The sequence below is a fragment of the Pseudomonas putida genome, assembly GCF_026625125.1.
Classification (GTDB): Bacteria; Pseudomonadota; Gammaproteobacteria; order Pseudomonadales; family Pseudomonadaceae; genus Aquipseudomonas; species Aquipseudomonas putida_X.
In genome coordinates, this window is record NZ_CP113097.1 from 1 (window position 1) to 57,671 (window position 57,671).

The 57,671-nt window shown below is 55.7% G+C and carries 50 protein-coding genes and 5 pseudogenes (1 of these 55 running past the window's edge); 31 read left to right on the forward strand and 24 right to left on the reverse strand.

The window, feature by feature from the left end; all coding sequences use genetic code 11:
- Positions 1–62 precede the first annotated feature (62 nt).
- The 15 genes and pseudogenes from dnaA to OSW16_RS00075 form a co-directional block, all read left to right on the forward strand.
- A pseudogene (dnaA, locus tag OSW16_RS00005) lies at positions 63–1,533 on the forward strand (chromosomal replication initiator protein DnaA); the annotation flags it as partial.
- 43 nt (positions 1,534–1,576) lie between these two features.
- Complete coding sequence (gene dnaN / locus OSW16_RS00010) at positions 1,577–2,680, forward strand: DNA polymerase III subunit beta (protein WP_012312006.1); 1,104 nt, start codon at positions 1,577–1,579, stop codon at positions 2,678–2,680.
- Positions 2,681–2,695: 15 nt separating this feature from the next.
- On the forward strand, positions 2,696–3,799 hold the full coding sequence (gene recF, locus OSW16_RS00015) for a DNA replication/repair protein RecF (RefSeq protein ID WP_267819828.1): 1,104 nt from the start codon (positions 2,696–2,698) through the stop codon (positions 3,797–3,799).
- Between the two features lie 4 nt (positions 3,800–3,803).
- Positions 3,804–6,224: a DNA topoisomerase (ATP-hydrolyzing) subunit B gene (gene gyrB / locus OSW16_RS00020; protein ID WP_267819830.1), complete on the forward strand. Its 2,421-nt coding sequence runs from the start codon at positions 3,804–3,806 to the stop codon at positions 6,222–6,224.
- Between the two features lie 836 nt (positions 6,225–7,060).
- Positions 7,061–7,699 (forward strand): TnsA endonuclease N-terminal domain-containing protein, encoded by a 639-nt coding sequence (locus OSW16_RS00025; protein WP_011953077.1) that lies wholly within the window; start codon positions 7,061–7,063, stop codon positions 7,697–7,699.
- Positions 7,680–9,638 carry a DDE-type integrase/transposase/recombinase gene (locus OSW16_RS00030; protein ID WP_011953078.1) on the forward strand — a complete coding sequence of 653 codons (1,959 nt, stop codon included), beginning with the start codon at positions 7,680–7,682 and terminating at the stop codon, positions 9,636–9,638. The genes OSW16_RS00025 and OSW16_RS00030 overlap by 20 nt, the downstream gene beginning before the upstream one ends.
- Complete coding sequence (locus tag OSW16_RS00035; protein WP_010951429.1) at positions 9,635–10,594, forward strand: TniB family NTP-binding protein; 960 nt, start codon at positions 9,635–9,637, stop codon at positions 10,592–10,594. The genes OSW16_RS00030 and OSW16_RS00035 overlap by 4 nt, the downstream gene beginning before the upstream one ends.
- Positions 10,595–10,669: 75 nt before the next feature.
- Positions 10,670–12,586, forward strand: coding sequence for a TniQ family protein (locus OSW16_RS00040; RefSeq protein WP_010951430.1), 1,917 nt, complete (start codon positions 10,670–10,672; stop codon positions 12,584–12,586).
- Between the two features lie 56 nt (positions 12,587–12,642).
- A complete protein-coding gene (locus tag OSW16_RS00045; RefSeq protein ID WP_010951431.1) occupies positions 12,643–13,002 on the forward strand; it encodes a histone-like nucleoid-structuring protein, MvaT/MvaU family in 360 nt (119 codons plus the stop codon).
- Positions 13,003–13,648: 646 nt separating this feature from the next.
- Positions 13,649–14,491, forward strand: coding sequence for a TIGR04255 family protein (locus OSW16_RS00050; protein ID WP_010951432.1), 843 nt, complete (start codon positions 13,649–13,651; stop codon positions 14,489–14,491).
- Positions 14,488–15,171, forward strand: a complete 684-nt coding sequence (locus OSW16_RS00055; RefSeq protein WP_126404318.1) for a transcriptional regulator — start codon at positions 14,488–14,490, stop codon at positions 15,169–15,171. The genes OSW16_RS00050 and OSW16_RS00055 overlap by 4 nt, the downstream gene beginning before the upstream one ends.
- Before the next feature lie 2 nt (positions 15,172–15,173).
- On the forward strand, positions 15,174–16,043 hold the full coding sequence (locus tag OSW16_RS00060) for a hypothetical protein (RefSeq protein ID WP_153443019.1): 870 nt from the start codon (positions 15,174–15,176) through the stop codon (positions 16,041–16,043).
- 310 nt (positions 16,044–16,353) lie between these two features.
- Entirely contained in the window at positions 16,354–17,277 is a 924-nt protein-coding gene (locus tag OSW16_RS00065; RefSeq protein ID WP_011953102.1) for a hypothetical protein, read from the forward strand.
- A 205-nt stretch (positions 17,278–17,482) separates the two neighbouring features.
- Positions 17,483–17,707, forward strand: coding sequence for a hypothetical protein (locus tag OSW16_RS00070; RefSeq protein WP_011953103.1), 225 nt, complete (start codon positions 17,483–17,485; stop codon positions 17,705–17,707).
- A gap of 14 nt (positions 17,708–17,721) precedes the next feature.
- Positions 17,722–17,928 carry a hypothetical protein gene (locus OSW16_RS00075; protein WP_011953104.1) on the forward strand — a complete coding sequence of 69 codons (207 nt, stop codon included), beginning with the start codon at positions 17,722–17,724 and terminating at the stop codon, positions 17,926–17,928.
- A gap of 143 nt (positions 17,929–18,071) precedes the next feature.
- Here the strand turns inward: OSW16_RS00075 and OSW16_RS00080 are convergent, their stop codons facing one another.
- Together OSW16_RS00080 and OSW16_RS00085 are read right to left on the reverse strand one after the other, a co-directional pair.
- Complete coding sequence (locus OSW16_RS00080; RefSeq protein WP_003253468.1) at positions 18,072–18,200, reverse strand: hypothetical protein; 129 nt, start codon at positions 18,198–18,200, stop codon at positions 18,072–18,074.
- A gap of 122 nt (positions 18,201–18,322) precedes the next feature.
- Positions 18,323–19,595, reverse strand: a pseudogene (locus tag OSW16_RS00085) (phosphoethanolamine transferase).
- 490 nt (positions 19,596–20,085) lie between these two features.
- On the opposite strand from OSW16_RS00085, the gene OSW16_RS00090 reads away from it, so the two are divergent.
- The 3 genes from OSW16_RS00090 (at position 20,086) to OSW16_RS00100 (ending at position 21,892) form a co-directional block, all read left to right on the forward strand.
- Positions 20,086–20,424, forward strand: a complete 339-nt coding sequence (locus tag OSW16_RS00090; protein WP_095041103.1) for a zinc ribbon domain-containing protein — start codon at positions 20,086–20,088, stop codon at positions 20,422–20,424.
- Between the two features lie 54 nt (positions 20,425–20,478).
- Positions 20,479–21,384 carry a cation diffusion facilitator family transporter gene (locus OSW16_RS00095; RefSeq protein WP_095041102.1) on the forward strand — a complete coding sequence of 302 codons (906 nt, stop codon included), beginning with the start codon at positions 20,479–20,481 and terminating at the stop codon, positions 21,382–21,384.
- Positions 21,385–21,541: 157 nt separating this feature from the next.
- Positions 21,542–21,892: a DUF3147 family protein gene (locus OSW16_RS00100; protein WP_095041101.1), complete on the forward strand. Its 351-nt coding sequence runs from the start codon at positions 21,542–21,544 to the stop codon at positions 21,890–21,892.
- A 32-nt stretch (positions 21,893–21,924) separates the two neighbouring features.
- Here OSW16_RS00100 and OSW16_RS00105 read toward each other — a convergent pair whose 3' ends face one another.
- Positions 21,925–22,251, reverse strand: coding sequence for a DUF2790 domain-containing protein (locus tag OSW16_RS00105; protein ID WP_095041100.1), 327 nt, complete (start codon positions 22,249–22,251; stop codon positions 21,925–21,927).
- A 688-nt stretch (positions 22,252–22,939) separates the two neighbouring features.
- Here OSW16_RS00105 and OSW16_RS00110 point away from each other — a divergent pair.
- A complete protein-coding gene (locus OSW16_RS00110) occupies positions 22,940–23,614 on the forward strand; it encodes a heavy metal response regulator transcription factor (RefSeq protein WP_047279654.1) in 675 nt (224 codons plus the stop codon).
- On the forward strand, positions 23,611–25,029 hold the full coding sequence (locus OSW16_RS00115; protein ID WP_267819851.1) for a heavy metal sensor histidine kinase: 1,419 nt from the start codon (positions 23,611–23,613) through the stop codon (positions 25,027–25,029). The genes OSW16_RS00110 and OSW16_RS00115 overlap by 4 nt, the downstream gene beginning before the upstream one ends.
- A 57-nt stretch (positions 25,030–25,086) precedes the next feature.
- On the opposite strand, the gene OSW16_RS00120 is transcribed toward OSW16_RS00115, so the two are convergent.
- Positions 25,087–25,674: a hypothetical protein gene (locus OSW16_RS00120; protein WP_010951442.1), complete on the reverse strand. Its 588-nt coding sequence runs from the start codon at positions 25,672–25,674 to the stop codon at positions 25,087–25,089.
- Positions 25,675–25,940: 266 nt separating this feature from the next.
- On the opposite strand from OSW16_RS00120, the gene OSW16_RS00125 reads away from it, so the two are divergent.
- Positions 25,941–26,162 carry a hypothetical protein gene (locus tag OSW16_RS00125; protein WP_047279652.1) on the forward strand — a complete coding sequence of 74 codons (222 nt, stop codon included), beginning with the start codon at positions 25,941–25,943 and terminating at the stop codon, positions 26,160–26,162.
- 135 nt (positions 26,163–26,297) lie between these two features.
- Here the strand turns inward: OSW16_RS00125 and OSW16_RS00130 are convergent.
- The 10 genes and pseudogenes from OSW16_RS00130 to OSW16_RS00180 form a co-directional block, all read right to left on the reverse strand.
- Positions 26,298–26,897: pseudogene (locus OSW16_RS00130) on the reverse strand (IS66 family transposase zinc-finger binding domain-containing protein); the annotation flags it as partial.
- A 102-nt stretch (positions 26,898–26,999) separates the two neighbouring features.
- Positions 27,000–27,299, reverse strand: a pseudogene (gene tnpB, locus OSW16_RS00135) (IS66 family insertion sequence element accessory protein TnpB); the annotation flags it as partial.
- Positions 27,300–27,309: 10 nt separating this feature from the next.
- On the reverse strand, positions 27,310–27,555 hold the full coding sequence (locus tag OSW16_RS00140; RefSeq protein ID WP_169862263.1) for a hypothetical protein: 246 nt from the start codon (positions 27,553–27,555) through the stop codon (positions 27,310–27,312).
- A 650-nt stretch (positions 27,556–28,205) separates the two neighbouring features.
- Positions 28,206–28,532: a four-helix bundle copper-binding protein gene (locus OSW16_RS00145; RefSeq protein WP_371326763.1), complete on the reverse strand. Its 327-nt coding sequence runs from the start codon at positions 28,530–28,532 to the stop codon at positions 28,206–28,208.
- 160 nt (positions 28,533–28,692) lie between these two features.
- Positions 28,693–29,046: a copper-binding protein gene (locus OSW16_RS00150; RefSeq protein ID WP_047279650.1), complete on the reverse strand. Its 354-nt coding sequence runs from the start codon at positions 29,044–29,046 to the stop codon at positions 28,693–28,695.
- Entirely contained in the window at positions 29,043–32,201 is a 3,159-nt protein-coding gene (locus tag OSW16_RS00155) for an efflux RND transporter permease subunit (protein WP_047279649.1), read from the reverse strand. The genes OSW16_RS00150 and OSW16_RS00155 overlap by 4 nt, the downstream gene beginning before the upstream one ends.
- Positions 32,198–33,658, reverse strand: a complete 1,461-nt coding sequence (locus OSW16_RS00160) for an efflux RND transporter periplasmic adaptor subunit (RefSeq protein ID WP_060477657.1) — start codon at positions 33,656–33,658, stop codon at positions 32,198–32,200. The genes OSW16_RS00155 and OSW16_RS00160 overlap by 4 nt, the downstream gene beginning before the upstream one ends.
- The gene (locus tag OSW16_RS00165) at positions 33,655–34,905 is read right to left on the reverse strand and encodes a TolC family protein (RefSeq protein ID WP_060477667.1); all 1,251 of its coding nucleotides are present in this window, start codon (positions 34,903–34,905) and stop codon (positions 33,655–33,657) included. The genes OSW16_RS00160 and OSW16_RS00165 overlap by 4 nt, the downstream gene beginning before the upstream one ends.
- A gap of 470 nt (positions 34,906–35,375) precedes the next feature.
- Positions 35,376–36,782, reverse strand: coding sequence for a heavy metal sensor histidine kinase (locus tag OSW16_RS00175; protein WP_060477658.1), 1,407 nt, complete (start codon positions 36,780–36,782; stop codon positions 35,376–35,378).
- Positions 36,782–37,459 carry a heavy metal response regulator transcription factor gene (locus OSW16_RS00180; protein ID WP_047279645.1) on the reverse strand — a complete coding sequence of 226 codons (678 nt, stop codon included), beginning with the start codon at positions 37,457–37,459 and terminating at the stop codon, positions 36,782–36,784. The genes OSW16_RS00175 and OSW16_RS00180 overlap by 1 nt, the downstream gene beginning before the upstream one ends.
- Before the next feature lie 164 nt (positions 37,460–37,623).
- On the opposite strand from OSW16_RS00180, the gene OSW16_RS00185 reads away from it, so the two are divergent.
- The 6 genes from OSW16_RS00185 (at position 37,624) to OSW16_RS00210 (ending at position 42,591) form a co-directional block, all read left to right on the forward strand.
- Entirely contained in the window at positions 37,624–37,830 is a 207-nt protein-coding gene (locus OSW16_RS00185) for a co-regulatory protein PtrA N-terminal domain-containing protein (RefSeq protein WP_047279644.1), read from the forward strand.
- 181 nt (positions 37,831–38,011) lie between these two features.
- Positions 38,012–39,925, forward strand: a complete 1,914-nt coding sequence (locus OSW16_RS00190; protein WP_047281597.1) for a copper resistance system multicopper oxidase — start codon at positions 38,012–38,014, stop codon at positions 39,923–39,925.
- Positions 39,926–39,939: 14 nt separating this feature from the next.
- Entirely contained in the window at positions 39,940–40,263 is a 324-nt protein-coding gene (locus OSW16_RS00195; RefSeq protein WP_081016620.1) for a hypothetical protein, read from the forward strand.
- Entirely contained in the window at positions 40,253–41,353 is a 1,101-nt protein-coding gene (locus tag OSW16_RS00200) for a copper resistance protein B (RefSeq protein WP_060477661.1), read from the forward strand. Before OSW16_RS00195 ends, OSW16_RS00200 begins: the two co-directional genes overlap by 11 nt.
- A 10-nt stretch (positions 41,354–41,363) precedes the next feature.
- Positions 41,364–42,146 (forward strand): c-type cytochrome, encoded by a 783-nt coding sequence (locus OSW16_RS00205; RefSeq protein WP_047279640.1) that lies wholly within the window; start codon positions 41,364–41,366, stop codon positions 42,144–42,146.
- On the forward strand, positions 42,136–42,591 hold the full coding sequence (locus tag OSW16_RS00210; RefSeq protein ID WP_047279639.1) for a DUF411 domain-containing protein: 456 nt from the start codon (positions 42,136–42,138) through the stop codon (positions 42,589–42,591). Before OSW16_RS00205 ends, OSW16_RS00210 begins: the two co-directional genes overlap by 11 nt.
- 430 nt (positions 42,592–43,021) lie before the next feature.
- Here OSW16_RS00210 and OSW16_RS00220 read toward each other — a convergent pair whose 3' ends face one another.
- The 7 genes and pseudogenes from OSW16_RS00220 to OSW16_RS00250 all read right to left on the reverse strand — a co-directional run bounded on the left by OSW16_RS00220 (position 43,022) and on the right by OSW16_RS00250 (position 50,454).
- Entirely contained in the window at positions 43,022–43,354 is a 333-nt protein-coding gene (locus OSW16_RS00220) for a DUF2790 domain-containing protein (protein ID WP_047279638.1), read from the reverse strand.
- 144 nt (positions 43,355–43,498) lie between these two features.
- Entirely contained in the window at positions 43,499–43,636 is a 138-nt protein-coding gene (locus OSW16_RS00225) for an antitoxin Xre/MbcA/ParS toxin-binding domain-containing protein (RefSeq protein WP_228394107.1), read from the reverse strand.
- Positions 43,637–43,894: 258 nt separating this feature from the next.
- Complete coding sequence (locus OSW16_RS00230; protein ID WP_003253432.1) at positions 43,895–44,218, reverse strand: DUF2790 domain-containing protein; 324 nt, start codon at positions 44,216–44,218, stop codon at positions 43,895–43,897.
- Between the two features lie 183 nt (positions 44,219–44,401).
- Positions 44,402–44,646, reverse strand: a pseudogene (locus OSW16_RS00235) (group II intron reverse transcriptase/maturase); the annotation flags it as partial.
- Positions 44,647–44,677: 31 nt separating this feature from the next.
- Complete coding sequence (locus tag OSW16_RS00240; RefSeq protein WP_047279636.1) at positions 44,678–47,839, reverse strand: CusA/CzcA family heavy metal efflux RND transporter; 3,162 nt, start codon at positions 47,837–47,839, stop codon at positions 44,678–44,680.
- A gap of 24 nt (positions 47,840–47,863) precedes the next feature.
- Complete coding sequence (locus tag OSW16_RS00245; RefSeq protein ID WP_047279635.1) at positions 47,864–49,114, reverse strand: efflux RND transporter periplasmic adaptor subunit; 1,251 nt, start codon at positions 49,112–49,114, stop codon at positions 47,864–47,866.
- Positions 49,115–49,182: 68 nt separating this feature from the next.
- Positions 49,183–50,454 (reverse strand): TolC family protein, encoded by a 1,272-nt coding sequence (locus OSW16_RS00250; protein ID WP_139047608.1) that lies wholly within the window; start codon positions 50,452–50,454, stop codon positions 49,183–49,185.
- Positions 50,455–50,858: 404 nt separating this feature from the next.
- Here OSW16_RS00250 and OSW16_RS00255 point away from each other — a divergent pair, with 404 nt between their 5' ends.
- From OSW16_RS00255 to OSW16_RS00265, 3 genes are all read left to right on the forward strand, one after another.
- The gene (locus OSW16_RS00255; RefSeq protein WP_047279633.1) at positions 50,859–52,202 is read left to right on the forward strand and encodes an OprD family porin; all 1,344 of its coding nucleotides are present in this window, start codon (positions 50,859–50,861) and stop codon (positions 52,200–52,202) included.
- A 488-nt stretch (positions 52,203–52,690) separates the two neighbouring features.
- Entirely contained in the window at positions 52,691–53,365 is a 675-nt protein-coding gene (locus OSW16_RS00260) for a heavy metal response regulator transcription factor (RefSeq protein WP_003253420.1), read from the forward strand.
- Positions 53,366–53,483: 118 nt separating this feature from the next.
- Positions 53,484–53,807 (forward strand): hypothetical protein, encoded by a 324-nt coding sequence (locus tag OSW16_RS00265; RefSeq protein WP_044270171.1) that lies wholly within the window; start codon positions 53,484–53,486, stop codon positions 53,805–53,807.
- An 86-nt stretch (positions 53,808–53,893) separates the two neighbouring features.
- Here OSW16_RS00265 and OSW16_RS00270 read toward each other — a convergent pair whose 3' ends face one another.
- From OSW16_RS00270 to OSW16_RS00280, 3 genes are all read right to left on the reverse strand, one after another.
- Positions 53,894–54,436 (reverse strand): hypothetical protein, encoded by a 543-nt coding sequence (locus tag OSW16_RS00270; protein WP_044270172.1) that lies wholly within the window; start codon positions 54,434–54,436, stop codon positions 53,894–53,896.
- 188 nt (positions 54,437–54,624) lie between these two features.
- Positions 54,625–56,022 carry a hypothetical protein gene (locus OSW16_RS00275; protein WP_230385194.1) on the reverse strand — a complete coding sequence of 466 codons (1,398 nt, stop codon included), beginning with the start codon at positions 56,020–56,022 and terminating at the stop codon, positions 54,625–54,627.
- Between the two features lie 81 nt (positions 56,023–56,103).
- Entirely contained in the window at positions 56,104–56,505 is a 402-nt protein-coding gene (locus OSW16_RS00280; RefSeq protein ID WP_169882566.1) for a hypothetical protein, read from the reverse strand.
- A gap of 1,149 nt (positions 56,506–57,654) precedes the next feature.
- Between OSW16_RS00280 and OSW16_RS00285 the strand changes: the two genes are divergently transcribed.
- Positions 57,655–57,671: the start of a DUF3375 domain-containing protein gene (locus OSW16_RS00285; protein WP_267819890.1), read on the forward strand. It continues 1,438 nt past the right edge of the window; 17 of the gene's 1,455 nt are visible here — the first part of the coding sequence; it begins with the start codon at positions 57,655–57,657; its stop codon lies beyond the right edge, outside the window.

The window sequence follows — 57,671 nt, forward strand, 5'->3', positions numbered from 1 at the left end:
GTGTCAGTGGAACTTTGGCAGCAGTGCGTGGAGCTTCTGCGCGATGAACTGCCTGCCCAGCAATTCAACACCTGGATCCGTCCGCTACAGGTCGAAGCCGAAGGCGACGAGTTGCGCGTGTATGCGCCTAACCGTTTCGTTCTCGATTGGGTGAATGAAAAGTACCTCGGCCGTCTGCTCGAACTGTTGGGTGAAAACGGTAGCGGCATCGCGCCTGCCCTTTCCTTATTAATAGGCAGCCGTCGCAGCTCCGCACCGCGGGCCGCGCCTAACGCCCCGGTCAGCGCTGCAGTGGCTGCATCCCTTGCGCAGACCCACGCGCAACCAGCAGCCGCGCCAGTCATGGCTGTTGCTGACCCGGTCTCGGTGCCTTCGGCGGAGCCTGCGCAGGCCTCGGATATGGCTGAGGCGCCGTCGCGAGACAGCTATGATTCGATGGCCGACAGCGCTCCGGCACCTGTCGCACCAGGTCGTACCGAACAGCGCAACGTTCAGGTGGAGGGTGCGCTCAAGCACACCAGCTATCTGAACCGTACGTTCACCTTCGAAACCTTTGTAGAGGGTAAGTCCAACCAATTGGCCCGGGCCGCCGCCTGGCAGGTTGCCGACAACCCGAAGCATGGCTACAACCCACTGTTCCTTTACGGTGGTGTGGGCTTGGGTAAAACCCACTTGATGCATGCTGTGGGTAACCACCTGCTGAAAAAGAACCCGAATGCCAAGGTGGTGTACCTGCATTCCGAGCGCTTCGTCGCGGACATGGTCAAGGCCTTGCAGCTCAACGCGATCAACGAATTCAAGCGCTTCTACCGTTCGGTCGATGCGTTGCTGATCGACGATATCCAGTTCTTTGCCCGTAAGGAGCGTTCTCAGGAAGAGTTTTTCCACACCTTCAACGCCTTGCTGGAGGGTGGTCAGCAGGTGATTCTCACCAGCGACCGCTATCCGAAGGAAATCGAAGGTCTGGAGGAGCGGTTGAAGTCGCGTTTCGGCTGGGGCCTCACAGTGGCTGTCGAGCCGCCGGAGCTCGAGACCCGCGTGGCGATCCTGATGAAAAAGGCCGACCAGGCCAAAGTCGAGCTGCCGCACGATGCCGCGTTCTTCATCGCTCAGCGTATTCGCTCCAACGTGCGTGAGCTTGAGGGGGCACTGAAGCGTGTCATCGCTCACTCGCACTTCATGGGCCGCGACATCACCATCGAGCTGATTCGCGAGTCGCTGAAGGACCTGCTGGCGCTGCAAGACAAACTGGTGAGTGTGGATAACATTCAGCGCACCGTGGCCGAGTACTACAAGATCAAGATCTCCGATCTGTTGTCCAAGCGCCGTTCGCGCTCGGTAGCGCGCCCGCGTCAGGTGGCCATGGCGTTGTCCAAAGAGCTGACCAACCACAGTCTGCCAGAGATCGGCGACATGTTTGGCGGTCGTGACCACACCACGGTGCTGCACGCTTGCCGCAAGATCAACGAACTCAAGGAATCCGACGCGGACATCCGCGAGGACTACAAGAACCTCCTGCGCACGCTCACCACCTGATGGCCGCCAGCGCAGCTAATTGAAGGCAAGGGACTAGACCATGCATTTCACCATTCAACGCGAAGCCCTGTTGAAACCCCTGCAACTGGTCGCCGGTGTCGTCGAGCGCCGTCAGACCTTGCCGGTCCTGTCCAACGTACTGCTGGTCGTGCAAGGCCAGCAACTGTCGTTGACGGGTACCGATCTGGAAGTCGAACTGGTAGGCCGCGTACAACTGGAAGAGCCGGCTGAGCCAGGCGAAATCACTGTCCCGGCGCGCAAGCTGATGGACATCTGCAAAAGCCTGCCGAACGACGTGCTGATCGATATCAAGGTCGATGAACAGAAGTTGTTGGTCAAGGCCGGCCGTAGCCGTTTCACCCTGTCGACCCTGCCTGCCAACGACTTCCCCACCGTGGAAGAAGGCCCAGGTTCGCTGACCTGCAACCTTGAACAGAGCAAACTGCGTCGCTTGATCGAGCGCACCAGCTTTGCCATGGCTCAGCAGGATGTACGTTACTACCTCAACGGTATGCTGCTTGAAGTGTCGCGCAATACCCTGCGTGCCGTGTCTACCGATGGCCACCGCCTTGCACTGTGCTCCATGAGCGCAGCCATCGAGCAGGATGAGCGGCATCAGGTCATCGTGCCACGTAAAGGTATCCTCGAACTGGCGCGCCTGCTCACCGACCCCGAAGGCATGGTCAGCATTGTCCTGGGCCAGCACCACATCCGTGCGAACACAGGCGAGTTCACCTTCACTTCCAAGCTGGTCGATGGCAAGTTCCCGGACTATGAGCGTGTACTGCCCAAGGGCGGTGACAAGCTGGTCATTGGCGATCGTCAGGCCTTGCGCGAAGCGTTCAGCCGTACGGCGATTCTTTCCAACGAGAAGTACCGTGGTATTCGTCTGCAGTTGGCAGCCGGCCAGTTGAAAATCCAGGCGAACAACCCGGAACAGGAAGAGGCGGAAGAAGAGATCAGCGTCGACTATGACGGTGCATCGCTGGAGATCGGCTTCAACGTCAGTTACCTGCTGGACGTCTTGGGTGTGATGACAACCGAACAGGTTCGCCTGATTCTCTCCGATTCCAATAGCAGTGCTCTGCTGCAAGAAGCAGGCAATGACGACTCGTCTTATGTTGTCATGCCAATGCGCCTGTAACCTGTAGCAGGCCAGATGTCCCTTCGACGTATCATGGTCACCGCGGTGCGCAACCTGCACCCGGTGACCCTCTCACCCTCCCCCCGCATCAATATCCTCTACGGCGCAAACGGCAGCGGCAAGACCAGTGTGCTTGAAGCGGTGCATTTGCTCGGCTTGGCCAGGTCGTTCCGCAGTACCCGACTGAACCCGGTCATTCAGTACGAGCAGGCAGCGTGTACGGTTTTTGGCGAAGTGCAGTCAGGCCAAGGCGGCATCAGCAACCTGGGTGTGTCGCGCGAGCGCGGGGGCGATTTCACTATCCGTATTGATGGGCAGAATGCCAAGAGCGCTGCGCAGCTCGCAGAATTGCTGCCCCTGCAGCTCATCAACCCAGACAGTTTCAGGTTGCTTGAAGGCGCACCGAAGATCCGCCGCCAGTTTCTCGATTGGGGAGTGTTCCACGTGGAACCTCGCTTCATGCCCGCGTGGCAGCGTCTGCAGAAGGCGTTGCGGCAGCGGAACTCATGGTTGCGGCATGGTACACTTGACCCAGCTTCGCAAGCCGCCTGGGACCGGGAATTGTGCCTGGCCAGTGCGGAAATAGATGAATACCGTCGCAACTATATCAAGGCCTTGAAGCTCGTCTTCGAGCAAACCCTGAGCGAACTGGTCGAGCTGGACGGGTTGACCCTTAGCTACTACCGAGGCTGGGACAAGGACCGGGAACTCAACGAAGTACTCGCCTCTTCTCTCCTTCGCGATCAGCAGATGGGCCATACCCAGGCCGGCCCGCAGCGTGCTGATCTGCGCCTTCGTCTGGCTGCCAATAATGCAGCCGACATCCTGTCGCGTGGTCAGCAAAAGTTGGTGGTTTGTGCTCTGCGCATTGCTCAAGGCCATCTCGTTAGCCAGGCTCGCCGCGGCCACTGTATTTATCTCGTGGATGACTTGCCGTCCGAGTTGGACGACCAGCATCGCCGTGCACTGTGCCGCTTGCTAGAAGAATTACGCTGCCAGGTGTTCATCACCTGTGTAGATCAAGAATTACTGAGGGAAGGCTGGCAGACGGAAACGCCAGTCGCTTTGTTCCACGTGGAACAAGGCCGTATCACCCAGACCCACGACCATCGGGAGTGAAGGCATGAGCGAAAATCAAACGTACGACTCCTCAAGCATCAAGGTGCTGAAAGGTTTGGATGCCGTGCGCAAGCGTCCCGGCATGTACATTGGCGACACCGATGACGGTAGCGGCCTGCACCACATGGTCTTCGAAGTGGTCGACAACTCGATCGACGAAGCCCTCGCCGGGCACTGCGATGACATTACCGTCATTATCCACCCGGACGAATCGATTAGTGTGCGCGACAACGGTCGCGGCATTCCGGTCGACGTGCATAAAGAAGAAGGCGTCTCCGCAGCCGAGGTCATCATGACCGTGCTGCACGCCGGCGGTAAATTTGATGATAACTCCTACAAGGTTTCCGGCGGTCTGCACGGTGTAGGTGTTTCGGTCGTAAACGCCCTGTCTGAAAAACTGGTGCTAACCGTTCGCCGTAGCGGCAAGATCTGGGAACAGACCTACGTTCATGGCGTTCCACAGGCGCCGATGGCCGTTGTGGGCGAAAGCGAAACTACCGGTACCCACATTCACTTCAAGCCTTCGGCTGAGACCTTCAAGAACATTCACTTCAGCTGGGATATCCTGGCCAAGCGTATTCGTGAGTTGTCGTTCCTGAACTCGGGTGTTGGCATCCTGTTGAAAGACGAGCGCTCGGGCAAAGAAGAGTTCTTCAAATATGAAGGCGGCCTGCGTGCATTCGTTGAATACCTGAACACCAACAAGACGCCGGTCAACTCCCAGGTGTTCCATTTCAACGTCCAACGTGACGATGGCGTAGGTGTTGAAGTCGCCCTGCAGTGGAACGACAGTTTCAACGAAAACCTGCTGTGCTTCACCAACAACATTCCACAGCGCGATGGCGGTACCCACCTGGTTGGTTTCCGCTCCTCCCTGACCCGTAGCCTTAACAACTACATCGAGCAGGAAGGCCTGGCCAAGAAGAACAAGGTTTCCACCACCGGTGACGACGCTCGGGAAGGCCTGACTGCGATCATTTCGGTCAAGGTGCCGGATCCGAAGTTCAGCTCCCAGACCAAGGACAAGCTGGTCTCCTCGGAGGTGAAAACCGCCGTGGAACAGGAAATGAACAAGTACTTCGCCGACTTCCTGTTGGAGAACCCCAACGAAGCCAAAGCGGTCGTCGGCAAGATGATCGATGCTGCCCGTGCCCGTGAAGCGGCGCGCAAAGCACGTGAAATGACTCGCCGTAAGGGCGCGCTGGATATCGCCGGCTTGCCGGGCAAACTGGCGGACTGCCAAGAGAAGGACCCTGCCCTTTCCGAACTGTACCTGGTGGAGGGTGACTCCGCAGGTGGCTCGGCCAAACAAGGTCGTAACCGTCGTACCCAGGCGATCCTGCCGCTCAAGGGCAAGATTCTCAACGTCGAGAAAGCACGTTTCGACAAGATGATCTCCTCCCAGGAAGTGGGCACACTGATCACCGCGCTGGGCTGTGGCATCGGCCGCGAAGAGTACAACATCGACAAGCTGCGCTATCACAACATCATCATCATGACCGATGCTGACGTTGACGGTTCGCACATCCGTACCCTGCTGCTGACCTTCTTCTTCCGTCAGCTGCCAGAGCTGGTCGAGCGTGGCTACATCTATATTGCCCAGCCACCGCTGTACAAAGTGAAGAAAGGTAAGCAGGAGCAGTACATCAAGGACGACGAGGCCATGGAAGAATACATGACCCAGTCGGCCCTCGAAGATGCCAGCCTGCACCTGGATGAATCTGCGCCAGCCGTTTCCGGTGTTCAGCTAGAGGTTTTGGTCAACGAGTTCCGCAGTGTAATGAAGACCCTCAAGCGTTTGTCTCGCTTGTACCCGGAAGAGTTGACCGAGCACTTCATCTACCTGCCGGAAGTTACCCTTGAGCAATTGGGCGACCATGCCGTCATGGAGAACTGGTTGGCCAAACTGCAGGAGCGCTTGAGCAATAGCCAGAAGTCTGGCCTGGTGTACAAGGCCACCCTGCGCGAGGACAAGGAGCGCAATGTGTGGCTGCCAGAAGTGGAAATCACCTCGCACGGCCTGGCCAGCTACATCACCTTCAACCGCGATTTCTTCGGCAGCAACGACTACCGCACGGTGGTCAACATCGGTTCCAAGTTGTCGAGCCTGCTGGGTGAAGGTGCTTATGTACAGCGTGGTGAGCGTCGCAAGGCGATCGTCGAGTTCAAGGAAGGCCTGGATTGGCTGATGAACGAGACCACCAAGCGACACACCATCCAGCGATACAAAGGGCTGGGTGAGATGAACCCGGATCAGTTGTGGGAAACCACTATGGACCCAACTGTACGGCGCATGCTCAAGGTCACCATCGAAGACGCGATTGCCGCCGATCAGATCTTCAATACCTTGATGGGCGATGCGGTTGAGCCTCGCCGTGACTTCATCGAAAGCAACGCGCTGTCGGTTTCGAACCTGGACTTCTGATCAGGTGTAGGTTCACAGAAAAGCTGCACGCTTTCACAAATAGATGACCGGCCGGGCTTCAACCATGGCCCCTGTCGGTCACCATCAAGCCCGCCTTCGCGGGCTTTTTTTTGCCTGGAATTCCTGCCGGGGCGCCCTACTCCGCTCATTGGAAAATGATGCAGATGGGGGGATTTGAGGAAGTGATTTGATGGGGCGCTGGAAGTGCTGAGAGGGTCGGCGGGCGGATCTGAGCAGCAGAGAGATTGAGAGGACTTTAAAACTAATATTTGAACACCTTAATAGTTAATTAAGCGTACGTGTTAAGTATTAATTTGAACAATTTAGTATGGAAATGGAATTTGGTGGAAGTTGCCATTTTGGATTTTTTGTAGATTTCGAAGGGATGTTGGAATAAGATCTATGACCAACTTTTCCGCTTTGCACTGAAGATTTTCAGCCAAATCAGCTGTTTGAAGCGAGAGCTTCAGACCTGATCCAAATTGCTCCAGCGATCACGAAGTGGCCGTTTAGAAATAAAGAGAGCAAGCCGATTGCTTTAGATTCTGATCAGTCATGAGAGTCATGACCAATGAGAGAAAAGGAGACCTGAAAATGTAGAAAAACGCGATCAATCCCGAGAGGACTGACCGCGCTTAGCGAAGCAGACTTGCGTCCTCAGAACCCGCAATGTCTGCTTTTTCGAAGCGACTGTCAATCCTCTCCCATTTTTTCGACCTTAGCGAGGTTACTCGACGGCACAGTGTTGCCTGTCGAAAGGCCTCACTTCGCCCGCCCTGCGCCTTGATTTTTTGGCGCAGCGTCGGCGCTCGTTTCGAGATTTTCGGAGGTGTTTCATGACAGTACGAAAGGTGGTCACGCGGCGGTCCAACCATTACCGCGGCTACTTCCCATCGCTCAAAAATAAAAAGCCTGTGCCCTGGGAGTCCCAGCTCGAAGGCGCTCTTTTTCGGCTTCTTGAGCTGTCTCCTGCGGTCATCGGCTACGTCCCGCAGCCCAGTGAGGAACGTGTTCCATCGCTCCAGGGCTACTTCAAATATTACCCAGACGTACAGGTTTTCCTCGCGGATGGGCGCGAGTGGTGGTTTGAAGTGAAGCCTCACGACCGACTGAAGATTGCCAGCGTCAGGCAGCGACTGGATGCCGCTGAGCGCTACTTCAACGCCACTGCCCGTAACTTTTCGGTGATCACTGAAAAGTTAATTGAAGCTGAACCCCTGGCTACCAATCTTAGAAGGCTGATGTATCACCGGCGCGGTCCAGAGCTTTCGCATCAGGCGTTGGAGGAGGTAATGGCGACCTTCAACGAATGGCCGCCTATGACCGTTGCAGATCTGCTCTACGTGGTTGGTGAGGGGAAAGCCTGGCGCTTGTTAGGCCTTGGGGTGGTGGGCATTGACCTTGATAGGTCAATTGACACTGACTCCCCGGTCTTCCTGCAAGGGGGGCACCGTCATGCAAACCTTTTCCCTTAGGGTGAAATTGGTCGTCATCGTTCGTGGCGTACTGATGGTGCTTGAGAAGAGGCTTATTGACCGGAAGCTGCTCTTTTTCGATGAGCTTGGTGAGCCCACGAAGCTATCCGAGAAGGAGTTCTATGAGGCCTACGAGAAGCGCGAGATCGAGATCTCCGCTGATCAGCCATACCTTGGGAGGGTTCCGTATGTGCGGAACGTCCCTCCAGATATTTCATGCTTCCCCAAAAAACATGGAGATGAGGCATTGCGTCGACGCAAGTATCTGGACGACCTAACTAAGCGCGGTAAATACAAGCTACCGGGTGACGAAGACATGATCAAGAAGCTTAGAGATATCGCCAAAAAGATTGGGGATGCGTGCGCACCCTCGGTTTCCACTATTCGACGTTGGGCAGCCAAATACATTGGCCAGAACGTAGTAAAGCTTATCCCTCAGCATGCCAAAAAGGGTCGGGCTGCCGCGATACAGGGAGAGCTCGAAGTTATTCTTGAAGGGGTGATTAATAAAACCTACCTGCAGGATACGATTCCAGCGGTCAGCGTGGTCGTTTCAGAATTCGAGGATCAGATAAAAGAGAGGAACAAAAGTCGTTTGCCTTCGGATCAGCTCAAGATCCCAAGCGGAATGACTGTCCGAAGGTACATCGCCAAGCTGGATCCGTACCTTGTGGATAAGGAGAGGCTCGGAAAACACGCAGCAGACAAGAAGCACCGTGTTGCGGCGGGTGTCCTACGTGTCCATGAGATTTTGGAACGTTGGGAAATTGATCACACCTTGTTGGACGTCCAGCTTGTGGATGAAACCTCGGGGCTGTGCATTGGGCGCCCCTATCTGACGATCGTCCTCGACCGCTTCTCTCGAATGGTGATGGGATATTTGCTCCACCTGTCGGCGCCAAATACGGAAACCGTGCTTCGTGTGATCGAACGCTCAATCCGTCCAAAAGCCGAATTGCTGAAGCGCTTTCCGAAAGTGAGAAATGAATGGTGGGCACGTGGGCTGCCGGCTCGAATAGTCCCAGACAACGCAGCGGAATTTCACGCGGGCGATCTCATCATGGGATTCAACGAGTTGGGTATCGAGATCATGTATCCCGCTTCAAGGGCCCCTCAAAGGAAAGGTGCCGTCGAACGCTTTTTCAGCACACAGAACCTGGGGCTTATCCACAACCTCCCGGGTACCACCTTCTCGAATATCCAGCAGCGTGGCGATTACGACTCGGAGAAGAATGCATGTTTCACGCTCCCTCAATTGGAGGCGGTGGTAGTGAAATGGATCGTCGATGGTTACCACCAGACTCCTCATCGGGGGCTGGACAACAGAACACCGGCTCAAGTCTGGGGGACTAGCGAGGCGAACCATGTCATCAGCCTTCCCGTCGACCTGGACTCGTTGGAGTGCATTCTGGCCAAGCGGGCCTCGGTGAAGGTTCACCATTACGGCATCGAGGTTGCCAAAGTGGGCTACCACTCTACGGAACTTGCTGAGCTCCGTATGCGTTTGGCAGACGGAGAAAAGGTAAACGTCCGCTATCGAGACGAAGCCGGGCACGTTTGGGTTCACGACCGCTTCAGAAACTTGTTCTTCAAAGTGCCCGCCAAAGATGAGCGAATGGCCGGTAAGAGCAGGGAGGTGTGGAAGGCTGCCGAGAAAGCGCTGCGAGAAAAATATAATGAGCAGCCTAGCTTCGAGGCTACGCACAGGTGCTACCAGGAAATTATGGAAGATGCAGACGAGGCCCGCCGTTCGCAGACGCTCAGAAAACGACGCGCAGCTGCCATAGCGAAAATCGACAAGGAGGGTCGAGTGACCGAAAGCACGCCTCCACCCAAGGTACTCGCTGAAGTGGAATGGACCGGTGACTCTATTCCTAACATTCCGCCAGCAGCCTTCAAGGTCTCGGTTCGTCGCCCTGCTGGGAGTTCTAAGCCATGAACGCCATCAATCTGTACGAATGCTACGAGCATGGTGAATACAGCTTTACGCTCCGCGATCGTTTTATTCACAGCCCTCAAGTCGAGCGAGCGTTGACGCGACTAGGCGATATCCACGGCGATAGTCGGCGTACCAGAGCAAGTAAAGGGTTGCTGATCCAAGGTCCAAGCGGAGTGGGCAAGAGCACATTGGTCAAGGAGTACATTCGGTCATTGGAGGAATTGGAGAGCCATGACCCACAGAAGCGGACAGTTCTGTTCGTCGAGATGCCTTCGTCTCCAACCAAAAAGAACCTGGCAGCAGCCATTTTGGCAGAGCTGAAGGATCCCTTCGCAGAGGCACGAGGACATTCGGCAGAGGTTAAATTTGCGCGAGTAGTCCTGCTGCTGAAGAACCTTGGCGTGGAGATGTTGGTCCTCGATGAGGCGCAGCACCTGGTCGATTATCGTCGTAATGGTGCGTATGAGGCAGCAGACTGGATCAAGAGTCTGATGAATGAAACCAGTATCGCGTTTGTTCTGATTGGGCTGAAGCGCACCGAAAATCTCCTGCTAGCAAACGAGCAACTGCGACGCAGGTTTTCGGCCACGGTGGCATACGATCGCTTCACCTTCTCCGCTAATACGTCTCTTCATTTCGTGATGTTGTTGCAGGCAATCGAGGGCGAACTGCCTGTTCAAACCATCAGTTTTGTAGAGCCAGCGATGATTAAACGCTTCTACCTGGCTTCCTATGGATTGATCGACTACCTCATCAAGATTGTGGACAGGGCTGTTTGGCTGGTTCAAGTCCAGGACCTTGTCGGGATTGAACTTCCTGTGCTGGCCCAGGCTTTTGAAGACGAGGTTTGGAGCTACGCCACCGAGGATCGAAACCCCTTCAGTGCGAGCTTCAATTTCCAGCCTCTGTTCGGGAAGCGGGAGCCGTTTGAGACGTTCGAAGAGAGCAGTACCTGACGGCCAAGGGCCGGGCTTATCGGCCCGGCTCTACTCCCCTGATTTTTATGTCTTCGATTTCATGGATGTGTAGGAATGTTTGGTCTTTTAATCAACCCACGACCACACCAAGACGAAAGTCTTTTGGGGTACCTGCAGCGCCTGGCGAAAGCCAACGGATTACCCAGAAAGGAACTGCTCACCGCCTTTGCACGAGCCGACGAGACCGATGTTGCGGACTGGCTGCAGATGATGGAAGGACCACTGAGCTGGCCTGCGGTATCTGCTGAGTTTCGTGATCCAAGGCCCAAGGGGGTCAAGTTATGGACGACTCATCACGCTCGTTACTGTCCGATCTGTTTGGGCGAAGCCGGTTATTGGAGAGAAAGCTGGGGCTTGACCCTGGTTACGACGTGTTCTGTCCACGGCACTGAACTCCACGGGCGGTGCCCCAACTGTCTGAAGGAAACCGATCCAAGCGCAATGAGTGCGAATAGTTGCCAAGCGTGTGGCACCTCATTGAGTGGGACCAATTTTGAGATCGCGCCGGCGAGTGATACGGCCGCCTGGCTCACCTCTGGCTTTGAAGATAGGTTTTACGCCGACTCGTTGCCAGCTGACGCGGGATTGGCGGCCCTCACCTACGAACAGTTTCACGAGTTGTCATCGCGTCTCGCTGTCAGAAGTTTGCCTACGGAAAGAACCCAGCCGCTGAAGGTTGCTGATTCGGGTTCGCTAGAGATATCGCGGCTTATGGCAAACGCGGCGGGCGTGGTTCTCATGAACTGGCCTCTCGCATTCAGAGAACTGCTGAGTGGCCTCAAGGCAGTCCATTCCGATAACGAACATTGGACGCTCAGCAGATCGTTCGGCCCGATATACCACGACATCCACCGTGATCTGGATGACTCTTGTTTTGACTTTCTTCGTCGAGAGTTCGAATCATTTCTGCAGCATGCGTGGGAAGCACCGTTAGCGAAGCGAAATCGCAATTTGAGTGAGGAGACGATTGAGAGACATCGTTGGGTGTCGTTCGATTCTGCTGCTGAAGCTTGTGGTCTCGGGGTATCAGTCATAAAACGCCTTCATCAGGAGGGACAAATCGCCTATCGGGAGAAGGTCCATGAAGATCGAGTCTTTACGGTCGTGGACCTGGATCATTTGAAGGCAATCTCGCAGCATCTCCAGGGCGTGGCTGATATGAAAGAAACCTCGACTTTGCTAAGCCTCTGTCGCAATCGGGTTAGGCAGCTGCTAGCTGGTGGTACCCTCCAGTTCTTTGGTGGAGAACCGCGCCCAGGCGAAAGGTGGCTGATTGACTGCCGCTCGATCAACGAATTGATTGATGAGAAGCTGCCTACCAGCTCTGACCAGAGCCTGGTGTCGATCAACTACTTGGCCAAGCATTCTCTGCCCAAGGGGGGTGGGTTGGTCGAGTTGGTTCAGGCAATACGTGCAGGTGAACTTCGCGCTTACGGCCCAGCTGAGAATGGCTCGGTTGCGGTAGGGGCGTGGTTACTCAAGCCGCAAGATTTTGCAGCGTGGCAACAAGCCCGAGCTGAGAACAAGAGTCCGGTCTTTCCCGGCCTGTCGGTAGTCAAGGCTGCTGCGCTGTTAGGCGTCAAAGAACAATGCGCATACGCGTTCGTTCGACTGGGTCTGCTATGGAGCACTGCTGTCGAACGAGGCCGGCGTACGCAATTGATGGTTAAGCCTCAAGCCATCGACAGATTCAGGCGTGGCTATATCTTGGGACCGGAGATTGCGGTGTATTTGGGGAAGTCGACCAGGGAGGCGTTCAAGCACCTTTGGGAGGCCAGGTTTCGCCCCGTTGCGGGGCCATCCATTCCAAACGCGGCTTGCCGGCAGTACGTTTGGGTAAGAAGCAAAAAGCTGATCGATTACCTCGCAAGTGAAGCCGCCCAGATCGACGATCCTGAAGCCATCACGTTTTTATCCACACCGATCGCTCAGCCTCGTGATTGCCGATTCAGGCATGTGGGATCAAGATAGTTAGCACGCTTTCTTTCTTGATTGCTAAAATCATCGAACCCATTTTGGAGAATCTTATGTCCCGTCTCGCTGAATTCCGCCTGCTCGAACAACAGCTCGCAGCCCAACTGGCGGAGCTGGAAGCGCTGAAAAATGACTCTGCCCTGAAGCAGGAAATGGAATTTGAAACGAAGCTGCGCAGTTTGCTCAACGAGTATGGCTACGGCCTGCGCCAAGTGGTGCTGATCCTCGATCCGCAAGCGGTGGCTTCCACTGATATGGCCCCAAAAACCTCTCGGAAACCACGCGAAGTGAAGGTCTACAAGAATCCACACAGCGGAGAGGTTGTTGAGACCAAGGGTGGTAATCAGCGTACGCTTAAGGCCTGGAAAAACGAGTATGGCGCTGAGGTAGTCGAGTCTTGGCTCGCCAATTGATTGCACTGCAGGCGGCTTCTGGCACGAGATGAATCGTGGTGCGCCCCGAATGCAAATTCCCATTCTGGGGCGTGACGAAATTTTCTGCGGGTGGTGGTGACACACAGTTTATGCGCATTAAATAGAGGTCCACTTCAAAAAATGGACTCTCCAAAATGCGGAATGCTCTCGTCTCAATCTCAGTGAACACCATCGCAAGCCTCCTGACTGCGCTTGTGCTTCACTGGATCACCCCTCCTCTTTCCGACCTCTCCATTCAGCCAATCACGGCCTCAAACTCTGGATCCAAGAGCTCTTCGTGCTCTTCGTAGATGAGAAATCTGGACCAGACAGCACGTTTCTGAACCACCCCATCAGAGCAAGCGTTCCCCTGGATTGAGCTATCTGGTGACGATTCGTTGAGTTTCTTCTCACTGCTAGGAAGAGCTCTGATTAAAAATTCGTGCTTCCTCAGAGGCTTAGCGATGGTGTCTGTAGAGGCTTTTCTGGAATGACGAGTAAGCTCCTGATGGAGGCGTTTTCTGCACTCCATTCCTCACGGGGACCGCTTGTCAAATCGAAAGGCCCTGCTATACAGTTCTTGTCAAAGGATTTGTCAAATGATGTAGAATCCGGTCCCTCGTTGGGGAGCGGTGGAGGAGTTAACATGTCAGAACGCGAAGGGGTCTTAGCAAGGGCGCCGCTTATCTATGCGTTGAGCGTAATCAGATTTGCCCCGATTCTTAAGCTGCCAAAGCTGATCCCAGACATTCAGCACACGATCCGTCAGAGCCTCCCGGGCTTCTTCCAGATGGTCAAGGGCGTGCCGCCTGGAGTGATGCACAGCGGAGAACCGAATTCTTGGGCGTTCCTTAATCGGGATGCTGACTACGCGTGCGTGCTGGCCATGGATCACATGATCCTGCAAAGCACAAATTATCTTCATTTTGATAACCACTTAGCGCTTTTCCGTGAGTGCATTGAGGCGCTGGTAGGGCAAGCAGGTGCATTGGATATCACCGCTATCGGGATGCGGTACGTCGATAAAATTGAACCAGCTGAAGGTGAGACCCTAGCCGACTACCTTCCGGAAGCCATGCTCCCACTTAAATGCGATGAGCTAGCGGCGCATGGGAAAGTCCCCAAGGAGCAGCTTGGAATCTCTACTACCACCTACCATCTAGATCCGGAGTATCTGCACATCAGATGCTGGCGGCAGACTGGTATGTGGATACCGGAAGATTTGGTCGAGCCGGCCATGGTTTTCGAAATTGCTAAGCAATCGAGGAATTCATCCAAGCATGGTGCTCCTCTGCAAGGTGCATTTGTGCCTGTTAGCGAAAATGGTGCTCTTCTCGATACGGATGCGCATTGGCCGCTGCAGTTAGCCGAACGACTGGGAACCGAGGAGATCTGCACGAGACTCGACGGTTTGCATAAGACTGCTAACTTTGCTTTTAGGACAGTCGCGAAAGATCATGCCTTTGAGGTTTGGGGGAAGGCGAAATGACTACAGCAATGAATGGGCAATGGATTGATCCTACCGGGGCTGCTGTAAGCAGATCTTCTACTTGGGAAAACCCTGAAATTGCTCCGCGTGTAGGTAGCACGACAGCAAACCCTGTATTGGCGATTGCTTTCACAGCGATGCTGGCCGTTTCGGTAGTAGTCGCTCCTGGGACTGCCTCCCTGCCCTATCCACAACTTATCGGCTCAGCAGGCATGAGCTTTCATGGCGTGCATGCTGGTGCCTGGACCGAGGTGGACACCAGCCAGGATGCCAATGTTACCGAAGACGTAGCGCCGGCCTTAATCGAGGAGCTTAGGAGCGACTTCAAGTTGTCAGATAGCTCCATCGCGCAGATCTTCAACGTGTCTCGTCAGACCGTGTACAATTGGCGGACTGGAAAAACCGCCACTGGTTTTCCCGAGAGGCTTGCGGCTTTAACTGAGGCGTTGCGCCAAGTTAACGCCGAAGAAGCGCAGTATCTGCATCGGGTGCTTTTCTATCCAACCGCCGATGGCCGCCTGATTCAGGATGCGCTTTCGGATGAAGCGTGGAATCGAAATGGCGCTAAAGGTGTGTACGGAATGGTTGCGGAGTTGGCTGGCAAGGCGCAGCAGCTACGTGATAGGGACCTCAAAACCATCGCCAGGTTAGAAAAATCGGGCGGTTCGAATTTGGTTTGATTATGGCTGATACACCTGAGCAAGAGATCGTAAGTGCCATTAGCGCTGCTGGTTGGCTGCAAGGAGATACCGTCTCAGGTGACGCCTTGATTGAACACATATCCGAGGAGGTCCTGAAAGGCCAATTCGAGGGGGTGGCTCCAGCTTATTGGATGTTGGCCTCCCATTCCTGCACGGTGCATGCACGCAACCTTTGTGATGCGCCGTGGATAGAGTGGATTGCCGTTAAGGTAAAGAAAAAGGCCTTCGATAAGCAGCTGCACGCCCTCAATCCACGTACGCTGCACCTGCAGCACGCGGAAAAGCAGGTTATGGAGCTCAAGATTCACAAGCGTGTGTGGACCAAGAGAGCCGTGCTTCCGACGCTCCACCGAAATCCGGTAATCACGCTGAGCGAAGAAAACGGTCAGTATTTCTCATACTGGATGTCCCACCATTACAACCGTATTGCGATGCCGGACGAGTTGGTCAACCGCCTGAAGGCAGACCAAGGTGACGACGGCATGAAGGGCATCGCCGTGCTTGTCGACGATTTCCTCCATCAGAACAACCAATTTTTCGCTAGTGCTTGGGTTTCCTTCAACCCCAAGGGCGAGATTCGCGACCCGGCTGAGCCCTACGAGGTGGTGTTCCGGTTTTTGACCAAACGAGAGCACGCCAGGCGCGCAAATGAGCTGCACGACCAGCTGAATGAAGTGCTCGGGGTGGCCAGAAATCTCAACGATGGGCTGTACTTCGGTGGAGCAGACGTCACGGTGCTACAAGACTTTACCATGCTCGATGCGGAAGACTTCGTGCGGTACAACCTTCACGACTGGCTCAGTGTTGGGGATACCGATGAAGATGAAGAAGGTGCCGATGATGCTGACTGAGCTGCTATCGGCCTCCCCTTTAGGATCTGGGTTTGACCTTAGCTGACCGGCTGCTCTACAAACCAATTGATTTTCTCCGGAGCCGGTGTCACTGTCGCTCCAAGAATAGCCCCCACGCCTCGGGCAGGTCCCAGACCTGTACTGCGCATCAGGGGGTTAGTTGTTTCTAGGGCCCGCCCAGGTCGATCAGGCATGCTTTGGGCTGGCCTCAAACCAGTGGGTGACCACCAAAAGGGTCAGTTAGGCCTACTGCTGCCTATCCTCGCTCGTTACCATCCAGAAACCCTCTATTGATACGGTTTCAGCAAAGATGGATGTCTATAAGCTCCGCATCGAAGACACAGAAAGCAAGATCATCGACAAGGAAGGTTTCGAGGCCGAGACCTTCCGCAGAGATCCGTGGTACCAGCCTGGAAGTGCGGGCAAGCTAGCTCAGTTTGCTGTATGCCCGGCATGCGACAACCCTGTCCAGCTGGTTGGGCTGTATGAGCTACCGCCTAACGTGAAGAACCCATTCGGGAAACATGCTACTAAGAGCATTCGCGGCATCGCTCCATTTGATAGTGAGGCCCGTAACGATTGCCCGTACTTCAAGCCTCGCCAGCATAAGAAAACAGAACGAAAAACCAGGTTTGACGGCGTCCCGCGGAAGATTCTCAAGCTATTGATCGAACAGTTCGATCGCGTGGTTTACATCCTGGAGAAAGAGACCCAACTGGTCCTTTCCGAGAACGCGTTGAGAGGCATGCTGCAGCGTTACAAGGGAGAGCGTGGCTACCTCTATACCGGCGCGACGCTTCGCAATGTGCCATGGATCTTTGCTTACATGTCGGACGCCACCCGCCTGTTTGGCCAGAAGGTCAGTGGAAATGCTGAGCTGGTGAAAGCTATTGCCGCTGAGGTGCCGGGGGCGGAAATCAGCAGCACTGGTCGGCTGGAATCGAAGAAGGTGCCTGGTTCGAAGGCGGCATATTTTGATCTCAAAATGAGTTTCATCCGCCATCGAATCGTCAAAGACAGTGAAGCGTCTGGCTTGGTTGAAAGCATGGAGTTTGTAGTGTCACAGCCTCGCGGAGGTGAGCTTGAGCACATTCACAAGGAAGTCATCAAATTCGATTCGGCTTGGTTCGAATCTCTTATCCGGATGCCGGTTGATCATCCTTATCGCAGAATGGATAGAGTGAAGATGGCCCGGGAGGAACTGGGCGATCTGCTGGAGCTGACTCAGGCCTGAGGAGGCCTGCTGTAAACCACTTTTTTTCACTGTAAACCACAGTGGTTTACAGTGAAAAAAGTGGTTTACAACGTAGCTATGACACGCGCCCTGGCCACTCCCCAGGCCAGCGCGCTCCTCATTGGTTCGTTCAGCCGGACGTCGAACACCTGTGCTGCTCGGGGCCTTGCCACGCCGCGGTGTCCTATAATTCATCTTCAGCTGAATGGAGCAAAATGTTGTGAAGCGCACATTCATTGGAATGGTCGAGGCTGGTGAGCCACTGATGAGGCAAGCGCTTGAAGCTATCCGACAGGCCCACGAAGCGGAGGCTGCTGGATTGCCAGACCTTGAGGTACAGCGTCTTCACCTATTGGCAGATTCGCTCTATCAGGCGGTCATTGATTTTCAGCTCCTCAAAGCAGGTAAACCACCGTCGACTATCCAGTGAGGACCTGCCGCTACATGACGAAAAAGATACCAGCTCTTCTCCCCGACCACCCCATGTATACCGACGCAGTGGATGCGATGAAGCAATACCACGAGGCGCAGGCTTCTGGCTCATCTGCCGAAGAGGTTGAGCGCCTGCGTCAAATCGCAGAATCACAATTTCGGGCTGTCAGCGAGTATCAGCTCAACGCTCTGGGATATCAGTCTCGTCGTCCGCACTGAAGGGATAACCGATCCGGAGGTAGCTTCAGAATCCATCAAGCCAAGCGGAAGACTCACGACTGGGTCCGATTGATCAGCGAGACAGTCGGGAAGGTTTGCACACAGCCCAAACAAAAAAGCAGCTCCCGAGAGCTGCTTTTTTCTTACTCGCCCTTTTTGTGCTTGTGGGGTTTCAGGTCCGGATGGTCCTTCTGCTTTTCAGGGGTGACTCGCTGCCTTTTGTCCGGAGTGCCATCTTCATTGGTGCGCTTTGGGCCTGGCTTGATGCTCATGCAAAACTTCCTTTTCCGCTTGGGTTGTTGAATGCAGCTATGTAATTAGTCCAGCTTCTCTCAGCTGTCAAAGCAGGCTGGTGCAGAACCGCCTGGCCGATGATCCGGTCCACATCGAACATTCAGAGGCCAGAATAAAAGCCTCCGGCCAAGGGCTTGCAAGGGGCTGTAAAATCCAGCGCTGAGCGATACGAAGACGTCTGGACGTTCATCATGCCGAGCACGGTGTGGAACAGGTTGTCGTGGCTCAGCGATGACGTGGTTTGAGCTTTCAAACAACCCACGTTGACCTTTTCACTCTTCGCGAGCGAGTCAGACATCCAAAGTACCAACGGCACCTTTGTTTGCTCGTCAGGAGCCATCGCGTAAGGCAGCCCATGCAGATAGAGCCCACCCTCCCCCAGCGATTCGCCGTGGTCCGAAACGTACATCAGCGCAGTGTCGAACTTGGTGTTGGCCGCCAAGATATCGATGAGATTTGCAGTCACATAATCGGTATAGAGGATTGAGTTGTCGTAGGCATTGACCACCTCCTCCTGCTTACATTTGTCGAGCTCGTTGGTCTCGCACACCGGTGCGAATTTCTTGAATTGCGAGGGGTAGCGCTTGTAGTAGGCCGGGCCGTGACTGCCTTTGTAGTGGAGCACCAGGACAGCATCGCCTTCCTGGCGCTTGATGAAGTCTTGCATCTCCGTGAGCAGCACCCCGTCCTTACACTCCTCGCTGGTGCACAGTTGGGAATCCGCGTGAGAGGCAGCCTTGTGGTTGGGAACCCTGTCGCAGACCCCTTTGCACCCCGAGTTGTTGTCAGTCCACATGACACTGATGCCAGCGCGTTGAAGCACGTCGAGCAGCCCTTCTCGGCTCTTGGCCAAGCCATCTTTGTACTGGGCCTTACCCACGTCCAGGAACATGCATGGCAGCGAGACCGCGGTAGCGGTGCCGCAGGAGCTCACGTTCGTGAAGCTAATGACATTTCGCTTTTCTAGTTCCGGATTCGTTTCACGGGAGTAGCCGTTGAGGGAGAAGTTGGCGGAGCGAGCGGTCTCTCCTACTGCCAGTACCAGCAGCCTGGGTTTACGAGCCGCACCCTGTCGATTAACTACCGCATCAGTACCAATGGCCGTCAGCGTTTTAGGTGAGGCCAGCTGACGCTTCAGGCACCCATGCGAATACTATGACTGGGAGGCTGGCCGCTAGCAGCCAGTTCACTTCATCGGTTTTGAATACCAGCTTCCAGAGCACGTTCCGGAGCTCTGCGTTCGCGAATAGCAGCAACCAAAAAGTCACCAGGCCGATTAGCAAATTAGTACTGATGCCTTTCTGCCGCGCATTGCGAATAGCAAAGATCCATTTGCTTAACAGGGTGTGAACAATGGATTTGGAAGGTGTCATTATCAAACTCTGGAAGCTGCTTATCCATGGCGGTAGCTATGGAGTTAGCGGGAGCTACAAGGCAAGCCGTCGACAGATGCTAAGCGATTGCGCAATGTGCGGAGCGCCAGAGGCCTTAGGCCCCTAGGCGTTGGAGACGCTTAGTATGTGTGAGGCATAGGGATAAAAAGAGAAATGAATCTCGCTGAGCGCATTATTTCCGGGACCTGATAACGACACGATGACCTCGGGATTACAATGCTGACAGAAATCCAATAACAGCTGTTTTGATTGTCATTGATCACGCTATGATCAAAATTAGGGGGATACCACCCACTAAAAGCAATACGCCGCTCAGCTAGATAAATTTAATTTCACAAACAAAACGGTTTCGTTTTGTCGTAGGCTAATTTTGAACTTCCAATTAAACTTACAAGTCTTTTTCGCGAGCAGAACATTATTTTCAACTTTTGCTCGTTAATATGTCACCCATCAATGAGGGGCGAATACCATGAGCTTTTTCAAAAACATCCTGGGCGAGCACCATGGCCGTGGAAACCACGGTGGAGGCAAGCACCACAGCGGGGGACATGGGGCCGAGCAGTATGATCGCCATGGCCGGCAGCAGGGCTGCGACGGCGGTAATCAGGTGTATGACGGCGGGCGCCCTGCCACTCCTGCCCCCATCAAAGATCTGCAGGGCTGCAGGCAGTGCCGGACGGCCAACGATCCGTCAGCACGCTTTTGTCTAAACTGCGGAACACCGCTATCGAGTGGTTGCACCGCCTGCGGCTCGCTGCTGAGTGCAGGGGCAAGATTTTGCAGTCAGTGTGGCCAAGCGACGCTCTAAGGCTAGGTAGACAGGAAGGCCAACGAGACCACAACCCTGCGCAAGGAGAAATACGTGGGTTCAAATCATGACCATGGCAGCGCCGCAGTACGCGAGGGGCATCAGAAGAAGCTAATCATGGCGCTCGCCTTGACTGGCAGCTTCATGATTGCAGAAGTGATCGGTGCGTGGATTACCGGCAGCCTGGCGCTGCTGTCGGACGCATCTCACATGTTTACAGATACTGCCGCCTTGGCGATCTCACTGATTGCACTTCAGATAGCCAAGCGGCCGGCGGATCAAAAAAGAACCTTCGGCTATGCGCGTCTGGAGATTCTGGCTTCGACGTTCAACGCCGTGCTGCTCTTTCTCGTGGCAATGTACATCTTGTACGAGGCCTACCAGCGCTTCTTCATGCCGGCGGAGATCGCTACGGGAGCGATGATGTGGATCGCAATCGCCGGCCTGATCATCAACCTAATCTCGATGCGCCTTCTGGCATCAGCGAGCAACGAAAGCCTCAACGTCAAAGGAGCCTACCTCGAAGTTTGGAGCGACATGCTCGGCTCGCTAGGCGTAATCATCGCGGCGCTCATCATCCGCTTCACCGGCTGGACCTGGGTCGACACGATTGTCGCTGTGGCAATCGGCCTTTGGGTACTTCCGCGGACGTGGCAACTGCTTCGCGAAAGCCTGGGAATCCTCATGGAGGGTGTGCCGAGGGGGCTCGACGTTACGGCAATCGAGGCCACGATCCTCGGGGTAGATGGCGTCACGGACGTACATGACTTGCACGTCTGGGCCGTCAGCAGTGGCAGCAACGTGATGACGTCGCACGTAGTAATACGGGATTCTGCAGATGGGGATGCTGTGCTGGCGGCCGTCGTGGAAGCTGTCAGCGATGCATTCGAAATCCATCACTGCACCATCCAGATCGAGCGGGCAGCTTTCCACGAGAGCGTTCCCTCGCCTTCGCACTGATCGATCGGTAACACCATGCAAACACATCACCTTCCTGGCTGAGGGTGATGCTGCAATAGAAATGCGGTGAGGGATGGCGTAAACGGCAGGAGCGCTTCGAGAGGGGTTGGTGAATGGCTTCGCCTGCCCCCGTCCACAACCTCCAGAAGGCTCAGCGATGGCTTGGATCATCACGAAGTACCTACTCACTGCCGGTATAGTGATTCTCGTATCAGAGCTGGCGAAACGCAGTGACAAGCTGGGCGGCCTGGTCGCCGCCCTACCCTTGGTCACGGTGTTGACGCTGGTCTGGCTCTACTTGGAGAACCAGAGCATGGAGAAGATCGCCAACCATGCCTGGTACACGTTCTGGTACGTGCTTCCGACCCTGCCGATGTTTATCGCTTTTCCGTTGCTGCTACCTAAGCTCGGCTTTTGGCCGACACTGATCTGCAGCATCCTCATCACAATGGCCAGCTTCGGGGGCTTCGTGATACTGCTGCGCCGGTTCGGCATTGAGCTTCTGTGATCCGGTGGCCGTAGGGATCATCTTGATGAGTCTTAACGGCTATTAACGCACTCGCCCTTCACTAGGTAGCGAACCATGTGCAGTTCGCCTTTCGAGTCTTCGTAGGTCATCATGCTTCTTACATCCCCGCAGTACCGCACGCTGGGTGATACATACACCAACTTACCAACGTCCAGGTCCATGCCGTAGGCGTAGTCTTCTAGTTGAGGCATGGGCTTTTTTACGCGTTGAGCATAATCCGCAGTAGCCTCTCTAGCAGAACGCTCGATGCGTTGATTAATCTCCATACCGCTTTGGGCATTGGCTGTTAGTGATGTAAAGAGCATAAACACGGCGATCGCTGATACTGTAGTGTTCATAAGAAGTCCCTTAATAAAAAAGCGCCCGTAGGGGGCGCTAAAATTCACCTACCAAAGGAGCGTATGGTTTACAGGTGAATGCACTGGCGCGAACAACTGCTCGATGCTCTTGCCAAGCTGCTTTGAAATGAGACAATTTCCAAAGCAGCGATGCCTCTTCCGCTGCCCTTAAACTAGCAAAGGAGGCTAACACCAAGATGATCGCGCAATTACAATTTGGACATGTAATAGATTGTAAGATAAATATTCGAGAGAATATCGAGCCGCCACGTGAACTAATTTGCAGAAAGGCGCTGCAGTTTACGGCCGTGCATGGGGACTGCCTGCGTGGCGCCCTCGATCCAAGGCCATTACCAGTCCTTGCAAGCTAGCGACCGAAATGCTGCCTGTCCTGGCCGATTCCACCTATCAGGCGAAGCTGTCGTACTCCGTCGCAGGCCCCAGAATCCGCTAAGCTAAGAGATGGAGCCTGCATGACTGTCAGAAATCTTGCGGCTACATTACAAATTTGTAGGATTTCGCCGCGGCCAGCTTCTTCGCGTTAAGATTCAAGCGTCCTCAGGTGACCCGGCGTATGGACAGAGGTAGCGACTACCACATGCCATACCCCCAGCCAAACTTTCCAACAGCCTGCAACCATAATCTTGGCGGATTAGGCCAACTCCTTCCTCATACCTTGAGATAAGTTATGCGCGTTCTAGTTGTGGAAGACGAAATTAAAACTGCCGAATATCTTCAGCAGGGCCTATCCGAAAGCGGGTATGTTGTAGATATCGTGCACAACGGTGTAGATGCCCTGCACTTGTTCAACACTAATGTCTATTCGTTGGTCCTGCTGGACGTGAACCTCCCAGGTATCGACGGCTGGGACCTGCTGGAAACCATCCGTAAAACCAGCCGGGTCCGTATCATCATGCTGACCGCCCGCGGACGCATCAATGACAAGCTCAAGGGCTTGGACGGCGGCGCGGATGACTACCTTGTGAAACCATTCGAATTTCCTGAACTGCTTGCTCGCATCCGTTCGCTACAGCGCCGTGGTGATGAGTTAGTCGAGAAGAGCTCACTGAAAATTGCCGACCTGGAACTCGACTCCGTCCGCCATCGCGTTTTCCGCAGTGGCACACGCATCGATCTCACCACCAAGGAGTTTGCGCTCCTGCACCTGCTTATGAGCCGAACGGGCGAAGCGCTGACTCGCTCTCAGATCATCTCGTTGGTCTGGGATATGAATTTCGACTGCGACACCAATGTCATCGATGTCGCCATCCGGCGCCTGCGCTCTAAGATCGATGACCCGTTTGAAACCAAGCTCATTCACACGCTCCGTGGCGTTGGGTACGTTTTTGAGGAACGCGCATGAGGCCATTCAGCCTGGCTGCAAAGCTGGGATTAAAAGTTGGATTGATGAGCGCAGCGCTGCTGCTGATGTTCGCTACCTTCGGTTACATGATGGTTGGGCAAGCACTGGATAGAAATGCTCGCATCGATCTCGGCGTCAAAATGGAGGCAATGGCGCACAGCCTTTCCGAAATTACTGATATTGCCGATGTCAGTTCAGATTCGCACAAGCTGGTGGATTTGGTCACAGGCCAGAACAACCTCTACGTAAGCATCTACAGGTCCGCAGAGAGTGAAGATCCTTTACTCACCATCGGTTCCAAACAGATCAATCGAGAGGTTCATAGGTTCCAAGCTGCGGCGCAGACCACGGAATACGAGTGGAGCGACTATAATGGACGGCCCCTGCTCAGTGCTTCTCAGGCCATGACTCTGGGCGATGGTACGGAGGTCGGCGTCTACATGACTGCTGATCAGTCATCCAATGAAGCACTACTCGATGCTTTGCTAACCTGGGGGCTGATGATGTCCCCTGTCATCCTCGCGTTGATCCTGGCCATTGGCTGGTGGACTGTGCGCAGAGGCCTGCTGCCTCTGACCAAATTCCTCAAGGTAGCGTCAAAGATCTCAACCGAGAGCCTCGACCATCGCCTTCCAACTGATGGGATGCCAGCAGAACTCAAGAAGCTCGCCGACGGTATCAACATCATGCTGGCTCGCCTGGATGATGGGGTTCAGCAGCTTTCGCAGTTCTCTGACGATCTCGCTCATGAACTTCGAGCACCGCTTTCCAACCTTATGGGTAAGGCTCAGGTAGCCTTGACCAGAGAACGATCACTTTCCGAATACCGGGAGGTTCTGGAGTCGTGCACAGAAGAGCTGGACCGCATGAGCCGCATGGTTTCGGACATGCTGTTCTTGGCCCAGGTCAGTCATCCAGCATCAATGGTGGAGTTCGAACCCGTCTCCTTGGTCGACGAGGTTCAGCGAGTGTGCGATCTCTTCAGCATTTCGGCAGAAGAAGGCGAGATCCAGCTGCAGATCTCTGGCAGTGATGACGTGGTGCGCGGGAACCGCCTGATGGTTCAACGTGCCGTCTCGAATTTGGTCTCGAACGCGATCCGTTACTGCCCTCGTGGCCGCACGGTCTACGTGAAGGTGCAGCATAGTGCGAGCGGTACGACGTTGAGTGTCGGCAACCCCGGCCGCGGTATCGCCAAGGAACACCACGCGCACTTGTTTGAGCGGTTCTACCGTGTGGACAAGAGCCGAGCACGGAGCGAAGGCGGTACCGGTCTTGGCTTGGCCATTGTGCAGTCGATCATGAGTCTGCACCAGGGATCGGCGAGCGTGGAGGTGACCGAAGAAAACTTCACCTGGTTCCACCTTCACTTTCCGGAAGCCCAGCAAATGCAGCCGGCAATGACCGCCGCTTAAATTGCGCAGACACGATTAGGCCCGTCAATCGACGGGCCTTTTGTTTGCCTCAATGCATCAGTGCCGAAGGACCACAGGGTCCATGGGCGACCGCAGAATCACCGACTTAATAATCTTCTGTTCGTCAGGATTGGCGTTTTTCCACAGGTGTGAGAAGTACTGAGCATTCACTTTCTCTTGAGCACTTACGCTGCCGGCGGCATCGATCAGGCGCATGGTCGAGTAGACACAGATCAGCGCCAGAATGAAGAACGCCGTGGCGACCACCATCACATAACGCTTGGCCAGCACCGGTGCCCGCTTGAGCTCCTGGATAGAGGCGTCCGCCGCCTTTGTCGCTGCTGTAAGCTCCGAGATCAGTGGCTGGATGGCGGTGTCGACTCCGCGGCATGCAGCTGAATACGCTGATGCAGCGGCGCGCAAGGCAACCTCCTCCGCGTTCGACCAAGCCTTCTCCGCCTTTCGCACCTCCTCCTGAATCTGCCGGCCGACAGCGTCCACCTGCTCCACCAGTTCGTTCGACCTCTCCAGAACAGCGCTGGAGGTGCGCGTCTGCGAGGTCAGCTCATCGAGCTGGACAGTGAGTTTTTCAGTGCAGCGGCGAAAGTCACCGATAGCAACTGCCCAGGGCTCTATGTCATTCATGGCTATCTCCTAGGGCGGCCAACAACGCCGCGCTGAATTAACGCGCTAGATATCAAAATTGTAATTTAAGAGAAAATTCGAAGTCGCCCTCGACAGTGCCGAGATAGACATGATCCTTCCAGATTTGAAGATTTAACGCATCCTATCTGCAGCCTAAATTACGGAATTGTAATTATTGACTCACCTTGTCGTTAGCTTCGTGTTCCTAAACTACAAACCAACAAAGGCCGCTAATCAGGTAGGCCTAGTATGAACCGAGGTTCACAATGAAATTTGTCAAATCTATCGCTATTGGCAGCCTGCTGCTGGGTCTCATGGGTACCGCTTACGCTGAAGGCGGCTTCGAGCGAGCGAAACAGTTCAACGAGAACTTCCGAACCGAACAGGCTCGCCTATGGAGCGATGACGCTTCGGACCAGAACAAACAACAAGTCGCTCAAGAGCAAAAGAAAGAAAGCAAGGATGGTAGGGAACAAGCCGACAATTAATCGGCGGTTAAATAGGACTTCAAATGACAAAAGTAATTGACAAAAAAGCCAGGGTAAAACCTGGCTTTTTTGTGCTTGGAATTTAGCCTTCGTTCTCGCGTGGCGTTTCCGCATTGCTTTCTCCGGTCAGACCCAGTGAGCGGCAAACTCGGCCACCATCACGTGGGCCAGCAGGCCTGCGGTTGGAATACCTTTGTCGATGACCTGGGCCGGAACAGGCGCCTGAATCAGGGTTTCGCACTGACGGCAGGCCCATTTACCACGTACATGCTGCTCGACGGTAAACACGCCCGGCGTGTAATCCAGCTACTCGCTAACGTCTTCGCCGATGCGTTGAAGTTGGCAGCCTCAAGCGCACTGAGTGTTTTCCGGTTCGTGACGGATCACCGTGCGTGGAAACTGCGGCGGCAATGGTGCACGTTTCGGCGATTGCCGTGGCTCGACCTGTGACGAAGCTGGGAGGAGCTGTTTCAGCTCTGCTTCGATAGCTTCAAGATCTGTGTCGAGCAGATCATCCAGCAAGCTGCCTTGTGCTTGGCTGATCTGCTCGCTGCGCTTGGCAAATTTGTGGCGCTTGAGCAGGGCGATCTCGAACTTGAACTGTTCGATGAGAATTTCATCATTTTGGATCTTCCTGCTCATCGCCTCGACTTGGGACTGCAACTGCGACGCCTGTGCCGCCAAGGCACGAAGCTGTTCCGGGGTCATATGGTCGAGGTTGGGCGAGGAAGTCATGCCGCTGATTGTGCCAGAGCAGGCCCGAAACGACGACGAGCAGACCCGCTGCCACGGCAGGCCCAGCACCAACGCCTGGAGTTGCTCGCTGTCGAGTTCGACCTCACAGCCATGGCGAATGCCGGGCCAGTGAAACTTCCCTTGATTCAGGCGCCGCGCGGCAAGCCAGACGCCCACGCCATCATGCACCAGCACTTTCATCCGGTTAGCGCGGCGAATGGCGAACAGATAAGCGCAATGCGGCTTCGCCGCACCGAACACCGCGATCACTCGGGCCAATGCCGTTTCGGTTCCGGCGCGCATGTCCATCGGCTCGGTGGACAGCCAGATCGCATCGATGCGGATCATTGGGCCACAGCCCGGATAAATTGCGCGCAGCCCTCGGGATCCGAGGCTGGCCATTTCAATGTGATTACTTGCCCGGCCATGGGCAACTCGATGACCACTGACGCTTCGGCTGGCCGTTTACGTTCCAGTGCAGGAACCGGCAATCCTTGTGCTTATCAAGCCACTGGAAAAAGCCTTTCAGCATCGACTTTTCGAATTTATTGAGCTCTGCTTGCATGCTAGAGAGCTGTTTACTGAGCTCTGCTTCTTTATGGATGGACCATGACTTGGTCTGGCCGGTTTTTAGGTTTCGTGTGGCGATGGATGTCACACGTTTCGACTCCCCGGTATCGTTCTGATAAAACGATTCGCAGGAGTAGTGGATTACGTAAACTCGGTTCGCGTCGAGGTAGAGGTCTTCGATTAAAGCTCTGCTCCTCTTGCGATCCTTTACCCGATCTAGCTCTGCTCCCACACCTTTCCCCTCAACCCAGTGCAATGTAGGCGAGCTAGCGATTCTGCCCTCAAATGTAGGTGCCCGCTAGATTCACCTCTAGCTCTGTCTATGACTCTGGCGAAGGGTACACCGCCTGGGGACAATCGGCCTGCTATGTCTTGGCGGACTGCCCTACCAATTGGCGGGGCCTACAACGGCCGCTTTTTAAGGTCGATGGAAAGCAGGACCATACGCTCCTGCCGAAGCTAGCTGGCAGGCGTCAGCCAAGAGGCGTATCCTACAACTGCTTGCTCCGAGACTTGTTGGCCTACAGCCTCCCCTTGGAGACATCTGATAGCCCGCCGCCGAGGCGGGCTTCTTGCTACCAGATCCGTAGGCAGCGGTGGCTAGGTGCCCAAGCTAGGCTCCGCCAGAGCGCATACTCAACATCAGCGATCTACCCGTCTCCCTAGTCCGACGGTTATCGACGTATCCAAGTCCTTTATCAGGCGCATGGAAAGCCGGCGAAGACTGGGCTAGATGCGCTACGCAGCCATTGCTTCGCAGGATTCTGCGCAGGCCATACAGGCCTGTGCGCAATGCTGACAGTGGTCTGCCTTATGCTGACCGCACTCCTCCCCGCAGGCCCGGCAAATTTTGGCGCATAGGGCACATAGCTCTCTGGCAAGCATGCTTTCTCGTGCCATCAAGGTAGCCGCAAGCTTGCACATATCTGCGCAATCCCTGTCCAGCTTGATGCAGTCAGCCATCATTTTTACATCCTGTTCTTGAAGGCAGGCTGTCGCACAGCCTTCACAGGCCAGCGCACAGCGCAGGCATTCCGAGATGCATTCTTCAAAGCGACTGTTCATGGTCATATCTCCGGTATCGGGTCGATGTGATGCCAGTAAACCGTTTCAAAACGGTATGTAGCGTTCGACCTGACGGGGTCCTGAAGATTGATTACATTTCTGTAAGCTTGTCCGAAGCATCTCGGTGTGAAGGCCTGCCGGATCATTTAAGGCTGGAAAATCACTGCTTCTGAATGCTCACGATTTTCGCGACGCTTCCCTCCATACGGAATGCAAATTCCACCTTGTCTCCTACGTTCAAGCCGTTCAGCCGTGCAGGTTCCGCTTGGAAACCCATGGTCATCGCCGGCCATTTGAGCTCTGCTACTGGGCCGTGGGCCAAGGTGATTTTTCCGCTTTGCGGATCCAGCGCCTTAATTGTCCCTTCAGCATGCGCAGTGGATGCCGCCTGGGTGCCTTGGCCACCCTCGGCGGAAGCTGGCATGTTCTTCATGTCCATACCATCCATGTCCTGGGCATGCACACTGGCGGCGAAAACTGTGACCAGGCCTGCGATGACGAATAGCTTTTTCATTGGATTACTCCTGAAAAGTGAGGGGTTGTTACAGCGAGTTCGCGGCGACGGACCAGCCAGTACGCCGCAGGTATTACAAACAGGGAGAGCAATGGAGCGGTCAGCATCCCGCCCACCATGGGCACCGCGATGCGACTCATGACCTCGCTGCCGGTACCGCTGCTCCAGAGGATGGGCAGCAGGCCTGCAACGATGACCGCCACAGTCATTGCCTTGGGTCTGATGCGCTGCACCGCGCCCTCACGGATTGCATCGAGCAGCGCTGCGCGTGTGGTTTCGCATTCGGCCTGACGCTCAGCCCAAGCGTTATTCAGGTAAATGAGCATGATCACCCCGAACTCCGCCGCTACGCCGGCCAGGGCAATGAAACCTACGCCTGTGGCCACCGACAGGTTGTAGCCCAGCAGATACAGCAGCCAAACGCCTCCGGTTAGGGCAAAAGGTAAGGTGCCCATGATGAGCATTGCTTCACCGAAGCGCCCAAATGTCAGGTAAAGCAGCACGAAGATAATGGCCAAGGTGGCCGGCACCACCCAGGCCAGGCGGGCGTTCGCCCGCTCCAGGTATTCGAACTGACCGGAGTAGCTCAAGCTCATGCCCGGATCGAGCTTTACCTCGCTGTCGATAGATTGACGTAGGTCTGCGACAACAGACGATAGGTCTCGGCCGCGCACATCGATGTACACCCAACCTGAGGGGCGAGCATTCTCGCTCTTGAGCATTGGCGGGCCATCGGCAATACGTATGCGGGCCACGGTGCCGAGCGTGAGCTGGCCGCCCTGCGAGGTGTAGATCGGAAGCTGACGCAACGCCTCCACGGAATCACGCCATTCGCGTGGATAGCGCACGCTGATGGGATAACGAGCTAACCCTTCAACCGTTTCCCCAATGGTTTCGCCACCTATTGCACCGGCAACAATAGCCTGAACGTCGGTGATGTTCAGGCCATAACGGGCAGCGGCATGGCGGTCGATGTCCAGATCTATGTAGCGGCCGCCAGTCAAACGCTCTGCCAGGGCCGAAGTCACTCCAGGCACCTTTTTCGCTGCCCGCTCCACAGCAAGGGTAGCCCGGTCTATCTGGTTCAGATCGCTGCCGGCAACCTTGACGCCGATTGGACTCTTGATGCCGGTGGCCAGCATGTCAATCCGGTTGCGGATAGGCGGAATCCAGATGTTGGTGAGCCCGGGCACACGCACGATACGGTCAAGCTCTTCGATGAGCTTCTCCGTGGTCATACCGGTACGCCATTCACTCTTGGGCTTGAGCCGCACGGTGGTCTCGAACATCTCCAGAGGTGCAGGGTCGGTGGCCGACTCGGCGCGGCCGGCCTTACCAAAAACACTGGCTACCTCGGGGACGGTACGAATCAAGCGATCCGTTCGCTGCAACAGCTCTGAAGCTTTCTGCGCCGAGAGCCCAGGCAAGGCTGAAGGCATGTAGAGCAGATCACCTTCATCAAGGGGGGGAAGAAACTCGCCGCCGAGATGGTTCAAGGGCCACAGACTGCTGAGCAGGATAAGCGCTGCTCCAGCGAGGGTCACCAGAGGCCGGCGCAGGACGACCTCCAATGCCGGACGGTATAGCCGGATGAGCACCCTGTTGAGCGGGTTGCGCTGTTCCGCTGGCAGTGGCCCTCTGATCCAGTACCCCATCAGCACCGGTATCAGGGTCACCGATAACGCAGCCGCCGCTGCCATTGCGTATGTCTTGGTAAAGGCCAGGGGGGCAAAGAGGCGGCCCTCTTGGGCTTGCAGTGTGAACACCGGGATGAACGAGAGCGTGATGATCATGAGGCTGAAGAACAGCGCAGGACCAACCTCCACGGCTGCCTCCGTCATAACCTTCCAATGCGCTTCGCCCCGCAAAAGTTGACTAGGGTGCCGGGAATTCCAGGCCTCAACTCGTTTGTGGGCGTTCTCGATCATGACCACGGCAGCGTCCACCATTGCACCGATGGCTATAGCGATTCCGCCAAGGGACATGATGTTGGCGTTGATGCCCTGATGACGCATGACGATCAGCGCAATCAGAATTCCCACGGGCAGCGACACGATGGCAACCAGCGACGAGCGCAGGTGCCAGAGAAACGCTGCGCATACCAACGCCACTACCACAAACTCCTCGACAAGTTTGTGACTGAGATTCTCCACAGCACGGTCGATCAGCTGGCTGCGGTCGTAGACGGTGACAAGCTCCACCCCGGTAGGTAGGCCTTTCTTCAAGGTTTCGAGCTTGGCCTTAACGTGCGCGATGGCCTCACGAGCATTCTTGCCGCTGCGCAGGATAACCACTCCACCTACGGCCTCACCGAGGCCGTCCAGCTCGCCTATGCCTCTGCGGGCTTCCGGACCTATCTGCACCGTAGCGACATCGCCTAACTTCACCGGCACGCCCTTGGCAGCCAGTCGCAGTGGGATCGCTCTGAAATCGTCCAACGATGTTAAGTAGCCCGCCGCACGAACCATGAATTCTGCTTCGCCTTGCTCCAGCACACCGCCACCGGTCTCCTGGTTGGCCTTGCCTATAGCCTCCACCACTTCAGCTTGGGTGATACCGAGGCTGGCCATGCGAAGCGGATCGAGGACGACTTGGTACTGCTTGATCATACCGCCGATGGTGGCCACCTCAGCGACATCCGGCAGGGTCTTGAGCTCATAGCGCAGGAACCAGTCCTGCAGGCTGCGCAGTTGCGACAGGTCATGGCCGCCATTGCGATCAACCAGCGCATACTGATAAATCCAGCCCACTCCGGTGGCGTCCGGTCCCAATACCGGCTTGGCTGCCGCAGGTAATCGCGATTGCGCCTGGCTCAGATACTCAAGAACCCGAGAGCGCGCCCAATACAGATCGGTGCCATCCTCGAACAGCACGTAGACGAAGCTGTCACCGAATGCGGAGAAGCCACGTACTGTTTTGGCTCCCGGAACCGAAAGCATGGTGGTGGTCAGCGGATAGGTCACCTGATTCTCAACGATCTGAGGTGCCTGTCCTGGGTAGGACGTGCGGATGATCACCTGTACATCCGACAGGTCGGGCAAGGCGTCGATTGGCAGGCTCCTCACCGAGACGAATCCCCATGCCACCAGAAACAGCGTGGCGAGAAGCACCAGCACGCGGTTGCCTACCGACCAGCGAATCAGTTTGGCAATCATGGTTGGCCCTCCAACACTTTGATCTGCTCAACCACCATGCCCTCGTCTCGTTCGCGTATGCCAAAGCGAATCTGCGCACCGACCTTGAGGCCATCAAGGAGCGACTGATCAGCCACCGGAAAGGTCATGGTCATCCCAGGCATGCCCAGGGTGAGGAAGGGACCATGGGCAACGGTGAGCTGGGCTCCGTCTATCTGCACGATACGGCCGTTCGCTTCATGGAGGGCGGGCCCCGCTTTGGGCTGAGCATCCTGCGCCGTCGCCGCTTCGATGCCTTTCAAATTAGCTTCGGAGTCCAGCAGGAATTGCCCGGATGCGACGATGCGCTGACCTGCCTGAAGGCCCTGCAACACCGCAACTTGCCCCTTGCTCTCCTGACCCAACACGACTTCCACCGGTCGGAAGCGACCATCGTCTTCAGCCAGCATCACCAGATCCCGCTTGCCGGTGCGTATGACCGCCTCGGCAGGCACCAAGAGACTCTCCTCGGCGGACACGCTGGGATGGAGAGCCACCTGTGCGGTCATTCCAGGACGAAGCCGTCCATCCGGGTTGGGCAACTCGATACGCAGGCGCAAAGTACGGCTTTGCAAGTCGGCATCGGCCAACAGCGCAGTCAGCTTGCCCGGTACGGGATCACCTGGAAACGCTGGCAATTGCGCCTGTACAGGCTGGCCTTCGTGGAGACCTTGAGCCTGGGCTTCTGGCACGGCGGCTTCCAGCCAGACGTTGGCCACTCCGTTGATCCTTGCCAAGGTAGCCCCCGGCGTCAGCGTCATGCCGGGTCGTAGATCGAGAACCTGGATTACACCGGCAGTAGGCGCAGAAAGTGTGACCGAGAGCTGCACCTTCCCAGTACTCGCGACCCGGTTGATCAGGTCGACCGGCATGCCGGAGAGCACGAGCCGCTGTCGCGCCGCCGCCGTCAGCTGAGCGTCGCCGGAATGTCGCAACGCCAGATATTCTTCCTGCAAACCAGCCCACTCCGGGGTCAGCACATCGGCTAGAGGAGCCCCTTTGACAACTATGTCCCCCGTCGCTCGGCCATATGCGCGTTCGACGTAACCGCCAGTACGGGCCTGCAATACGCTGAAGTCGCGTTCGTCGAACGCCAGAACGCCGCTCACGCTCAGGGATCGTTCAAGCCGGCCAGCCGTCACCGTTGCCAATCGAATCCCGAGATTTTGCTGGAGCCCAGCCGAGACCTGAACCGCGAGCTGCCCCTTGTCATTCGCGTCGTCTGAATACTTGGGCACGAGCGGCATATCCATGAATGGCGATTTACCGGGTGCCGGGAAATGCTGCTGGGGATACATCGGGTCGTACCAGTACAGCGCTTTTTGCTCACCATCTGGCTGAGATGGGGTAACCGTGCCACGTCCACCCAGCCAGAAGCCCGCACCTATCCCAATAGCAAGGGCAGCAGCCACAACCAAACCAATCGACCTACCCCTCATGCCTGCACCTCTCCATATACGAAATGCAGACGCGCTGCTGTTGCCGCCAACTGTCCTTGCAGGTCCACATCCTGTAACAGCGCTTCCACGCGTTGCCGACGTGCCGACAGCACTTCACTTAACGACGACTTACCGGCGCGGTAGTCCGCAAGAGCGAGGCGTACCCGGTCCTCGGCCAGAGGTAGAAGCGTTTCGCGACTGCGCCGCACCGCCCGTTGCAAGCGTTGGTACTCGGCAAGGTCTGTTTCTAGCTGGGCTTGATGCTCGCGCAGGGCAGCGTCCTGCTCGTCCTCCAACTGGCGAACTTGTGCGCGTCGTGCCGCAATCATCGGGTCTTGCCGTGAGCCAGTGAACAACGGCAACTGGAAGCTAACTTGCAGGCTGACCATGTTGCTGAAGTCCGGGCCACGACGCTGATAATCCACCCCCCAAGACCAATCTGACTTCTTTTCTGCCTGGGCCTGGTGTACCTGGGCTTGCGCCTCGCGTGTCATGGCGTTGTAGGTATTGAGCTCCGGATGGGCATGAACGGAGTGCAGGTATTCAGCTGCGTCTACTGGCCAGACAGGGAAAGTCGGCGCGCCTACTTCGGCGTCCTGCCCAATCCAGCGCTTCAGCGCGGATCGCGCTTGAGCTGCCTGACTCAACAAAACATCTTTCTGCTCGTCCAGCTGTGCCAATTCCTGTTTGGGAGCCAGCGTATCGGCCGTTGAGCCTGCGCCTCCGGCCAGGCGCGCCCGCACCGTAGATGCCAGCAGCTGGTTTTCTTTGTAGAAAGCGTCGAAGTGTTCAAGTTTTCGCTGCACGGTGTACGCCGTAACCCAAGCCTGTGCGGTTGCCGCCCGAATCTTCAGGCGCTCGAAGACTGCCTCGGCATCGGCTCGCTCGACCGTGGCCTGAGCTGTCTCTACACGAGCTTTGCGTTTTTCCCGATTCGGTACGTCTTGGGACAGGCCAACCACCTGCATGGTCATGAAGTCTCTGTTCATGCTCCAGCGATCAGCGCCTTCAATCGGCAGGTTTTGTACCCCAAGATTGAGGCGCGGATCGGGTAGTTCGCCCGCTGGGATGACCGAGCTGCGAGCAGCTGATGCCTGCTCCAGGCGGGCCTGTAGAGAGGGAGCGTTGCGTTCAGCCAATTGCAGCGCCTCATCCAGCGACAGCGTTACAGCCTGTGCCGAGACAGCCGGCAGCAGTATGAAAAGGACGGCCGTGGTGATCCGTCCCTGAAAACGTTGGGGAGTCATGAAAATGATTCCTCGAAAGATCAGCGCCCAGGCGCGTGCCATCGCCCCGCTTCTAAGCAGAACGATGGTGTGAAATTAAGAGGGAGTCAGACGCGGGGAGGACGCCATGGATCGGGGGGAGAACCTGTCGCTATGCCTACAGCGTAGGTATCGGCAGGCCGTGGCTTTGCATAGGTCAGTCCAGGCGTCAGGAAGCTGAGCTGCACTGTGCTGGCAGTCCTGCACTCCTGACCCACCTTGCAGGATTTGGCATGGTCACCAGTCTTGCCCGGGTCTTGGTCCTGGCAGCAGTCATGGTCCATGCCCGCCATCATTTCCATGCCCATGGTCTGCATTGGGCAAGGTTCAGTCGCCGAATCGATGCCCGCCATCCCGTTAAGCGGAAGCGCCACGATAATCATCAGGATGGTGAGCAGTCGAATGAACCGATTCATGATGGGCGAGTATAGGTTACCGGGATGAATTCAGCATTAAGGGGTTGGGGCTGCACCAACCAACCGCTTGGAGGCAGGAAGGCTGATGAAGAAGGTTGTGACACCCTCCTCTGAAGTACACCAAATTCGTCCGCTGTGAGTCTCAATAATGGAACGTGTGATCGACAGCCCCAGGCCCGCATTACTTGGACCACCTTCGCGTCTGGCTGGATCGGCCCGATAGAACCGGTCGAAGATCTTGCCAATGTGCTGAGGATCGATGGTTACTCCGCTGTTACGTACGGATAGCGTCACGGTTTCACGTGTTTGCTCGATCTGCACTGCTATCTCATTGCCTTCCGGGGTGTAGCGCAACGCGTTAGATAATAGGTTGGAAAGGGCTCGGTCAATCATCAGGCGATCACCACGAACCTTGCCACGACCTTGGAGGGTCAGCTGAATGCCCCGGTCCTCAGCCAGAAACTGGTAGTACTCGAACAGCTTGGATACGAGTTCGGAGAGGTCCACATCGATCTGCTCGGGCACGATCAGACCATTATCCGCCTTGGCTAGGAAAAGCATGTCGTCGATCATGCGCGACATGCGCTTGAGGTCTTCCAGGTTCGAATAGAGGTTTTCCTCATAGGCATCCAGGTCACGCTTCTTGGTGAGCACCACTTCGGTATGAGTCAGCAGGTTGCTGACCGGCGTTCTCAACTCGTGAGCGATATCGGCAGAGAAGTTGGACAACCGAACGAATGTATCCTCCAACCGTCCCAGCATCCCGTTGAAAGACAGGATGAGTTCCTGAAGCTCAAGCGGTACGGGCTCCAGTGGAATGCGCTCGCGGAGAGATTTTGCCGACATCCCGGTGGCCACTTTGGTGATTTGCCTGACAGGCCGGAGTCCGCTTTTGGCCACGACCCAGCCCAAGCCTGCGCTCACAATCGCGCTGATCACCAAGCCGATGCCGAACCACCATTGCAGGGTGACAAAGAAATGCGCGTGAGTGGTGACATCGAGCATCAGCACGGCCGTTACCGGTTCCGGCTCGCCCGCGATAGTCAACTGGGCGGTGATACCGCGGAAGTTCTGCGCTTCATCCTGCCATTCCCAAACCGCACCCTGGCGCGCCTGCTCGAACCGCTGAGGGATTTGGGAGGCTTTGGAGTCTGAAAAAAGGACCGTGCCGTCAGCCTTGGTGATTTTCGCCGAAAGATCCTGATGTGCGCCGAGCAATGCCCGCAGTTGCTGCTCCTGATCGTCGAGCTCGCCTCGCGCTGCTGAAATGGAAAGGATATGACGCGTTGACTCCAGCTTTTCGGCAAGCGCCTGCTCATCCAGCATCCGGAAATGGTGCTGGCTGAGCCCGTAGAAAGCCACGCCGGCAACGACCAAGACAGCAGTCACCGCGAACATGAACATTAGTGTCAGTCGCTTGACGAGGGATGATTGCGGGCGCATCACTCGGGCACATCCATCATGTAGCCCATGCCTCGGGCGGTGTGGATGAGCTTTGGCGCGAAGTCGTCATCAATCTTGGCCCGCAGTCGGCGAATCGCGACCTCGATCACGTTGGTGTCACTGTCGAAGTTCATGTCCCAGACCTGAGAAGCGATCAGCGACTTGGGGAGCACCTCGCCGCGTCGGCGCATGAGCAGCTCCAACAGGGAAAACTCCTTGGCAGTAAGGTCGATACGCTTACCGTTTCGCGTAGCCCGGCGCTTGAGCAGGTCCACTTCAAGGTCTGCCATTTTCATGGTGGTTTGAGCAGAACCACCGTTGCCTCTGCGCAGCAACGTGCGAACCCGAGCCAGCAGCTCCGAGAATGCAAAGGGCTTCACTAGGTAATCATCAGCGCCCAGCTCCAAACCTTTCACGCGATCGTCTACGCCATCACGGGCCGTCAAGAAAAGGACCGGCACATCCTTACCCGCTGCGCGTATCTTGCGCAGAACCTCCCAGCCATCGAGCCCCGGCATCATCACATCGAGAATCAGCAAGTCATAGGCTTCGCTCTGCGCGTGTTGCAGGGCATCAGTGCCTGTCATCACCCGGTCAACGGTGAAGCCAGCTTCTGTCAGGCCTTGCTGGAGGTAGACACCGGTTTTCGGCTCATCTTCGGCTACGAGTAATTTCATCTGCTCTCATCCACGCGGGGTGCATCTCCAGTTTGCAGGAAAAAAGACGCCCAACCAGAAGCTGACGGAAAAGTAATGTCGAGATCAGTTTTCTGACAGCACCGCGAGGCTAACTTGACCACGTACCTGACGCCATGAGGCGCAGAACCATTGAGGATCTCCAGATGAACATGGTCAAAGCAATTGTGTTGGTCGTTACCTTCGGCACGGCAGGCATTGCCCTGGCAGAGGGCGGCGCGGACCGGACCTTTGCGCGGATGGAAGCGGCTCGCCAAAGTTCCATGCAGGGCTACCAGGTTGCGCAGGAGAAGAGAGAGCAGGCGCCAGTCGCCGCCCAGTCCAGCAAGCACGCGGGCCACGAAAGCTGCTGATCCGAGCTTACAGAAATGTAATCACCCCGGAATCTGAACTATGGCAGTTTCAGACTACGGCCTCTCATCAGCCTCGCGCAGTGGCGAAAGTCTACGAGACTGGTGAGAGCACCAATGAACCCAAGGGCTGCGCCATCGAGCAGCCTGGATATCAGCGATCTACCTGACTGGACGCAACGGCATGCAAAGCAAAACCACGAGACGATCTTTCGTCAAAGGCCTGGCCGCTACCGGACTTCTGGGTGGGCTCGGCATGTGGCGCGCGCCGGTCTGGGCCGTGACCAGCCCTGGCCAACCGAACGTGCTCAGCGGCACGGACTTCGATCTGTATATCGGTGAACTGCCCGTCAACATCACGGGTGCAGCTCGTACGGCCATGGCCATCAACGGCTCCGTGCCAGGGCCAATCCTGCGATGGCGCGAAGGCGACACCGTGACGCTGCGCGTACGCAACCGGCTGAAACAGGACACCTCCATTCACTGGCACGGCATCATCCTGCCCGCCAACATGGACGGTGTGCCGGGCTTGAGCTTCCACGGCATCGCTCCCGATGGCATGTACGAATACAAGTTCAAGGTCCACCAGAACGGCACTTACTGGTATCACAGTCACTCAGGCTTCCAAGAACAGTCCGGGGTCTATGGGGCTTTGGTGATCGATGCCAAAGATCCGGAGCCGTTTGTATATGACCGTGATTACGTCGTCATGCTCAGCGATTGGACGGATGAAGACCCGGCGCAGGTGCTCTCCAAACTCAAGAAGCAATCTGACTACTACAACTTCCACAAGCGCACAATTGGCGACTTCGTTGACGATGTGAGCGAGAAAGGCTGGTCGGCCGCTGTAGCGGATCGGAAGATGTGGGCTGAAATGAAGATGAGCCCCACCGACCTCGCTGATGTGAGCGGGTATACCTACACCTACCTCATGAACGGCCAGGCTCCGAACGGCAACTGGACGGGAATCTTCAAGCCCGGCGAGAAAATCCGCCTGCGCTTTATCAACGGCTCGGCCATGACCTATTTCGATGTCCGGATTCCTGGGCTCAAGATGACGGTTGTGGCTGCCGACGGCCAGTACGTCAAACCCGTATCGGTCGATGAGTTCCGGATCGCCGTTGCGGAAACCTACGATGTCATCGTCGAACCTGAAAACGAGCAGGCCTATACGATCTTCGCGCAGTCCATGGACCGTACCGGGTACTCCCGAGGCACCCTGGCAGTTCGTGAAGGCTTGCAAGCGCCCGTGCCGGAGGTAGATCCGCGCCCGATCATCGCCATGAGCGACATGGGCATGGACCACGGCAGCATGGGCGGAATGGATCACGGCAGCATGGCTGGCATGGACCAAGGCAACATGGCCGGCATGGACCACAGCAAGATGGCTGGGATGGACCACGGCAGCATGGCCGGCATGGACCACAGCAAGATGGCTGGAATGGACCATGGCAGCATGGCCGGCATGGACCACAGCAAGATGGCTGGGATGGACCACGGCAATATGGCCGGCATGGATCACAGCAAGATGGCTGGGATGGGTCATGAGGGCATGGCCGGCATGAGCGGGGCAATGCAGAGCCATCCGGCTTCCGAGACCAACAACCCGTTGGTCGATATGCAGACCATGTCGCCGACCCCGAAGCTGAACGATCCGGGAATTGGCCTGCGCAACAACGGGCGCCGAGTGCTGACCTACGCCGATTTGCGGAGCACCTTCATCGATCCCGATGGTCGAGAGCCTGGACGCACAATCGAACTGCACCTTACCGGCCACATGGAGAAGTTCGCGTGGTCGTTCGACGGTATCAAATTCTCCGACGCTGAACCGCTGCGGTTGAAATATGGCGAGCGTCTTCGCATCACCTTGGTCAACGACACCATGATGACTCACCCCATCCACCTCCACGGTATGTGGAGTGATCTGGAGGACGAGAATGGCAACTTCATGGTTCGCAAGCACACCATCGACATGCCACCTGGCTCAAAACGAAGCTATCGCGTCACCGCAGACGCCTTGGGACGTTGGGCCTATCACTGTCACCTACTGTTCCACATGGAAATGGGCATGTTCCGAGAAGTCCGTGTGGACGAATGAACCGGAGATCTGAGATGAGCAAACCAATGAAACGAAGCGCCTTTTTCCTTTCTGCTGCGATGGTAGGCATGCTGGCTGTTTATGCCCCGTCGTCGTGGTCCAGCGACAACCATGATCAGCACTCACAGAAATCCACCGAGGCAGGCAAAGCCAAAGGCTCGCAGGACAAGCAGGGCCAGGGGATGAACCATGAAGGCATGGACCATGGTTCCATGGAAGGTATGGACCACGGCTCGATGAAGGGAATGGACCATGGCTCGATGGAAGGCATGGACCACGACAAAATGATGAAATCGCATGGCAGCGACAAAGCTAAGGCAGGGAAAGATGGCCAATAGCCTCGGGCGGCCTTCGCTGCTGGCCCTGACTGTTTCAATCGGCATGCTGGGCGTAACGCCCAGCTTCGCCGCTGAAGAAATGGATCACTCGGGCATGGATCATTCGAAAATGGGGCACGGTTCCATGCAAATGGATGCTGCTCCGTCCGAATCGATGCCGGCGATGGATCACAGCAAGATGGGGGTTAGCAAACATCAGAAACAGACTGCCCCTGTTGATCACAGCCAGATGGGGCATGCTCAAAGCCAGAGCAAATCCAGCCCGGTGGACCATAGCAAGATGGACCATGGAACCATGAAGGGCATGGATCACGGTTCGATGAAGGGCATGGACCATTCCCAGATGAATCATGGTTCAGCGACTTCTCCAACCACAACTAGCCGCACGCCGATTCCAGTGCTCACTGATGCCGACCGTGAGGCAGCCTTTCCGCCTTTGGGTGGCCACCAGGTGCACGACAGCGGAATCAACAGTTTCTTCCTGTTGGACCAGCTCGAATACCAGGACGCCGATGAGGGCAGCACCCTGGCCTGGGACGCTTCAGGCTGGGTAGGCGGTGACATTAATCGACTCTGGGTTCGTTCGGAAGGCGAGCGCACCAATGGGGTAACCGAAGACGCCGAGCTGCAATTGCTTTACGGCCGCTCGGTCAGTCCATGGTGGGATGTGGTCGCCGGGGTCCGTCAGGATTTCAAACCGGAATCCCCACAGACCTGGGCAGCCTTTGGTATTCAGGGCATGGCCTTGTATGACTTCGAGGCCGAAGCCACGGCGTTCATAGGCGAGAACGGCCAGACTGCTGCGCGTCTTGAGGGCGAATACGACATCCTGCTGACCAATCGCTTGATTTTGCAGCCCACGGCCGAGGCGAACTTCTATGGCAAGAACGATCCTGAGCGCGGTGTTGGCTCGGGTCTGGCCAATACCGAAGTCGGCCTGCGTCTACGGTATGAAATTGTCCGCCAGTTTGCTCCATACATAGGCGTTACCTGGAGCCGCTCCTACGGCAACACCGCTGACTTCATCCGAGACGAGGGTGGAGATGTTAATGAGGCACGCTTCGTTGCCGGTATCAGGATGTGGTTCTGAGAATTTCAACATGAAAAGAACAATTACAACGCTGCTCGTGGCCGGTACTTTCGGAAGTGCTGCTGTATTGGGCACGGCGTATTTCGGCTTGGTGAATGTCGGCGCCGATGATCCTCACTTTCCGGCTGTCCATTCGTTTCTCGCCATGGCTCGCGACCGGTCGATTGAGGTTCGAGCGCGAGACATTGAAGTGCCTGACCTAAAGAATGCCGCGTTGATCAAGGCAGGAGCAGGCAACTACAACGCCATGTGCATTGGGTGCCACCTCGCCCCAGGCGTTGGGCAGACTGAACTAAGCCAAGCGCTATACCCGTCGCCACCTGACCTCACCAAGGTCGGTGTCGGAGGCGATCCGGCCGCCGCATTCTGGACGATCAAACACGGTATCAAAGCCACCGGCATGCCCGCTTGGGGCAAGAGCATGGGTGATGAGTACATCTGGGGAATCGTCGCGTTCCTGAACCAACTGCCCCAAATCAATCCTGAGCAGTACAAGGCTCTAGTGGCCACGAGCGGTGGCCACAAGCACGGCGGCGGTGAAAGCGATATGCACAACCATGAGGGCCAGCACGGCGTAAGCAGTCGTGCCGAGCATGGTGATCACGACGAAGCGGCAGACGACGATCATGCCCAGGCAGCTCACGACCACGGAACTGCACCCGCAGGCTCCGCCCAAGCGGCAGATCATCACGGTGACCACAATGCGGCCGAGGCCCATTCGGATCCCCACCCGGCATCGTCGCCTAAGACGCATGTTCACAAAGACGGTAAGGAGCACACTCATGCCAACTAACCGGGTCTTCGTTCGGCTAGCTGCTATCGCTGGGCTTCTGGTGACCTCGGCGGCCTACGCTGCCGAGCCATTGTCCATCAACGTTCACCGAGACGCGAACTGCGGTTGCTGCAAGAAGTGGATCGCGCACCTGGAAGCTAATGGTTTCAAAGTGATCGACCATGTTGAGACGGACATGAGCGCAGTGAAACAGAAGGTGGGCGTAGCGCCACGGTTAGCGTCCTGCCACACAGCAGTGATCGACGGAAAGTTTGTCGAAGGTCACGTGCCAGCTGAGCAGATTCGAGAGCTCAGGGGGCGGAACGATCTGGCCGGGATCGCCGTACCAGGAATGCCAGCTGGATCCCCAGGCATGGAGGTTGATGGCGTAAGCCATACCTACCAAGTCATTGGTTTAACCAAAAGCGGCGAGGACCAAGTAGTCGCCAACTATCCGGCCAAATAACACATCGACCAGAAGGACGGCAGTAGGCTGACTGCCGTCCCATGTGCTCCGGCTAGAAAGCTTCATCTGCTCAACACGACGATACAGTGGGCCTGTAAAAGATAGCTAATCAGATTCACGGCGCTCGCGTACTGGTTTGAGTACGATATCGCCGTTGATGAGCTCCATGGAGAGTATGTAGCCCGTCGTAAGCCCGAGCTCGCGCAGAATATTGTCGGGTAATTCCACAATCACATCGCCGGAGCCGTCGCCGGGATCAGGCACTTTACCGTGGTGCGCACTGATTCAGTCATTAGGCTCTCCTGTCTGAGCTACCAATCCTCATCGTACTCCACGAGTCATGTAAGCCGGTCACCAGGCGATCAATCGCCGGAATTGACGCTTCAACCCGGCTTTTTATCAGCGTAAGTCCTGTCCGCTCGCTCAGTGCTCAGTTCTGGCCCCGGCAACCGACTCCAGCGGTCCGGTATTCAAGGATTTTCACGTCTCCGTTGGAATCCTCGTAGTTCATCTGTGCCGGCATCACGTCACAGCTCGCCGTGGTCGATGTCATGCTGATTACCCTCGCCACGTCGGGCCGCATCCCGTAGCGATAATGGATCACCTCCGGTGGCTTCTTACCATTGGCGGCTGCATAAGCTCGCATAGCTTGCTCATTGGCCTGAATCATTTTCCCGTATAGACGGTCGGATCCTCCTTCGGCGAGTGCGGCTGAGGAGGCCACTATGGCCAGGATGGCGGTGATACTTTTGATGACTTTCATTTCAATCACTCCACTAGACGTGACTGAAGATTAAGGTTTGGTCGCTGTCAATTGAGTGATACGGGGATTACAAGGTTGTAAGTCCCGCTTGCAGAAGAAGGTAGCGTTGCGGCTTCACCGCATACCCGTTCCCCCTCAGGCAAACTATTGGTAGACACCCAAGAGTAGACGCTCAAGATAGTCCACTACTAGGCTGAACCCGAGCGACGTGTCGAGCATCTCGAATGGAACAAAACCCATCAAATGACCGCACGGCCGACAAAGCCACTGCTCCGCGAGCATCTGAGAGCCTAATACCTTCGATGCTATCTCCGGTCCTTTCGCATATTGGAACGCCACCGCGCTCTGCTGGGCATCCAGGCGATGGGCCTGAACGGGTTGGCTCAGAGCCGTCTCTGTTGGTTGGCTGAGATCTATTGCACGGTTTGCCCGGGCCCAGGCGCAAAAATTTCGAACCTATGGAGGCAACGGGCGTAATAAAAAATGCCAGGCACTGCCTGGCATTTACGAAATCTCTAATTGTACTGTTCAAATCATTTACTACTTGTTGTTGATGCATTGCGAATACATCGAGTAACGAACAGTCTTCAGCGTGCCCTGGGAGTCCTCGAAGGTCATCAACCGTGGGTAGACCTGGCAGGTACGGGGGTCCTGCGACTGACGTACGAACTTAGCAACGTCGATCTTCATGCCATATTTGTAATCCTGAATCTCTGGCATTGGCTTGCCATTTTTCTCCGCGTACTTGGCCACTGCGGTCTGGTGTTCCTTGGTGTATTGCAGCTGCTTGCTCTCGGAGAAAGTGTTGGCCTGCGAAGCCACCGAGAAAACAACAAGTGCAGCAGCGATAATTAGCTTTTTCATAAAACCCTCTAAATTTCAAAACTTCTCGGGCATAACCTTAGCAATGCATAGGCATCACCGGCATGACGAGAAACTTACAATTTTGAAAGGTAAGTGCATCTACTTCACTTTAATCGAGTAGGAGGCGGGTTCACGCCCGCCGTCCTCTCACACCACCGTGCGTACGCTTCCGTACACGGCGGTTCAGGTTATGCGACTAAGCCGGTTGATCGTATCCAGTATCGAGACAAGCCCAAGGCGTCCCATAGTTTCTTCGGCAGCGCCTGATTCATATGTGGTGCACCCGAGTTCCACCATGGCCGCCTTCCATTGGAGGTCGATTTACAGGCACGCTCTGCACCCAGCCCCAGCCGTATCAGGTTGCGAGCCCTCGTCGAAGGCTGCTTCCATTGTCGCCAGATGACACAGCGCAGTTTGTGCCTGAGCCACGTGTTGTGGGCTTCTCTTTAGCGGAGGCTGTTAGCTAACCACTTCGGCCTCGTCGCCGTCTTCATCCTTGCGGTGTGCCCAGTGATACAGGGCAGGCAATACCAGCAAGGTCAGTGCGGTGGAGGACAGGATCCCGCCAATTACCACCGTTGCCAATGGACGCTGAACTTCTGCACCGGTACCGGTGGCCAAGGCCATCGGGATGAAGCCCAGGGACGCTACCAAAGCTGTCATCAAAACAGGTCGCAGACGGGTCAATGCGCCTTCATCGACTGCCTGCCTGAGCGTCCGCCCCTCCTCTCTTAGCCCGCGGATGAAGGCAATCATCACCAGGCCGTTCAGGACTGCAACGCCGGACAGTGCAATGAAGCCGACACCTGCCGAGATCGACAGTGGGATGTCCCGTAGCCACAGCGCCACAACACCACCGGTAAGTGCGAATGGAATACCAGTGAAGACCAGCATGCCGTCTTTCAGGTTGTTGAACATCAGGAACAACAAGGTCATGACCAGTAGCAAGGCGACTGGAACAACGATCTGCAGGCGTTTGGCTGCCGACTGCAGCTGCTCGAACTGGCCACCCCAAGTCGTCCAGTAGCCTGCAGGAACTTGCACTTTCTTATCCAGCGAAGCGGTCGCCTCCTCAACGAAGGAGCCCAGGTCACGGCCTCGAACGTTGGCGCTGACGATTACCAGGCGTTTGCCGTTCTCGCGGCTGATTTGGTTCGGGCCCAGTTGCAGGTCCAGATTAGCGACCTGCGACAGCGGGATGAAGCCGATTTGATTGGCACCCTGAGCCGCATTAGCGGGTACCGGGATCAGCAAACTGGACATACCCGCTACGTCGGTACGAACGGTCTCAGGCAGGCGCACTACCATGTCGAACCGGCGGTCGCCCTCATACAGCGTGCCGGCCTGGCGGCCACCCACGGCGATAGCGATCGAATTCTGAACATCCGCGATATTCAGACCGTAGCGTGCTGCTTTTTCGCGATCGATGTTGATAGTCAGCACCGGCAGACCGGATGTCTGTTCAACTTTCACTTCCGACGAGCCCGGTACCGCTCGTAGAGCTGCCGCGATCTTGTTGGCGGTGTTGTTAAGCACGTCCATGTCATCGCCGAAGACCTTCACCGCGACGTCACTACGTACGCCCGAAATCAGCTCGTTGAAACGCAACTGGATTGGCTGTGACAACTCATAGTTGCTTCCTGGAACACCTGCCGCGGCCTTCTGCACCTCAGCAATCAGCTCATCGCGTGGCTTCTTGGGGTTAGGCCACTGATCCTGAGGCTTGAGCATGATGTAGGCGTCAGAGGCGTTTGGCGGCATCGGGTCAGATGCAATTTCTGCGGTACCCGAGCGTGCGAACATCCGCTCAACTTCAGGCACCTCCGCTATCACCGCTTTCTCCAGACGCTGCTGCATCTCGACGGACTGAGTGAGGCTCGTTCCAGGCACACGCATGGCCTGAAGCGCAAAGTCGCCCTCACTGAGGCTTGGGATGAACTCGCTACCCATACGACTTGCCAGTACGCCGCTGAGCACGACCAAAGCTACTGCGGCCGAGAAAGCGATGTTCCGGTGTCCCAGCACCCATTGCAGAACCGGCTCATAGCGCAGTCGAGCTGTGCGCATGACCACGCCTTCCTCTTCCTTCACCTTGCCAGTGACGAACATGGCAATAGCTGCAGGAACAAAAGTAACGGACAGGATCATTGCACCCAGCAGCGCCATCACAACGGTGAAGGCCATCGGGTGGAACATTTTGCCTTCGACGCCGGTGAGGGCGAAGATCGGCAGGTACACCACCATGATGATCAGCTGGCCGAAGATCAGCGGCCGACGAGCTTCTCGCGCCGCGGCAAAGACCTCGTGGAAGCGTTCGGTTTTGGTAAGCATGCGGCCATGCTTATGTTGCGCATGAGCCAGTCGACGGATCGCGTTTTCTACAATAACCACGGCACCGTCGACGATGATGCCGAAGTCGAGTGCCCCCAAACTCATTAAGTTGGCACTGACCTTGTTGTTGAACATGCCTGTGAAGGTGAACAGCATGGACAGCGGAATCACCATCGCGGTGATCAAAGCCGCACGGATGTTGCCGAGGAACAGGAACAGAATGGCGATAACCAGGATCGCGCCTTCCACCAGGTTCTTTTTCACCGTCGCGATGGCTTTTTCAACCAGGTTGGTACGGTCGTAAACAGTCACAGCCACCACGCCCTTTGGCAGGGTGCGGTTGATGTCCGCCAATTTGGCGGCGACAGCTTGAGATACGGTGCGGCTGTTTTCACCAATCAGCATGAACACGGTACCGAGCACGACTTCGCGGCCGTTCTCAGTAGCAGCACCTGTACGGAGCTCTTTACCGATGCTGACGTCAGCTACGCTGCTGATGCGAATCGGTGCACCATCCACACTGGTGATCACGATGTTGGCGATGTCTTCGATATTGCCTACCTGACCCGGTGCACGGATGAGCAACTGTTCACCATTACGCTCGATGTAGCCGGCGCCGACGTTGGCGTTGTTACTTTCCAACGCAGCAACCAGGTCATTGAGTGTCAGCTTGTAGGTAGCCAGGCGCTTTGGATCCGGCGCAACCAGGAACTGCTTGGCATAACCGCCGATGGTATTGATCTCGGCCACACCCGGGACGTTACGCAGCTGAGGCTTGATGATCCAGTCCTGGATCACGCGCAGGTCGGTCGGGGTGTACGGCGTACCGTCCTCTTTGACCGCGCCATCTTCGGCTTCAACAGTCCATAGGAAGATCTCGCCGAGGCCGGTAGATACCGGACCCATGACGGCCTCTACACCTTCTGGCAGCTGTTCCTTCGCAACCTGCAGCCGCTCGTTGATCAACTGGCGGGCAAAGAAGATGTCAGTGCCATCCTTGAAGATCACGGTGACCTGAGACAGGCCAGAGCGAGACAGGGAACGGGTCTGCTGAAGGCCCGGGAGACCGGCCATTGCCGTTTCAACTGGAAACGTGATCCGTTGTTCGGTTTCCAAGGGCGAGTAACCAGGCGCTGCAGTGTTGATCTGCACCTGAACGTTGGTGATATCGGGTACCGCATCGATGGGCAGCTTTTGATAGCTGTAGATACCGATACCCGCCATGATCAGAACAGCGATCATTACTACGATGCGCTGCTCGATGGCGAATCTGATGATACGTTCAAACATGAGAAATCATCCTGTCAGTTCGCATCAGTGACCGTGTTCGGCAGAAGCTTTGCCGAGCTCGGACTTGAGTGTGAAGCTGCCACTGGTTGCTACCTGGGCGCCGGCTTCAATACCGTCGATGATTTCCACGTACCCACTGTCGCGGCGACCCAGTTTTACCGGGCGGGTGTCAAAGCCATCTGGGGTGCGTACGAATACCGAAGGTTTGTCTTCAACGGTCTGCACTGCGTGCTCGGGGACCGCTACGGCAACTCGATCGGTCTGGGAAGTGACCGCAATGTTCACGAACAGGCCTGGACGCCAGGCGCCGTTGGGGTTGGTCAAGGTGACGCGGACAGTAGCTGCACGGTTTTGCTCGCCCAGCAGGCTGCCGACATAACCCACCTTCCCTTCGACCTCGACGTTCATGTCAGGCGAAGAGACTTTCACCGCACGACCAGTCGTGACCTTGCCCAGATCTGTAGGCGGGACGGCGAAGGTTGCCCAAACCTGGTTCAGGTCGGAAAGGATGAAGGCGTTGGTCGCCTCGCTTACGACTTCGCCAACGGTCAGATGTTTCTCCACTACCACGGCGTCGAAGGGAGCTCGAAGCTCGTATCGATTACCGCCAACGGAGTTAACCGAGGCACCGATAGCGCCGACCTTCTGCTTGGCGTTGGCCAAGGAGATCTCCGCTTCTTGCAACGCTTGGCGTGCTTGGAGGTAGTCTTGCTCTGCAGAGATTTTGTCCTGCCACAGCTCTTTCTCACGCTGGAAGGTCACACGCGCCAGTTCGACGCGACGCTGTGCGGCCTGTTGTTCGCTGCGCAGGTCAGAGATCTGCTGGCTGGCGATTACAGCGAGGACCTGACCCTTTTTGACCGTCTCACCCAGGTCGGCCTGGACAGCTTCAACAACGCCAGGAACACGAGGAACCACGTGGGCAGTACGGTCTTCATCGAAGCGAATTTCGCCCGGGAAGCTCACGACTGTACCCAAGTCACGCGGCGCTGCAGCTTCCAGGGCAACGCCGGCTGCCTTGATCTGTTCATCGCTGAGCGTCAGTTTGCCCTCTTCTTCACCGCCCTCTTCGCTGTGGCCTTCTTCGCCATGGCCCTCATCACCTTCCTCTTGGGCGGCAGATGAGGCTTTCTTTTCGTCGCCATGGCCATCGTTAGCGCCATGTTCGGCGGTACTGGCGGCCTGCTGTCCGGAACTATTGTTCCAGGCAAGGCTGCCAAATCCGAGGGCTGCCACAGCGGCTACCGCGAGGGCGATCTTGCGTTTGTTATCCATTGCTACTCCTGCTGATCGTAGGCACCGGCTTGTTCAAGGCTGGGTGCCGAAGAAAATGTTTGGCCCGCTCAGCGAGCGCCGGCAGTTGAGCCGACTTCGCCATAAACCCTTTCCACCTGCGCACGCGCATTGGTCGCCGCTGCCAACGATTCGAGGTATTGGCCACGAGCGACGATCAAGGTGCGCTGGGCATCCAGCACTTCGATGAAGCCGAATTTGCCCATCTCGAAGCCGCGGGTTGCGGTCTCTACGGCTTGTTGGGCTGACGGCAGAATGGTCTTGTCGTAGGACTCGACCTCCTGCATTGCGGTGGACCACTGGTTCAACGCGGTTTGGGTTTCGGTGCGCAGGCGCAGCTCCACAGCATTGCGCTGGTCTCGGGCCTGATCGGCACGTCGAGAAGCGGAAAGAATGTTGCCTTGGTTACGATCGAACAGCGGCAGAGGCATAGACAGGCCCACAGTGTTGACCCGCTCGCGCACAGAGCGGTCGTACTGGCTGCCTACGCTGACAGTAAGATTCGGGATACGCTGAGCTTTCTCTGAACCGAGCGAGGCATCGCTCTTGTCGATCTGCACCACGGCCTGGCGCATTTCTGCGGTCTGATCGAGCTTTGCCAGCAGCTCTTCAGTCTGCGGTGGCAGCCCCGGGGAGAGGGTTGGCGATTCGAGTTGATCAAATACCGTGACTGAGCTCCCGGTAATTTGCGCGAGCTGCTGGTAAGCGGTCGCCTTTTCCGTTTCGGCACGTCGAACTTGAAGCTTGGCTTCGGCCAGTTGCACCTGGGCGCGGGTGGCCTCTACTGGGGACGATTTACCTGCGCGAACACGGCCATCGACGATGCGGAGACCGCGCTCAGTCAGTTCGAGAGATTGCTTGGCCAGATCAAGGCCTGTCTGGGCCCGCAACGCGGCGTAGAAGGCTTGCACGACGTCTGCACGCAGTCCGTTCACGCGACGGTCTAACTCCAGCTGTGCGGCGGTCTGCCCGAATGTGGCGACGTCAACCCGAGCCCCCCGCTTACCGCCCAGCTCAAGGGTTTGGCTGAGCGAAACAGTTGTCTGGCTGGTGTTACGACGGGTGTCTTCCACGTCGTACGAGATTGTGGGGTTGGGGATAAGTCCGGCCTGCTTGCGAGCGCCGTCAGCGATCCCAATCTCTTGCCTGGCTGCAGCTAGATCAGGGTTGGCATCCATGGCCGTCGAAAGCGCCTGGGGCAAGCTGATGCTTTGGGCAAGGGCTGCAGGTGCCATCAATCCAGAGATGACTGCACAGAGTGCAGCGATCTTCCAGGGCGAGACGGAGGTCTTGGATAAGACATTGCGGTTATACCGGGGCACTTTGATGGTCCTCGTGCACAAACTTCGATAAAGCTTGGCGAGAACGCCGAAACAGCTGCCAAGCCCCACTTGATTAGGTGATGGCACTCTAATGAGCGGTAGCTATCAGAGGGGTGGCTGGAAAATTACAATTTCGTAATAAATCCCTGTAATGCCCGTAAATACTGCGATTCCCAACCCGGCTCTATGATTTCGTTACAAGCAACGGAGATGGCAACCACGCGGTGCGAAGGCGCCAAATAACGGGCAGATGACGAAATTGTAATTTTCCTATCACCCTCCCGTTATCTTCGGCCTGCAAATATGAGCTCGCGCTACGCTAGGCGCGCCGCCGGGTCAGAACAATTAACGACACCCGCGCAGGTAAACATAATAAAAACTGCCGTGAATCAAAGGAGCATCGGATGAAAATCAAAGTACCACTGTATTTGGCGGCAGTTTCTGCGCTGTCTGGAAGCTATGCTATTTCGGCACAAGCTGAAGACAAGCCAGAGGGCTTCATTGAAGGCAGCAGCCTTACAGTGCTGAACCGTAACTTCTATTTCAATCGTGATAACCGCGACAGCACTGCCCCTACTTACAACAGTGGCAAAGGCAATACCAATGGCTACTCCGAAGCCTGGGCGCACGCAATCATCAGCAAATTCAACTCTGGGTTTACCCAGGGTACAGTGGGCTTTGGCGTTGATGCCTTCGCCATGATCGGCCTTAAGCTCGACACCGGTGATGGGCGCAACGGCGGCCGTAGCTCCTTCGACGTGCTGCCTGTTGATAACAAGGGCGAAGCTCGCGACGAATACACCAAGGTCGGCGGCGCAGCCAAAGTTCGCTTGTTCGATACCATCGTGAAAGTGGGTGATGTCTTCCCATCGACCCCGGTCGTTGCATCGGGTGACTCGCGACTGTTGCCGGAAAGCTTTCGCGGCGTGACCGTTGAGAACACCAGCATCCAAGGCCTCACCCTGCAGGGTGGTCGTCTGCATGCGATGAGCCAACCGGTCTCTAGCAACCTTAACGACAACTTCGTGACCTTCTACGGCGGCCCAGTCAACTCGCCATGGATCGGCTACGGTGGCGGTGATTACTCGATCAACGACAACTGGACCGTGAGTGCCTATGCAAGCCAGTTGAAAGACGTCTGGAACCAGTACTACGCCGGTACCAGCTTCGCCTACCCCTTGAACGACGATCTGGCGCTGATCGGCGGCTTCAATTACTACAAAGCCGTGGATGAAGGTAAGCGACGCCTGGGCGAATTTGACAACAACATCTGGAGTGCCAAGGTCGGCGTACGTTACGGTGCTCACACCCTGGCCCTCTCGCATCAGCGCAACAACGGCGACGACGACTTCGACTACCTGCGTCAGTCGGACTCGATCTTCGTCGACAACTCCATCCAATACAGCGACTTCAACTCGCCGAAAGAGCGTTCATGGATGCTGCGCTACGACCTGAACTTCACCAGCTACGGCATTCCAGGCCTGACGTTCATGACCCGCTACGCCAGAGGCTCGGGCGCGGATTACTCGAACGCTAACCAGTTCTACATGCGCACTGACGACAACGGCAACCCGCTCGACAATCAGAAGCGCTGGGAGCGTGACGTCGAAGTCAAATACGTTGTCCAAACCGGCCCGGCAAAAGATCTGTCCTTCCGGTTGCGCCAGGCAACCACGCGTGCCACTGCTTTCGAATCGGATTTGGATGAAACTCGTGTAATCATCGAGTACCCGCTTTCGATTCTTTAATTCGCTAACGGACCAGTTATTCATTAGCTGATCCTGTTAGTAAAACGAGCATTACGAATTCACCTTGAGTGGCTTAAGTGCTCCTTTGGTAAAAGGTGGATATTTGGCGCCCTTTGGGCGCCTTTTTTTTGCCTAAAATTCAAGTAAGCGTTCGATTGTACGCATCGCATGCCGGTGAAGTTCATGGCTACACCAATGACCAGTCTCCTCGATGTGAGCAACCTCGCCGTCATCTGAGCGGAACGAAGCCAGTACAAAGAAGAAAATAACCCAATACTTCATAAGGTCAAGTCACCTGCTGGAGAGAGGGTCCGCAACTGTCAAACCCAAACCGCGACAAGATATACCGCCAGACTATCAACTGTATTACCTAAAAATTACAAATCCGTCATTTGAGCCCCGGCACGCTCATTTTGATTTACCATCCCTTTCAATAATGCCGGCGCGCGTGCGCGGTTAATTGCTCAGTGATATCGAGACAAAATCCCATGCGAATTCTGGTAATTGAGGATGAAGTAAAAACTGCGGAGTATGTGCGTCAAGGTCTGACGGAGTGTGGCTATGTCGTAGATTGCGTCCACACCGGATCAGATGGATTATTCTTGGCCAAGCAGCACGAATACGAGCTGATTATTCTCGATATAAACCTCCCAGAGATGGATGGTTGGCAGGTTCTTGAGTTGTTGCGCCGTAAAAATTGCCCTTCCCGCATCATGATGCTGACGGCGAGAAGCCGGCTGGCGGATAAGGTCCGGGGGCTAGAGAACGGCGCAGATGACTACCTGATCAAGCCATTTGAGTTCCCTGAGCTGTTGGCCCGGGTTCGCGCCTTGATGCGCAGGTCGGATCACCCCGCATCCGTAGAGGTCATTCGCGTCGCTGACCTGGAGCTTGATCAGAGCCGGCACAGGGCGTTCAGGGACGGTCAGCGAATTGATTTGACCACAAAAGAATTCGCGTTATTGCACTACTTGATGCGTAACACCGGGGTGGTACTGAGCCGTACGCAGATTATTTCTCAGGTTTGGGATATGAATTTTGACTGCGACACGAACGTTGTAGAAGTGTCGATTCGAAGACTCAGAGCCAAGATAGATGACCCATTCGAGACCAAGCTGATACATACGCTTCGGGGCGTAGGGTATGTGCTTGAAAAGCGATAATTGCCAAGCTCTCTAGGTACCGAAAATTGGCTGTACACTCCCGTCGCTTGCGAGCTTGAGGTTTCTGTTTACGATCCGCGGCGCTGATTCCTCACCCAACAAATGAGGTAGGCTGTACATGAGGTATAGCATTGATTATCAGCAGGTTTCGCAAGGTCAATCGCATGCCAGGATTGATGCCTGTCCAGCTGACATTATCTTCAACAGCGACCATGGCTTAGCACTTATTCCGTGCGTCGGCGATGTTATCAACCTTCCCTCTACGGCGGTCAAAGAAGGGGTTTGTGGCATCGTCAGATCAAGGATTTTCAATTATCTAGGAGGTCCTGAAGATCTGTACTGCCACGTCAACATTCTCGTTGAAGAAGCTGACATCAATTTCGGAAATCTCATCTCGGAATACATGCGCAATCAGGCACGCGCACGCTCGCCTTCTTCATAAAGTCGAAGGCGGGCCTGGCCATTAATGGTTATTTATGACTGAGGATTCAACAGAGCGGGCGTCTACTGAGCACCAGAGGTGGATAGTCACAGCCTAGTGGCTGAACGAGGTACTGCTGGTGTGCGCAGAGCTGGACTCATTGTTTTTTGAATGGCGCATTGCAGTATAAAGAAGTACATAATCCCTGAGGCAAATACGATAGCAGACAGAGAAACCATTTCTAAATCTAAGACCCCAGAAATCATATACTGCTTAATCGTGATAGATCCCAGGATGATTCCGGTGCAGTACATGACACCCGTGAATTGGTTTCCCATAAAACTCAGTATGCCGCTGAAGGCATTGTTTGCGCTGAGTAGCACTGCCTTTAAAATGGTCCATCCGAGAAGTGGTAAAAATGCCTTAATCATGAAGGCAAATAGCATCGACGATGCAAATAGCTTTATCGGCGTTTCTGCCCACGGCTTGATGGTACCGTCTATTTCAACGCCGGTATACAAGATGACATTCAGAACAATTGCCATGACGGTGCATATGCCGAGGCGTATCATTTCCCGCTTAAGAGGGGCCATCATTATCACTGCGTGAATCTTGCGTCCGATGAATCGATTTAGTCCTTGGGTCGACATTTCTCTTCCTATGCTCTCGGGGATGACGCTATTTTAACGTTGTAAGAATGTCATGCTTTTACCCGATGAGAGGTGACGCTTCAACAGTTCTGAATTGCGCAGGGGGTCTCATGTCTTTCCCAGGTCGGATATCTTGCTGAAAAATCCTCATCTATCTGCGGGGCAAAGATGCGGCCACCCCGCCGCCGTCAGAGCTCTGGAGGACTGGTTGCTGTCAGCAACTCATCGAGTGACGGAACCTTAGCGTTTGCACTGAGGACGAGTGTCCTGGATCGGAGTATGGATACTTCATAGAAGGATTCGCACTCGACTCGTCCATTCACTTCTCTCCAGTGGGTGACTTCTGGTATCAGTTCGTTAGGCACCGGATGTAATGCCATAGGATTATGGAAGACCTCCACTTCAGCAGACCACGGCTCGTAGCCATACTGCGGCCAGAGCTGACCGTAATCGCTGGACGCTACATCCAACAAAAATGGGATACCTCGTGATGCACCTGGAGAACGGTCGAAAAACTCACCAAACCGCAAGTATCGGTACCCGTCTAGATGAGCTCCACCTGAAATCGGCACTCGGCTGAGCTTTGAGACTGTGCAGGCATTGGTGAAAATGACCGCTGAAAGATGGGCATTTTCCCTTAGCGTAAATAGGCCGTTGGGGCGCCCTGATAGCAGAGATGTCTCTTCCTCCACAGTTATCAGCTGCATTCCACGATGCGCAGATGAGTGAACTGAAAAGCCATAGAGATAGCTGATGAGCGACTCCCTGCTCCACAGCATTGAACTGGGCGCATGGAAATCGGCTAAGGCCAGAATGAGCGGCTTACCCTCCACGTGCGGTAGGGATTCGTAACGCTTGTCCAATTTGTTTTGGATGGTCCTCGCAAACCTTTCTGCAGCCGCTCCAAAGAAGCGCTCATGTCGGTCAGCTGGTGGGGGGACCGGCGAGGCGCCAAAATGCTCATACCGCTCTTCCGGGTTGGCTGTCACTGCTTCAACCCAGGCCTCACCTCCCAGCCTATTCTCGATATGAAAATCGGGTGATTCTTTAGGCTGGGTGACAAAGAGTCCCTGCTCACGAAAAATCGCTAATAGGTGGGCCTCCCAAAGGCGGGTGTGAAAATTCTCAGTCTGGCAATCGGGAACCCAATTTCTGTCTGGGGATGGCAGTGCGAGATACAGTTGATTGAGCGCCCACGCCCCAATACGGCGGCTTGGATCAAATAGTGATTTGAACACCACGCTTGGTGTGCGCTTACCCATTCTGCTTAGAGGAGCACGTCGTCGTTCGCCTGAGGGGAGTGGAAGCGGATGGGCTTGGGTACTGAGAAAATGGCTGATTGAGGCGCGGGCTTCGGACTCGCCAGTGGTGCACTCACTATGACTGAGGAGCACCCACACGCTATCGACACGACGCCGCAAGGTGACAATTCCGAAACTGCCGGAATGGATATTTCGGGTTAGAGCGGCACAAGAAATTCCGTCCTCACTAAGCCATGCCCCTACTGGCGGGCTGTCCCCAAACCCCAACCCTCGTGGAAGCGACAAAGCGATTAGATCGAACATCGGCGCAGCAATTTCTTTCATTCGCTGATCTCGGCAGCCGTCAAAATGCATTCCATCAATGCCTCGGAGCGTGCCCGCCGGCGATGGCATCGGTGGAGGTACCTATTGAAGAAGGGGGCCTTGTTCCACCAGGACATCTCGGTTGGTGAAGATGGTCTCAATGGTTGCAGCCTCGGCAGCCACATGAGTCTTTCGCGTGATCTCTTCAAGGGCCAGTTCGAGCCGGTAGTCTTGGAAATACTCGTACAGCTTTTCAGAGCTCTCGGATATCTCCTCCCCACCATTCTTTGCGAACAAGATGTGGATGATCGCTGCGAGTGGAAGGGAGATGTCGAGATCCTTCTCTTCTGCATCTGACTCCGAGTTCAAACCGTCGAAATACCTCTCCAGATGATTCTGGAGCTCCTCAAGCCAGAACTGAGATAGGTTGCTAGGTAGGGAGCTTTCAGGCCCGGCCAGAAGGACTTCATCTCTGAATCGGGCCAGCAGATTGGGGGTTGCCATGGAGGACCTCACGATTAGATTTGAGAGCAACTGGTCAGCATAGTCCACCTCAAGATGACCACCTCCTTGACGCCCATCCTGGTGCTCCTGAGCCTCAGACGAGTGAATCGCCCCGAAAACTGTAGATAGATGCCGTTAGCTACCTTTCTTCAAGGACAGCTTTGGATCGATAGCGGCCTTCGTGGAGGTTGGTGTCTACGGGGCCGGTTTAGTCATTCTGAATCTCCGGTTTCACCTCCGTGAGGCCGGCCATCGTCATGCATCAGATCTTGATTGACACGCGTGCCGCCTTGGATAGCCTTGCAATTGAGGGCTGCAACTGCGCATTTGTCGGGCCTGGGTACCAGCATGAGCCCCCCCGCAATTCTGGCAGCAGAGGAAGCTGGTTCCTCTGAAGTAGTGACGACGGGCATTGCCAGTCGGATTCTGAACCCAAGGTCGCCAGACTGGGAGCTAAAGGATCGCTGCGACTACTCCTCATCCCTTACCGAAAAGTCACGCGTCGGTCGTAAAGGGAGAACACACTGGCCCTTTCCAGGCCAATCAACTTTTGTGATTGGTGAGTAGGGCTTTCTCGGCTTTTCTGTGAAAAGCACCCCTTCATTTCACAAAAAAAATGGCCAAGCTTCCAATTTCACGGGGTCTGGCCTATCACCTATTTTGTGAACCTACATCAGGTGTCGATGGGCACATTAAGTGTCGCAAGTGGGCGAGTTACTGTCGCTTTCTAGGGAAAACCCCGGCCTTAGTGTCGGGGTTTTTCTTTGTGGCGTAGCCTAGTCATAGCGATACACACCAGGCTCCAAGCCCTAGTGTGGGTTTTATGGGTGATGTGATGGAACATCGTTGCGGCTTCATCGAAACAAACCGCATCCTTGCTTGGCTGCTTGGCTGCTTGGCTGCTTGGCTGCTTGGCTGCTGTAGGTGGGAAAGTTAATTTCCACTTCGGTCAAAGTTAAGCGGGAGAGCGCCCGGTTGATTGGTTGCGTACCGAAGTCGAGACACGCATGGTGCTAGATCTAATTGGGCGCATCAGCCATGCTGTGATTATCTGAGCAAGCGAACCCTGATTTCCTGTCATGGTACGCATAGTGGGATTGGATCGTCTGCGCCAGCACCCAATCTGGCTTGAAGCACAAGGAGGTGTCGATGAGCTTACACGAGCA

Bases quoted from the DNA above. Each gene is read 5' to 3' on its own strand.
- dnaN (WP_012312006.1), top strand. From the start codon at position 1,577: ATGCATTTCACCATTCAACGCGAAGCCCTGTTGAAACCCCTGCAACTG.
- recF (WP_267819828.1), top strand. From the start codon at position 2,696: ATGTCCCTTCGACGTATCATGGTCACCGCGGTGCGCAACCTGCACCCG.
- gyrB (WP_267819830.1), top strand. From the start codon at position 3,804: ATGAGCGAAAATCAAACGTACGACTCCTCAAGCATCAAGGTGCTGAAA.
- OSW16_RS00025 (WP_011953077.1), top strand. From the start codon at position 7,061: ATGACAGTACGAAAGGTGGTCACGCGGCGGTCCAACCATTACCGCGGC.
- OSW16_RS00030 (WP_011953078.1), top strand. From the start codon at position 7,680: ATGCAAACCTTTTCCCTTAGGGTGAAATTGGTCGTCATCGTTCGTGGC.
- OSW16_RS00035 (WP_010951429.1), top strand. From the start codon at position 9,635: ATGAACGCCATCAATCTGTACGAATGCTACGAGCATGGTGAATACAGC.
- OSW16_RS00040 (WP_010951430.1), top strand. From the start codon at position 10,670: ATGTTTGGTCTTTTAATCAACCCACGACCACACCAAGACGAAAGTCTT.
- OSW16_RS00045 (WP_010951431.1), top strand. From the start codon at position 12,643: ATGTCCCGTCTCGCTGAATTCCGCCTGCTCGAACAACAGCTCGCAGCC.
- OSW16_RS00050 (WP_010951432.1), top strand. From the start codon at position 13,649: ATGTCAGAACGCGAAGGGGTCTTAGCAAGGGCGCCGCTTATCTATGCG.
- OSW16_RS00055 (WP_126404318.1), top strand. From the start codon at position 14,488: ATGACTACAGCAATGAATGGGCAATGGATTGATCCTACCGGGGCTGCT.
- OSW16_RS00060 (WP_153443019.1), top strand. From the start codon at position 15,174: ATGGCTGATACACCTGAGCAAGAGATCGTAAGTGCCATTAGCGCTGCT.
- OSW16_RS00065 (WP_011953102.1), top strand. From the start codon at position 16,354: ATGGATGTCTATAAGCTCCGCATCGAAGACACAGAAAGCAAGATCATC.
- OSW16_RS00070 (WP_011953103.1), top strand. From the start codon at position 17,483: ATGGAGCAAAATGTTGTGAAGCGCACATTCATTGGAATGGTCGAGGCT.
- OSW16_RS00075 (WP_011953104.1), top strand. From the start codon at position 17,722: ATGACGAAAAAGATACCAGCTCTTCTCCCCGACCACCCCATGTATACC.
- OSW16_RS00080 (WP_003253468.1), bottom strand. From the start codon at position 18,200: ATGAGCATCAAGCCAGGCCCAAAGCGCACCAATGAAGATGGCACTCCG.
- OSW16_RS00090 (WP_095041103.1), top strand. From the start codon at position 20,086: ATGAGCTTTTTCAAAAACATCCTGGGCGAGCACCATGGCCGTGGAAAC.
- OSW16_RS00100 (WP_095041101.1), top strand. From the start codon at position 21,542: ATGGCTTGGATCATCACGAAGTACCTACTCACTGCCGGTATAGTGATT.
- OSW16_RS00105 (WP_095041100.1), bottom strand. From the start codon at position 22,251: ATGAACACTACAGTATCAGCGATCGCCGTGTTTATGCTCTTTACATCA.
- OSW16_RS00110 (WP_047279654.1), top strand. From the start codon at position 22,940: ATGCGCGTTCTAGTTGTGGAAGACGAAATTAAAACTGCCGAATATCTT.
- OSW16_RS00115 (WP_267819851.1), top strand. From the start codon at position 23,611: ATGAGGCCATTCAGCCTGGCTGCAAAGCTGGGATTAAAAGTTGGATTG.
- OSW16_RS00120 (WP_010951442.1), bottom strand. From the start codon at position 25,674: ATGAATGACATAGAGCCCTGGGCAGTTGCTATCGGTGACTTTCGCCGC.
- OSW16_RS00125 (WP_047279652.1), top strand. From the start codon at position 25,941: ATGAAATTTGTCAAATCTATCGCTATTGGCAGCCTGCTGCTGGGTCTC.
- OSW16_RS00145 (WP_371326763.1), bottom strand. From the start codon at position 28,532: ATGAACAGTCGCTTTGAAGAATGCATCTCGGAATGCCTGCGCTGTGCG.
- OSW16_RS00150 (WP_047279650.1), bottom strand. From the start codon at position 29,046: ATGAAAAAGCTATTCGTCATCGCAGGCCTGGTCACAGTTTTCGCCGCC.
- OSW16_RS00155 (WP_047279649.1), bottom strand. From the start codon at position 32,201: ATGATTGCCAAACTGATTCGCTGGTCGGTAGGCAACCGCGTGCTGGTG.
- OSW16_RS00160 (WP_060477657.1), bottom strand. From the start codon at position 33,658: ATGAGGGGTAGGTCGATTGGTTTGGTTGTGGCTGCTGCCCTTGCTATT.
- OSW16_RS00165 (WP_060477667.1), bottom strand. From the start codon at position 34,905: ATGACTCCCCAACGTTTTCAGGGACGGATCACCACGGCCGTCCTTTTC.
- OSW16_RS00175 (WP_060477658.1), bottom strand. From the start codon at position 36,782: ATGCGCCCGCAATCATCCCTCGTCAAGCGACTGACACTAATGTTCATG.
- OSW16_RS00180 (WP_047279645.1), bottom strand. From the start codon at position 37,459: ATGAAATTACTCGTAGCCGAAGATGAGCCGAAAACCGGTGTCTACCTC.
- OSW16_RS00185 (WP_047279644.1), top strand. From the start codon at position 37,624: ATGAACATGGTCAAAGCAATTGTGTTGGTCGTTACCTTCGGCACGGCA.
- OSW16_RS00190 (WP_047281597.1), top strand. From the start codon at position 38,012: ATGCAAAGCAAAACCACGAGACGATCTTTCGTCAAAGGCCTGGCCGCT.
- OSW16_RS00195 (WP_081016620.1), top strand. From the start codon at position 39,940: ATGAGCAAACCAATGAAACGAAGCGCCTTTTTCCTTTCTGCTGCGATG.
- OSW16_RS00200 (WP_060477661.1), top strand. From the start codon at position 40,253: ATGGCCAATAGCCTCGGGCGGCCTTCGCTGCTGGCCCTGACTGTTTCA.
- OSW16_RS00205 (WP_047279640.1), top strand. From the start codon at position 41,364: ATGAAAAGAACAATTACAACGCTGCTCGTGGCCGGTACTTTCGGAAGT.
- OSW16_RS00210 (WP_047279639.1), top strand. From the start codon at position 42,136: ATGCCAACTAACCGGGTCTTCGTTCGGCTAGCTGCTATCGCTGGGCTT.
- OSW16_RS00220 (WP_047279638.1), bottom strand. From the start codon at position 43,354: ATGAAAGTCATCAAAAGTATCACCGCCATCCTGGCCATAGTGGCCTCC.
- OSW16_RS00225 (WP_228394107.1), bottom strand. From the start codon at position 43,636: ATGCTCGCGGAGCAGTGGCTTTGTCGGCCGTGCGGTCATTTGATGGGT.
- OSW16_RS00230 (WP_003253432.1), bottom strand. From the start codon at position 44,218: ATGAAAAAGCTAATTATCGCTGCTGCACTTGTTGTTTTCTCGGTGGCT.
- OSW16_RS00240 (WP_047279636.1), bottom strand. From the start codon at position 47,839: ATGTTTGAACGTATCATCAGATTCGCCATCGAGCAGCGCATCGTAGTA.
- OSW16_RS00245 (WP_047279635.1), bottom strand. From the start codon at position 49,114: ATGGATAACAAACGCAAGATCGCCCTCGCGGTAGCCGCTGTGGCAGCC.
- OSW16_RS00255 (WP_047279633.1), top strand. From the start codon at position 50,859: ATGAAAATCAAAGTACCACTGTATTTGGCGGCAGTTTCTGCGCTGTCT.
- OSW16_RS00260 (WP_003253420.1), top strand. From the start codon at position 52,691: ATGCGAATTCTGGTAATTGAGGATGAAGTAAAAACTGCGGAGTATGTG.
- OSW16_RS00265 (WP_044270171.1), top strand. From the start codon at position 53,484: ATGAGGTATAGCATTGATTATCAGCAGGTTTCGCAAGGTCAATCGCAT.
- OSW16_RS00270 (WP_044270172.1), bottom strand. From the start codon at position 54,436: ATGTCGACCCAAGGACTAAATCGATTCATCGGACGCAAGATTCACGCA.
- OSW16_RS00275 (WP_230385194.1), bottom strand. From the start codon at position 56,022: ATGAAAGAAATTGCTGCGCCGATGTTCGATCTAATCGCTTTGTCGCTT.
- OSW16_RS00280 (WP_169882566.1), bottom strand. From the start codon at position 56,505: ATGGCAACCCCCAATCTGCTGGCCCGATTCAGAGATGAAGTCCTTCTG.